Raw genomic sequence first — 57,671 nt, 5'->3', positions numbered from 1 at the left:
AAATCTGTCCGAGACCTGTAGCATCAGGACCTAGTGCTGGATTTACACCATCTGGTAAAAGTCCGGCTGGTAATGAATTTAATTTTTCGAGTATGCGGCTACGTGACCAATAGAATTCAATATCCTCTTCAAAAATGATATAGATACTTGAAAACCCAAACATTGAAGAACTACGAATGGTTTTCACTCCTGGAATACCAAGTAGTGATGTGGTAAGCGGGTAGGTTACTTGATCCTCAATATCTTGTGGTGAGCGACCATCCCATTTTGTAAATACAATTTGTTGGTTCTCGCCTATATCAGGAATAGCGTCTACAGCTACAGGATTTCGAGGAAGCGAACCAGTATTCCATTCAAATGGTGCATTCACAACACCCCAAGCTACAAATAAAGCCAGTAATAAAACGGCTACCAGTTTATTCTCTATTAAGAATTTGATGCTTTTATTTAGCATAAAAAATGATTTTTAAGTAATTATAATTTTTGTTGACAAAACAACAAACAAGTGATTGAGTCCAAACAAATTAATGCAGGACTTCAGTACTAATTACTTAAAATCAAATAAGGAAAGTTTGGTCTAAAACTTGAACGTCCCTGACCAAGGGAGGTGGTGAGTAATCTCTAAAAGAGATATTTTCTGTTTGTAATTCTGTAAATAGATTTACGTAAGAGTAGATGAAAGTGGCAACTAATATCTGTTGCTCTTTATCTAACTTATCAAAAGAAATTTTTAGATTATCTTGACCATCAACAACGAGCTGTTCATCGCTACAACAATCTTTCTTAGTAATATCACATTCTGTTGAAGACGTTTTTTGCTGAACCTCCATACCACAAGATTCAACTTTACCAAACACTGAAGTATCCACAAGAACGTCACCGCAATAATGGCTTTCAATAGTGAAAGACATTGTTGAGACAAACACTAAAAGTGCCATACAAAATGATACTATTTTAAAAAATATTGCCTTCATTTATTTTGCAAAGCTACAAAAATTTTAACACTTTAATTTTGTTTAACAAAATTTTAGACTCTTTATATAGGTAAAATACTAATCCTTTTTACCCAATTGACTTAATTCAATAATATTCTCTACAAGGCCTTTAATTTCTAATGGTGGGTTGCCGTGGTCAAAATTAGAAGACACATATTCTTTGTCATTTGTAAACACTTTTAATTTTGCAAATGCAGCACCATCAACTTCTCTTTTATTAGTAGGAGCCTTAAGCAAGGAGAGGTGTTCAAGTTTTATTTTTTTTACCCAATCCACTAATTTCTTCCATTGTTTTTTGTCTATATCAATAATAGTACCATCACTTTCACTTCTATTTTCTTGAAAAAGAAGTGTGCCTTTTTCAACTTTAATTTTTTGATAGAACCCTCTAGAGAAAGTTTCATATTCAAAAGTAAGTCCAACCATTTTATCCTGAGAAAATACTGACTGTACCATTGCGATTGCCAGTATTGTAATAAATATCTTTTTCATAAATAAGGTAAATAATTATTATTTATTTAATCATACAAACTTATCAATCTGTATTTTATTGGAATATGACAAATATCATTATTCTGTTTAATCTTTAGATTTATATTTGTATGAATGGAAACTTGTTTAATATACGTAAAACATTAATAACAAGCATATTGAGAGTGTGAATTTATTTTACTCAAATGTTAAACAAAATTTCTTAACTTTACATTGTGAAAATTATTTTTACTAAAATATTGTCTTTCTTTTTGGCAGCATTTATATTGTTGTCAACCTCTTCTTTTACGGTGAATATGCATTTTTGCTGTGACAAATTAGTGGATATGGCTTTTTTTAGTGAAGCACAAGCTTGTAAAGACAAAGTTCAAAAGAAAAATAACCCCACTAAGAAATGTACTACTTTACAAGAAAAGGATTGTTGCGACAATCAGACTATTTTAAAAGAAGCTAGTGATACCTTTAAAAAATCGAATACGGTTTTAGAAATTGACACTTTAGTCTTCTTAAATACATTTATTTATTCTTACATCAATCTTTTTGAAGGACTAGACAAAAATATAGTTCCTTTTGAAGCGTATAGGCCGCCCTTGCTATACAAGGATATACATATTCTATACGAGACATACTTAATTTGATTTTCTACGTCGCAGTAAAAGCCCTTTTACTGCACAATTAGTTGTAGCCAGCGCATAGCTATTGGCTATATACTATTGTACCCAATTCCCGACAGTATCATTTACACATTAGACTGTAAAACATACAATTACAGGACTAACTATTGAGCAAAAGCCCAATAACAATACCCTATAAATATGACACAACCAAAAGAATTTTGGGTTAAAAATATGGTGTGTAGTCGTTGCTTAAAAGTAATAAAGCAAGAACTACTAGAACTAGGAATAACCGTCCTTTCGCTAGAGCTAGGAAAGCTTTTAGTGGAAGCACCAGGATTAAGCGATGCACAAATTAACCAAGATGTTACCAAAGTGCTACACGCAAATGACTTTGAAATTGTAAAAAGTGAAGAAGATATGCTCGTTGAAAGAATAAAAATTATTCTGATTGAACAACTTGTTGAACTGCCATTGACCTTAAAGGTTAAGACTTCGGAACATTTATCATCAACCCTTCATCGAGATTACAAGGCATTGAGTAAACTGTTCTCATCTAAAGAAAAGACCACCATTGAAAAGTACTTTATAAGATTAAAAATTGAAAAAGTAAAGGAACTCATTCAACTCAAACAACATTCCTTTTCTGATATAGGATACTTATTGGATTACAGCAGTGTGAATCACTTATCCAGACAGTTTAAAGATGTGGTTGGAATGAGCATGACAGATTATAAAAACACAGAAAATTGGAAGCGTAATTATTACGATGAAATTATATAGATAAGAACGAAAGTTATGCAGATGAAGACTAATGTCATTCGCTAATTTCATCAAACTAAAATGAATAAAAATGAAAACAATCTTCCTCACATTATTAATTATCCCAATGCTGGGAATTGGGCAAACCATAGAAGATATTGACTTTATCTCCCCTTTTCACGACGGCCTTGCCGCAGTGAAAAAAGGAAATGAATGGGCATTTATTGACCAAAACGGCTCCATAATTATTGACTTTAGAGAAGACTTTGTACTGACCAAAACAGACAAGGGTAACTTTCCTTTGTTCAGTAACGGAAAATGTATTATAACTCATCAAAAGGATGGTGTACTTTATTATGGCTTCATTGACAAAAAAGGAAAAATAAGTATTAAACCACAGTTTCTAAATGTCTCAAATTTTCAGGGTGACAAGGCCTTGGCATTAATAGTACATAAAGAGACCATAGGTTATAATGATATCTTTAAAAAAGATGTTGTCAACTACCATTATTTTGAAGTGGTCATTGATGAAAACGGAAATGTAACAGACCATTTAACTCAGTTATCTAAGCATATTTCTCCAAAATATACTAAAAGTAAAAATCCACCTGTCATCACATCTAAATTTATTTCTGATAATCTGATAGTGGTAAAAAACGATGACAATAAATGGAACTTAAGAAAGATTTCGCATTGAATTCTATCCAGACCGAATCTAAAACATTTTTAAAAACAAACACAAACTAAATCCTAATCATATGAAAACAAAAAAGATTTTTTTCAGCATAACCCTACTAGGGTTAATTTACTTCTTAACAGTAGGGTTTATCAAATCCCCTAAAACAGAATATACTCCTATAGAACAAGATAATTGGGTAGCTCCGGCAAGCGCGGATAAAATCAAGAACCCATTAAAAGGTGATGCAAAGGCAGCGGCATCTGGTAAGAAGATATACAAAATGCTATGCTTTGTTTGCCACGGTCCCAAAGGGAAAGGTGATGGTATGGGTGGCACAGGGCTTAAACCAAAACCAGCAGACCTAACAAGTTCAGCTTTTCAATCACAATCTGACGGCGCAATTTTCTGGAAGATAGAACAAGGACGTTCACCTATGCCCTCATACAAAACCTCAATCCCAGAGAAAAAACGCTGGGAACTTATTAACTATTTAAGAACCCTGAAATAATGAAAAAGCTAATCTTATCACTTTTCGTGTTTGCTTTTGGCTATCAAATTTATGGCCAAACATACAACACTTTTGAACCGAGTAAAACCCAATTTATGTTGCGTGGTTACGGACATACGGGGTTTGAATATATGGACTCTAATGACGAAACAGAATCAACATTTCTAGGCTTAACGTATGCACCAATTTTTCTCTACAAGCATTCAGACAGGTTAATGTTTGAGGCTGAATTAGAATTTAAATTAGAAGGAAATGAATTGGAGATTGGACTTGAATATGCAGATGTGATGTACGTCCTCAACAAGAATATGACAATTAGAGCAGGTAAATTCCTATTGCCTTTCGGAACCTTTATGGAACGATTACATCCTGCTTGGATAAATCGATTACCTAATGCACCTCTCGGGTATGGACATGATGGTATTGCGCCTTCCTCTGGAATTGGTGTAGAACTTCGAGGTGCTTTTGACTTAGGAGGCCCAAGGCTTAATTATTCTATTTATTCAACCAATGGACCAAGGATAAATGATGGTAGTGAAGAACCCGAGGAAGCAGGTATTTTACAATTCGAAAATTTTGAAGATAATAACCTAGCTAAAGCCTATGGCGGTAGAATAGGAATACTTCCATTTTCCGATTCATCGGCAGAATTAGGATTTTCGGCCTACTCGACAAGTGGAACCGGCACGGAAGACTCTCAATATGAGGATGTGGGTGCCTTTCTTTTTGCGCTAGACTTCTCATATGTAAAGCCTATATCACCTTTAAAGGGAATTGTAGATATCAAAGCCCAGTACAATAACTCTAATGTAGATACAGCAACATTTGTAGAAGTACACGAGGATGGAGATACTGAAGAATATTCCTTTGACAATCAAAGCAACTCATTTTATGCCCAATTAAGTTACAGGCCTACAATGGCAGAAAGTGACTTTATGAAGAAATTAGAATTCGTAGGGCGCTATTCTGATTTTAATGCCCCAGAAGGCGCAGAATGGGAAGAAGCATCAGTTCAGTATGCCTTTGGACTCAACTATTGGTTAAGCTGGCGCTCTGTATTAAAGCTTAGTTATCAAACTACCGAAACTGAAGGTGGCCACGATGGAGATGGTATTACCAACACTGATGGATTATTTATCCATTGGGCGATTGGATTTTAATTGAATCATAAATCAAGAGATATGAAAAGAATACACAAAATAACAGTAACTGTAACATCGATTCTTGTTGTTCTAACAACGATAGTCGCCTGTACATCTACAAAAGAAGTTTACACCCCTATTCCAGAAACGGAGGTAGCAGGTAGTGACCAAGAATTTAAAATGGAAAAATCAGGAGCTCAACTTTGGGGCGAGGTTTGTAACAGGTGTCATATTGCACCTTCGCCTTCAGATTATAACGATACAGATTGGGAAACCATTAGTCTACATATGCGAGTAAGAGCGAATCTTACAGAAAAGGAAAGCAAAAAGATTGAGGAGTTTCTAAAATCTGCTAATTAATAGCTGATAACCCATTCCCTTAGTAGGATGAACAGATTAGGGGGAATGGGTTTAAAAAAACAAACAATAACCTTAAAACTAAAAATGATGAAAAACACACTTTTACTTTTAACCGTGCTTGGGCTTTTAAGCCTTAGTAGTTGTACACAGGATATGAATTCCGAAACATTGCTGGAAAATCCTCAAACCCGTACTGAGGTTTTCAACACTATTTCTGAAAATCACGAATATATGTCTGCCTTTATGGAACATATGCAAAACACACCTCACGCAATGCAAATGATGCAGAATAATAAAAAGATAGTAGGCACAATGATGAAAAAAGAAGGAATGCGAATGATGATGAAGGATAGCACTATGATGCACTCTATGATGAATAATATGATGAGTGATGGAAAAATGATGGGCAATATGATGAAAATGATGCACGAAAAAGGAATGATGAGCGAAGATTGTATGGAATCGTGTACGAAGATGATGAGCAACAAGGGAATGGATATGAAAGGAATGAACAAGATGGACTCTTCGAAAAAAGATGCCCACAAACATCATTAATAATATTTAAAACTGAATAAATATGAAAAACAATCACTGGATATGGATGATTATTGGCTGTGGCTTACCACTTCTGTTCATTTTTTTAGCGCCTTCTTTTGGCATAGGTGGAGGCTCGTCCCTTTTCATCTTCATACTATTTATGTTCGCTATACATCTGTTTATGCCACACGGGTCTCACGGCCACGGAGGACACAAGCACAATAATGGGAACCATAATGGTCAAGACCATAATCAAAAGAAGTCTGCTGAAAGTTCAACAGAAAAAAGAAAAGAACATAAGCATCATTAATATCAAACACAATGAAACAAAAATTTCAAATAGAAGGAATCAGTTGTGGTGGATGTGTTGCAAGGGTCAAGAAAACATTGGAAGAACATCCCAATATTGAAAAAGTAGAGATTTTTTTAGCACCAAAAGGTGCCACGATTATTTCTATGAACGAAACGCTCTCGGTTCAAGAAATACAAAAGCAACTTGATAAGCTCAACGGATATACAATTTCAAAAATAAATCAATAACAATTAAAACTAAAAATTATGCATTTATACGACGGACATTTTGGAGGAATGCACCTAATATGGTGGATTATTTGGCTCATTTTCATCGTTTGGATTTTCTTAATCCCAACAGATATACCCTACCAAAAGACAAAAAAAGAAGATCCTTTGGACATTCTTAAGAAAAGATTTGCTGAAGGTTTCATTACTAAAGAGGAATACGAAGAATCAAAAAAGATTCTAAAATCAGATAACTAATCTTAAATCATAAAAATATGTACCGATTAAACATAAAAAAACTTGGATTTGCCTTTGGTCTTACTGGAGCCTTGATTTATTTAGGCTGTATGATTGTTATGGCTACTGCAGGACAAGAAGGCACTATTACTTTCTTTAACAGCCTTTTACACGGTTTAGATACCACCAATATTATAAGGATGGATGTTCCACTATTGGAAGCATTTTTTGGCATTATACAAACCTTCATTCTCGGATGGCTTATTGGTGCTTGTATAGGAGCTTTTTATAACGCTCAAATAAAAGTAAAAAAATAGGAGATATAGTTTTATGCAATACGTTTGGTTTATATGGTCACTAATTATTCTTGCACTTTGGGCAATAATCTACCTATTAAAAAAAGGGTATAGAAAAGAAATGCTCAAAATGAGTCTTATTACTATGCCCTTTGGTTTAACAGAACCGTTATTTGTACCAGAATATTGGTTTCCACCCTCGCTGTTTGATTTGGCTCAAAAAACAGGCTTCGATATCGAAAGCCTTATTTTTTCTTTTGCCATCGGTGGTATTGGCGTGGTACTTTATAATCTAATTTTTAAACAAAACCTTATTGAAGTAGACCATACAGAGCGAAATCACAGAAGACATCTTTTGCATAAATATATCTTATTTATACCTGCTTTAGTTTTCCTTATTCTAGCAGTTTTTACAACACTAAATCATATTTATTGTGGCACTTTAGCAATATTCATCGGTGGTCTATCCACGCTATACTGTCGCCCAGATTTAAAAAGAAAGATATGGGTTGGGGGCATCTTGTTTACCATACTGTATTTCATATACTTTGGAAGTATTCTTCCATTTTACCCCCAGTATGTGGAACTATATTGGAATCTCGACAATCTCACCCATATTCTAGTCTTAGGAATCCCAATTGAAGAATTACTTTTTGCCTTCACCTTTGGAATGTATTGGTCTGGCTTATATGAACACTTGTATTGGCATAAACTAATTAGCCTAAATAAAACTCATAATCAATAATAATTTAAAAAATGAAACGAAGATATTTTAAACAACCGAACAACGAACCCATAGTAGTAACAGTAGAAAATCCAAGTGGAAGAATCTACAAGCTATTAATCAGTATTCTATTTTTGATTTTAGCCTCAATAATATTGCTTTCGTGTTCCAACCAGAAAAAAGATAAGGCTGAAACAGCTACGCTTGCAGTCACTAAAACAAAACCCATTCAAATGAATTCAGCTGTTGCTTCTCAAACAACTTATGAAATCGTACCGAATGAAAAAGTCTGTATGGTAAACGACAGGTTTATGGGTGTAAAACAAATACCGATAGATGTAGATGGTACAATCTACTTTGGTTGTTGTCAAGGCTGTGTTGAAAAACTTCAGAAAAACATTGACAATGTCCGCTTTGGAAGTAATCCGATTGATGATACAAAAGTAGACAAGGCCAATGCTGTAATCGTTCAGGATAAAAGTAAAGGGAGCGTCTTTTATTTCGCTTCAAAACAAGACGCCCAAAGCTTTATAAGTAAAAATAAAGCCTAAAATATTTCTATTAATAAACTAAAAATTATGAAAATAGTATTGGCTCTAGACGGTTCAGATTTCAGTAAAGCAGCTGTTGAGCAGCTTAACAGAATAACCTTGCCACCAAGTACGGAGATTTGTATTATAAACGTTTACGAATTTCCTACAGCAATAGGCCCTGAACTGATGGCTACAGGTGGTAGCTTAAACAATTATTATGAAGAATTCATAAGCGGTGCTCAAAAATTGGGTGAAAAAATTGTTTCCGAAGCCAGTGACAACCTTAAGAATTTAAATAAAACACTTACCATAACCACTAGTGTTGTTAGCGGGCTACCCAAAAATGCAATTCTAGAAAAGGCTGAAGATTGGGATGCTGATTTAATTGTAGTTGGCTCTCAAGGTCAGGGTGCGCTCTCACGTCTATTATTGGGTTCTGTTTCACAATATTTAGCCACCCACGCTAAATGTTCGGTAATGATAGCAAGGGACAAAAACAACAGTTAGAGAATCTAAAATAATTATGGAAGATAATCACATACATAGTATATCATCAAAATCTGCTTGTAAAGTAACAGATGATATATGCCTACCAGATACTAATTGGCCGCGTTTGGTTATTGTAGGCGGTGGTTTTGCAGGTTTGGCTTTGGTAGAAAAACTAAAGAACAAAAAGGTACAAGTGGTTTTGTTTGACAAAAACAACTTTCATCAGTTTCAGCCATTACTTTACCAAGTGGCAACTAGTGCCCTAGAGCCCGATAGCATCGTGTTTCCCTTCCGAAAGCAGTTTAACGGTTATAAAAACGTGGTTTTTCGATTGGCAGTAGTAGAAGAAATTCAACCTACTTCAAATATTGTAAGAACCAATAAAGGAGATGTTCATTACGATTATTTGGTGTTAGCTACAGGAACAACTACCAATTTCTTCGGTATGGATACCGTAGCTGATAACAGCTTGGGGATGAAAGATATTCGCGATTCTCTCAATATCCGCCATATGATGTTGCAAAACTTAGAGCAGGCCGCTATTACCTGTGATGATGAAGAACGTGATACACTAACCAATTTTGTGATTGTTGGAGGCGGTCCTGCAGGAGTAGAAATGGCTGGAGCTTTAGCGGAATTCTGTAAATACATCCTTCCTAAAGATTACCCAGAATACCCTTCAACTATAATGAACATTTATTTGATAGAAGCTAGGGGTGAGTTGTTAAGCTCGATGTCAGACAAGGCATCATCAAAAACCCTAAAATACCTAGAAGATTTGAATGTAAATGTATTACTCAATGAATCAGTAAGTAATTATGATGGCTCAAAGGTTATCACAAATCGTGATAACATCATTATGGCAAAAAATCTAATCTGGACAGCAGGTGTAAAAGGCCAGTTTCCAAAAGGTATTGACAAAAAATATGTTGTCAGAGGTAACCGTATTAAAACCAACCCCTTTTTGATGGTAGAAGATTATAAAAACATATTCGCCATTGGTGATATAGCGGCTGTAATTACCGAAAAAACACCAAAAGGGCATCCACAGGTCGCGCAAACAGCTATTCAACAAGGAAAGTACTTAGGTACATCAATCCTAAATATCATAAAAAACAAGCCTATTAAACCTTTTGAATATCACGATAAAGGTTCATTGGCGACAGTAGGTAAACGTAAAGCAGTAGCCGATTTAGGCAAATTCAGATTTGGTGGTTATTTCGCTTGGCTACTCTGGTCTATCGTTCACCTTATGTCCATTAGCGGCTTTAGAAATAGATTGATGGTTGGTTTTAATTGGGCGGTAAGCTATTTCACTTACGAAAAGAGCAACCGCCTGATTATTAGAAATTTCAACAAACCATCAGAATCAAAATCCACAATCAATTCGCAACCCGCAGTAAAAAAAATAACAATCAATGATTAAAAGTACTGCACATAATAGCGTCTGGAACATTACGAATAAAGTATTTAGCAACACAGGAATTGTGCTTTTAATAGCAGTAACAATAGCTATGCTTTGGGCAAATTCACCTTGGCAAAGCACTTACCAAAATATTCTAAATACTACTATTTCATTTAGCATCGGTAATTTTCAATTGACCGAACCATTACTACTCTGGATTAATGATGGATTAATGGCTCTGTTCTTTCTTCAGGTTGGTTTAGAATTAAAAAGAGAAATATTAGGTGGAAAACTATCAACACCTCAAAATGCAGTATTGCCTATTGGTGCCGCTATTGGGGGAATGGTTCTTCCTGCCCTCATATATTTTATCCTCAACACTACCGGTGAAGCTTCACAAGGTTGGGGAATACCTATGGCTACCGATATTGCTTTTTCTTTAGGTGTACTAGCTCTTTTCGGAAAACGCTTACCCATTGCATTACGTGTCTTCCTAGTAACACTTGCTGTCGTTGACGATTTAGGCGGTGTATTGGTAATTGCACTTTTTTATACTTCTGGTATATCCACTATGGATTTATTTCACGCCTTTCTTTTCTTTGGATTACTAGTTATTGGCAATTATGCTGGAGTACGAAAAACTTGGTTCTATGCCATTATAGGAATAGGTGGTGTTTGGCTAGCTTTCTTCTTCTCAGGAGTACACCCTACTATTGCTGGCATACTAACAGCCCTAGCTATACCAGGTCGTGTAAAAATAAACGAGGCTACATTTTTACAACGCCTTGCGACATTACACAACAAGTTCAATAAAGAAAAACCTGTAAGAGGTTCGCTAATTTCTCATTCCCAATTAGAAATACTAGAAGAAATCAAAACTATAAGTTCAGAAGCTGAAACACCACTCCAAAAGCTTGAAAATGCTTTAAATCCATTTGTGAATTTTATCGTACTACCACTATTCGCTTTTGCTAATGCTGGTATTCACCTACACGGCAAAGTGTTGGAAGTACTTACCCATCCGATAAGTCTAGGAATAGGTTTTGGTCTCATATTCGGAAAGTTTATTGGTGTCGTCTTATTTTCAAAAATTTTGGTCTTTCTAAAATTAGCAAAACTTCCTAAAAATATTACTTGGTATCACATCTACGGAATTGCCTTTCTAGCTGGTATCGGGTTTACAATGTCCCTTTTTATAAACGAATTGGCATTTGCCGATGAAGAATTTATCTATACAGCAAAAGTAAGCATCCTGTTTGCTTCCTTAATTGCAGGCATTATCGGTTCCATCATTTTAATAAAAAATCAAACACTTAAAACAATATAATATGAAAAAAATAGCAGTAATAGGATACGGAGTAATAGGAAAAAGAGTGGCCGATGCAATCAACCTACAGGATGATATGAAGCTTTCTGGAGTATGTGATATCATAAGCGATTGGCGCATTCAAAATGCGGTAAGAAAAGAGTATGATATCTATTCAGCAACTGATGAAGCTGAAGACAAAATGAAGTCTGAAGGCATTACAATAAAAGGAAATATGCAAGAACTTTTAAATAAGTCAGACCTTGTTGTGGATTGCACCCCTAAAAAGATTGCAGCTCAAAACGTGGCAATCTATAAGGAACAGAACATCAAATTCATATTGCACGGTGGCGAAAAACACGAAACCACGGGGCATTCCTTTAGTGCCGAAAATAATTATGAATCGGCGTTAAATAGAGACGCGACCAGAGTAGTCTCTTGCAATACAACCTCTATATTAAGAACGTTAACCGCGTTAAAAAGAGCTGATTTATTGGATTATGCCAGAGGGACGCTTTTAAGAAGAGCTACAGACCCTTGGGAAAGTCATTTGGGTGGTATAATGAACACCATGGTGCCCGAAAGAGATATCCCGAGCCATCAAGGTCCGGATGCTAAAAGCGTTGACCCAGAATTAGATGTGATTACTTCTGCGGTAAAAGTTCCAGAAACTTTAAGCCATATGCACTACTGGAACGTGAAGTTAAAAAAGCAAGCCTCGAAAGAAGAAGTTTTAAATGCTTTTAAAACGTCTAGTCGTATAAAGTTTATTCAATATGACCAAGGCCTAGTCTCAAACAATACCATTAAAGAAATGTTTTTGGATATGGGAAGACCTTGGGGCGATATGTATGAAGTTGCACTTTGGGAAGATATGCTAAAGGTAGTGGGAGATGAACTCTTTTATGCCTATATCGTGGATAACCAAGCTATAGTAATACCAGAAACTATAGATGCTATAAGGGCACTTACTGGAATAGAGGCAAATGGGACTAAATCTATATCTAAAACCAATGAAAGCTTAGGTATACACTAATTCTTATCAAAATGAAAACAAGCAACAACATTATAGAAATATTAGGCGAAAAAGCACCCTATTATTTAAATCACGTCTGTGAAAAAATAACAAAAGATGAATTACTAACACCAAGTGATAATAGCCTTGACAAGGTTTTTATTAATAGCAATAGAAATCCACAGGTACTACGCAGTCTTTCACAGTTATACGGTCACGGAAATCTGTCAGGAACTGGGTATTTAAGCATCCTGCCTGTTGACCAAGGCATTGAGCATAGTGCTGCTTTCTCATTCTATAAAAACCCAGATTATTTTGACCCAGAAAACATTATTAAGCTCGCTATAGAAGCTGGTTGTAATGGAGTAGCATCAACCTTTGGCGTTTTGGGACTAAATGTCAGAAAATATGCCCATAAAATACCTTTTATTGTGAAGATTAATCACAATGAACTACTTACCTATCCTAATAAATATGACCAAACACTATTTGGTAAGGTAAAAGCGGCTTGGGATATGGGAGCCGTTGCTGTGGGTGCTACCATTTATTTTGGTTCTGAAGAAAGCAATAGACAGCTCAAAGAAATTTCAGAAGCTTTTGAAGAGGCTCATAATCTGGGTATGGCAACCATCTTATGGTGCTACACCCGAAACGAAGCATTCAAAACAGAAAAAGAAGATTATCACGCAGCTGCCGATGTAACTGGTCAGGCAAATCATTTAGGTGTAACCATACAGGCAGATATTATTAAGCAAAAACTTCCAACCAACAATTTTGGTTTTAAGAATATCGATTTCGGTAAATATGATGATGAAATCTATGAAACGCTCACTACAGAACACCCTATTGATTTATGCAGATTACAAGTAGCAAATTGCTATATGGGAAAAATAGGATTGATTAATTCAGGTGGTGGCTCTAAAGGGGAAACTGATTTAACTGAAGCTATTACAACAGCAGTAGTTAATAAGCGTGCTGGAGGCTCAGGGCTAATATTAGGAAGAAAGGCTTTTCAAAAGCCTTTCGGTGAAGGCGTTGAATTATTGAAGTTGGTTCAAAGTGTTTACTTGGATTCAAAAATCAGTATAGCATAACAAAATAGGAAATGTTTGACACGGAGATAAAATCACTTAAATCACTAAACGACTATCTGGTAAAACTGGTAGAGAATCGCCTATGGCTCAAAGTAATCATCGCTTTGTTTCTAGGTGTTGGGTTTGGTTTGCTCTTGAGTCCTCAAAATGGTTGGATATCTAAAGAAACAGCTGACGTGGCAGGTAATTGGCTAGCACTTCCTGGTGTACTTTTTCTAAAGTTGGTTCAAATGATTATGATTCCTTTGATTGTTGCATCTATCATCACTGGTATTGCAAGTAATGATAAGGGCAGCCTAAAAAAATTAGGTGGTGGTGTGTTACTCTATTTTCTAGGCACTACTATAGTTTCGGTAAGTCTTGGTACCATTATCTCTCAGCTCTTCAAACCAGGACGCTTCTTGCACCAACAGGCACTATCAGAACATAATGATGTATCATCCGTAAATTCAGAAGGCACCGAGCTGTCATTCGGACTTGAAAACATCCCTGACGCTATATCAAATTTGCTTCCAGAAAATCCTTTGGCCTCAATGGTAAGTGGTGAAATGTTAAGTATTGTGATTTTCACAATCATTATTGGTGTAGCTGTGCTATCACTTGAGGATTCTTTACTGCGCCCAGTAAAGCTTCTTTTAAGTGCCATACAGGAAGTCTGTATGACGGTAGTAAAATGGTCAATGCTTCTAGTACCTATTGCCGTTTTTGGTCTTATGGCGCAGCTTACCTCTAGTGTTGGATTAAGTTCCTTATCTGGTCTAACATACTATGTAGGAGTAGTACTTCTTGGTCTTCTATTATTGGTGATTTTCTATTTAGGACTTGTTGCACTATTGGGAAAAACAAACCCATTTCAATTCCTAAAAAAAATAAGGGATGTACAACTATTGGCTTTTTCAACGACAAGTTCTGCGGCTGTGATGCCCTTATCACTAAAAACCGCTGAAGAAGAACTACAAGTAGACAAGACCATCAGCAATTTTATAATTCCCATTGGTGCTACAGTTAATATGGATGGAACTGCACTCTATCAAACCATAACTACGCTGTTTATCGCTCAAGCCTATGGCTTGGAAATGAGTTTACTAAACATCATAGTGGTCATCGTTACCATTGTAGCTGCATCCATTGGCACACCTGCTATACCAGGTGGTGGTGTAGTTATTTTGGCTTCAGTACTCAGTAGCGTTGGCATACCCTCAGAAGGCATAATCATTATTATTGGAGTAGAAAGGCTGTTAGGAATGTTCAGGACTGCTGTTAACGTAACTGGTGATTTAACTGCTTGTGTAGTCTTCAATAAGTTTTATGGTAAAACGCCAATTTTAGTAAATAGAAATATAGTAAATGAAAGTTCAAAACAATGACATTACTACTCATATCCATAGTGTTTATTTTTCCTGTTATTGCTATAGCAGGTTATCAACATTACAAGATTGGTAAGCAACCAGCTTACAATGCCAACAAAACTTTATTGAACTATGAAATAATAGGTTCTGGAGAGAACAAACTTGTTTTGTTGCACGGATTGACAGGCTCTATAAAATATTGGAAACGTGAATTAGATGGGATTACCAAAACACATACATTACTTCTTATTGACCTTCTCGGTTTTGGTGATTCGCCAAAACCAAAAAGTGATTATTCTCTATTAAGTCAGCAACAAGCTTTAGAATTAGTTCTAAACAAGGAAGGGTTCAACGATGGAAATATACTTATTGCTGGACATTCAATGGGAGCTATAATTTCGTTGGCACTATTGGAAAAGCAACCAACTTGGTTCAAAGCAGGAATACTTATAGGCATACCTGTTTATAAAGATGTTTATGAATTTAAGAAAGTTATGTCCACACATTCCTTTGTAGATAGGATTTCAACAAGCAAATTCTCGAAATACATCTGTATGATTCATCCCATATTTATGTCAAGTGCATTCAAGCCTGATAACCTAACGGATGAAGTTTATGAAGATGCAAAAAAGCATCATTGGATGAGTTATTATTATTCGCTCACAGAAGTCATCTTGAAAACAGATTTATTTGCGATAGCAAGGAAAATTAAGGATAAAGGTATCCTTTTTATTCACGGGGAAAAAGACACTACGGCACCTTTAGAAAATGCCTTAAAATTATCAAGGGAATTTAAAAACGTACACTTTATTACTTCATCGGAAGGAGACCATCAATTCTTTCTGAAAGAGGCAGAATTTGTTTGGAAGGTAATTCAAGATTTTACTATTTCAGAAATAAGATTACAAAAAAAAATATCAAATGAACACGAATAAAATTAAACATATAGGCGTATTTACATCCGGAGGCGACAGTCCTGGGATGAATGCTGCATTGTATGCAATCACAAAATGTGCTGAAGTTAATGAGATTAAAGTAAGCGGTTTTAGAAAAGGATATGAGGGATTAATAGATGGTGATTTAATTCCATTAAAATCACACGATTTACAAAAGTTAGTACATCAAGGTGGCACAATTCTAAAAACGGCAAGAAGTGAGCGCTTTATGACCCTGCAAGGCCGTGAAAAAGCGCTACAAACTCTACGGAAAGCCCATGTAGATGCCCTAATTGCTATTGGCGGCGATGGCACTTTTAAAGGTCTATTGGCCTTTTCAGAAATATGTGACATCCCTTTTATTGGTATTCCTGGAACTATTGATAATGACCTTGCTGGAACGGATTATACCCTAGGCTTTGATTCTGCTGTAAATACTGCTATTGAAAATATTGATAAAATACGAGATACCGCTGAATCCCATAACCGTGTGTTCATTGTAGAAGTAATGGGAAGAGATTCTGGATATATTGGTATCCATTCAGGATTAGTGGTTGGTGCCAATGGTATCCTAATTCCTGAAAGTACGCAGGACTTACACCTCTTACTAGAAAAAGTTAAAAATTACCATAGCGAGGATGCATTCCTAATTGTAGTATCCGAAGGTGATGAAACAGGTACAGATTTAGTCGCATCCAAAATTAAGGAAGTCAACCCAGATATAGATTTACGAATAACAAGACTAGGACACGTTCAACGTGGCGGCCATCCATCAGCTTTTGACAGAATGCTGGGGATAAGACTTGGTGCTGCTTCTATAGACGTGCTTTTGCGAGGTTCTGAAAATGTTATGGTAGGGTTATATAATAATATGATTTGCACCACCCCATTTCAAAATGTCGTAAAACAGCATCATATAGATGAAGAATTGCAAGACCTTTTAAAAGTTTTTGGTTCATAAATTATTAAGATATGAAAACAACAATATTCAGTACACATAAATTTGATAAACCTTCCCTTGTTAAAGCTAATGATGGAAAGCACGAGTTGAATTTTCTGGAATACAGGCTTACTAAAGAAACAGCTAGATTAGCAAGAGGCTCAAAAGCTGTCGCACTATTCTCAAACGACAATGCCTCTGCTGAAGTTTTAGATATATTGTACCAACAAGGGATTGAATATATCGTATTGCGCTCAGCGGGTTTTAATCACGTTGATTTAAAAAAAGCTGATAAACTAGGACTAAAAGTAGCTCGTGTACCAGCCTACTCACCATATGCTATAGCAGAACATACTCTTGCACTCATCTTAACACTTAACCGAAAGATTGTTAGAGCGCACAATAGAGTTCGAGAACAAAATTTCTCGCTGAACGGGCTTACAGGATTTGACCTAAACGGCAAAACAGTAGGTGTTATTGGTACAGGAAAAATAGGAGCAGTACTCGTAAAAATACTGCACGGTTTGGGATGTAAGATACTAGCCCACGATGTTTCTGAAGATAAGAACCTGATAGATTTATATGATGTCATATACACCAACTGTACCACCATTTGCAAACAGGCAGATATAATTAGTCTGCACGTTCCATTGACACCATCAACCAGGCACTTAATAGACACAGAACACATAACACTAATGAAAGAAGGTGTTATGCTCATTAACACAAGTCGCGGTGGTCTAGTTGACACCAAAGCCGTTATTGAAGGATTAAAATCTGGCAAGATTGGGTATTTCGGAATAGATGTATACGAAGAGGAAGAAGGTCTGTTTTTTGAAGACCACTCTGATACCATTTTGCAAGACGATGTCATTGCCAGATTAATGACTTTTAATAATGTTCTCATTACTAGTCATCAAGCTTTTTTAACCGAAACCGCATTAAAAAACATCGCAGATACCACAATATACAATTTAGACTGTTTTGAAGAGAAAGTACCTTCTGGAAATGAAGTTACCCTAGACTAAAAAATATACGAACCTATAAACCATCAAAAAATGAGAAACATATTAGTACCAACCGATTTTTCAAAGAATTGCAATAAAGCAGCACAACTAGGTATAGAAATGGCAAAGTTATACAGTTCTGAAATTCACTTTTTACATCTTATGAAAACCCCTGTGGATTGGGTAAAACTGGATAAAGAAAAGGAAAAACGATATCCTGAAACATTAAAGCAAATAGGTAAAGCAAAATCAGCTTTAAGAGAATTGGAGAAAACAGCCGAACGTGAAGGATTAAAGTGTCGCAGGTTCTTACAATTTGACGCTGGTCAAGGCGATATTTTAGACCATTCAGGTCATTACCACCATGACTTCATTATTACAGGAAGTAGTGGCACTAAAGGTGTCATAAGAGAAATTACCGGTAGCAATGTCGAGGAAATTGTACGAAAAGCCAATGCACCCGTAATTGTTGTAAAAGATGAAGAGGTCAACTTTCCGTTTAAGAATATTGTATTTGTTTCAAATTTCGAAGAGAATATAACCGATGCTTTTAAGCAGGTAATATCCATTGCTAATAAATGTGGTGCCCGCATCCACTTATTGCGTATTAATACCGAGACCGATTTCAATAATATTAAACTTGGCCTAGACCCTATTGAAAAAATGTTACAAAACTTTCCGGAGTTGAAAAACTATTCAATGGCTGTGTATAATGAACCCTCAGTTGAAACAGGCATCAATACATTTCTAAAACAACATCCTTCAGATTTAATAGCAATGGTCACACACGGTAAAACAGGATTTTTAAGTCTGTTTTCAAAAAGTATTGCCGAAGGTGTTACCAACCATTCCACTTTACCTGTAATGACAATACATATTTAAGCAATGGACAGCTCAATAAACATAATAAAACACTCGGGAGATATTGTTCCTTTTAATGTTGACAAACTCAAAGATTCATTGCGACGTGCTCAAGCAAGTGAGGAGATAATTCAGCAAATAGTAGCACAAATTGAATCTGCAATTTACAATGGGATTACTACAAAAAAAATCTACCAAATGGCATTTAAAATGCTTAAAGGCAAATCACGTGTAAGTGCTTCAAAGTACAAGCTCAAAAAAGCATTGATGGAATTGGGTCCTTCTGGCTTCCCATTTGAAAAGTTAGTGGGAAAACTATTGGCACACGAAGGATTTGAAACCAAGGTTGGTGTGATTGTACAAGGGAACTGCGTACAGCACGAAGTAGATGTAATAGCCCAAAAGGATAATTACCATTATATGATTGAGTGCAAATACCATAGTGACCAAGGTAGGTTTTGTAATGTCAAGATTCCCTTGTACATCCATTCACGATTTTTGGATGTTGAAAAACAATGGGAACATCAAAAAGGTCACGAAGCTAAACTACATAAAGGCGGTGTATATACCAATACACGATTTACTACGGATGCAATACAGTACAGCAAATGTGTTGGATTGTTATTGACAAGCTGGGATTATCCTATGGGAAATGGTTTAAAAGACAGAATAGACAAGTCCGGATTTCATCCCTTAACAGCATTAACGACAATAACCAAATCCGAAAAGACAAAATTATTGGATAAAGGAATTGTACTCTGCAAAGAGCTTAGCGAAACACCTTCTTTATTAAATGAAATCGGAATAGATAAATCAAGGCAAAAAAAGATTTTGGAAGATTTAGAAGCGTTGTGTAAAAACCATTAAAAAAATAAACTTTTAAAAATAGTCATATGAAAACTGAAGAATTAAAAAAACAGAACAACATAGATTTTGAGCCTTTTTACGAAGCATTGGAAGACGACCCAATACTGCTTGAAGAGGCCTTGGAAATACTATTGGATATGGTAGACTTTGAACCTAAATCTATAAAAAAGGTAGCACTCTATATCAAAGAGGATTCACGAAATCTATATAATGAAGTGATAGCGTTATACAAATCGACCGAAGATAAAGGAAGCACACCTTCCTGTTGTGGTGGGCACTAATACATAAGAATACGATGAAAAACAATAAAATCAACATCCACTTTTTGGGAGCGGCCGGTACTGTAACCGGTTCAAAATATTTAGTGGATACGGGAGAGAGAAAGATATTGATAGACTGCGGACTTTTTCAAGGGCTGAAGGAATTGCGCCTTAAAAACTGGGAATATCCACCCGTTGAAGTTTCAGAAATTGATATGGTTTTGCTTACCCACGGCCATATGGACCACACAGGGTATTTACCTCGATTGGTAAAACAAGGGTTTAAAGGCCCGATTTACGGCACAAATCCCACCTTGGACATTGCAAAAATCATTTTGAACGATAGTGCAAAAATCCAAGAGCAGGAAGCCGAACGCGCCAACAACGAAGGCTATTCCAAACATAGCCCGGCAGAACCGCTTTACGATTTAAACGATGTTGAAAAAACCCTTCCACATTTCAAGGGTGTGCCACCTGCGCAATGGATGCCATTGATGAAAAATATAAAGGCTAGATTTCAGTACAATGGTCATATTCTCGGTGCTACTTACATCGAGTTGGATATACACGGAAAACGTTTTGTCTTTTCGGGAGATATTGGAAGAACCAATGATTTATTGCTCTACCCACCACTAAAACCAAAAAAAGCGGATGTGCTTTTCATTGAATCCACTTATGGCGGAAGATTTCATCCAGATGAAGTAGAAGCACTGCCACAGATTGAAAAATTGGTCAACGATACCATCAATAGAGGTGGCAGCCTGTTTATTCCAAGCTTTTCGGTAGAACGTGCCCAATTGATGATGTTGATTTTTTGGAGATTGCTAAAAGAGAACAAAATACCGAAAGTACAAATGATAATGGACAGCCCAATGGGAGCGAATGTACTCGAACTCTTCCACCGTACAAGGGATTGGCACAGATTAGAGGACAATGAATGTGATGAAATGTGCTCACATTTCACGGTTGTAAGCAGTTATCGTGAAACAATGGAGTTAAGAACAGACAACAAACCAAAAATCGTGATTGCAGGAAGTGGAATGCTTACTGGTGGAAGAATGCTCAACTATCTCGAAACACAAGCACAAAATCCGAATAACACTTTGCTTTTTGTGGGGTATCAAGCTGAAGGAACTCGTGGAAGAAAGCTATTGGAAGGCGAAAAAGAACTCAAGGTGTATGGAAAATGGGTGCCGTTTCATATGGAAGTAGCCGAAATTGAAGGGCTCTCGGCACACGCAGACCACACAGAGCTTATGGATTGGATGAGCAAAATAAAAAATAAACCAGAGCGGATTTTCATTGTACACGGTGAAAAAGAAAGTGCAGAAGCACTACAAAAAGGTATCAAGGAGACCTATGGGTGGAATGCTGAAATCCCGCAATTATATAGCATTGAAGAAATAAAATAAACTATGGAACAACATTCAAATATATTAAAATACAAACATCTTGGAATCTACACCCAAAACGAAAATGTGGTGTATATGCGTGAAGACTGCCACGTGTGTATTTCAGAAGGTTTTGAAGCATTAACACGAATAAGGATATCCAATGCAAGCACCTCAATCGTTGCAAGTCTAAATGTTTTAAATTCTGATGTCCTGCTTCCCAACGAAATCGGGCTATCGGATGCTGCCGCAAAAAAGTTGAATGTTTCCGACAATGACACCTTGTACGTTTCCCATTTAGAACCTATAGAGTCGTTAAGCCACGTCAGGGCTAAAATCTATAACCAAAAACTAGATTACAACGCCTACAACCAAATCATAACCGATATAGTTGAAGGCGACTATTCCAACATACACCTTTCAGCATTCATTACTGCCTGTGCAGGAGACCGAATGGATATTGATGAAATATCCGACCTCACAAAAGCTATGATTGCCTCGGGAAAGCAATTGAATTGGAATAAAGACATCGTTGTCGATAAACATTGCATTGGCGGATTACCCGGTAATAGAACCACACCCTTGGTAGTGGCCATTGTAGCTGCTTATGGACTTACAATGCCAAAAACGTCCTCGCGAGCCATTACTTCGCCCGCAGGTACAGCAGATACTATGGAAGTTCTGACCAATGTTACGCTCTCTTCCGAAGAAATAATGGCTGTGGTAGAAAAAGAAGGAGGTTGTTTTGTATGGGGTGGTACAGCGCAATTAAGCCCTGCCGATGATGTACTGATTAAGATTGAGAAGGCCTTGGATATAGATAGTGAAGGGCAGCTCATAGCCTCGGTACTTTCAAAAAAATCTGCGGCAGGTTCAACCCACGTTGTTATAGATATTCCCGTGGGAGAAACTGCAAAAGTTAGAAGTGAAAAAATGGCACAAAAACTAAAAAACCATATGGAAACAGTCGGTAACGCTGTTGGGCTTAATGTGAAAGTGGTCATTACAGATGGTACGCAACCTGTAGGGAGAGGAATTGGCCCAACTTTGGAAGCCATCGATATACTAAAGGTTTTGAAAAATGAGACAGATGCACCAATCGACCTTATGGAAAGAGCATTGCTTTTGGCTGGCGAATTAATAGAGCTTTCGGGGAAAGTCGAAAAAGGAAAAGGGACGGAAACCGCCAAAGAAGTGCTTATATCTGGTAAAGCTTATGAAAAATTCCTTGCCATTTGTAAAGCCCAAGGCCACTTTTCAAAACCTGTTTTAGCACCTTATAAAATTGAAATCAGAGCAGAAAAATCAGGCAGTCTAAAGCGTATTGATAATCGAAAAATAGCAAAGCTCGCCAAACTTTCGGGTGCCCCTCAATCTAAATCTGCTGGAATTTTATTGAATGTGCATTTGAATGATAAAATTGAAAAAGATGACTTACTATTCACGCTTTTTGCAGAATCGCAGGGTGAATTAAATTACGCCTTAGAGTACAAGAACAGTCATAACGACATTATAACTATTAAATAAAAAATAAAATGAAAACTATACTATTTAGCCTTCCGGGAAACGAGGAATTAACAGAGCTAATGGCAATAAAAATGAATGCTGAAGTGGGAAAGACCACCTTACGAAAGTTCCCTGACGGCGAATCCTACACGCGCATATTATCTGACGTAAAAGATAAGTGTGTGGTCTTGGTCTGCACCCTACACGACCCTGATAAGAAATTATTACCACTATATTTTTTAAGCCATACAGCAAAATCATTAGGTGCTATGTGTACTTGTTTGGTAGCACCGTATTTGGCATATATGCGACAAGACAAGATATTTAATGAGGGTGAAGGCGTTACCTCTACCTATTTCGGGAAGTTAATTTCCGGTTTTGCTGATAGTATTACCACTGTTGACCCTCACCTACACAGGATACACTCATTGAGTGAAGTCTATAACATTCTAAACAAAGTCATTCACGCTGCAGATGACATTTCAAAGTGGATAAAAGAAAATATTAAAAACCCAGTATTAATAGGTCCGGATTCCGAAAGCGAACAATGGGTATCTGAAGTAGCTAAAAACGCAGATGCACCATTTACCGTCTTACAAAAAGTACGTCACGGTGACCGCGATGTAGAAGTTTCTGTTCCTGATGTAGATAAATATAAAGATGCCACGCCTGTTTTGGTTGACGATATTATCTCAACAGCTCGTACAATGATTGAAACCGTAGGTCACTTGAATAAAGCTGGAATGAAATCGCCAATATGTGTGGGCATTCACGCTGTTTTTTCAGGCAATGCCTATCAAGACCTAATGGATTCTGGCGTTGAAAAAATAGTGACCTGCAATACTATTCCACATCCTTCAAATGCAATTGACTTGAGTGATGTTATGGCAAAAGAAGTTAAGAAATTGATGCATCACATATGATAAAACAAAGCTATATACTGTTCCTTATTCTATTCAATGTCCCAATGAATGGACAAACTGAAATGCTCATTGGGCAAATCTCAGGCAGGACGGTAGCACGCGAAAATTTTGATGAAGATGGTGTGTTGCTTAACAAACAAACGTTTGAAGCTGGAAAAATAATAGAGAAAAAGGGATATTATCAAATTGAGGTTGTAACGGAATTATTTGATGAAGAAAAAAAACCTACAGAAAAATATACTACGACCTATCGATGTAAACCTGATGAAACAAGCATTATGGTAATGGCATTCCCGTTTGCAAAACCCAATTCTAAAGAAACCGAAATCAATAGCTCAACTAAAAACTTTACTAAGTTATACGACCTAGTCAATCTAAAAGATATTGAACTAGAAATGAGTTTTGATTCTGGCTTACTGAACTTTTTTGGTTCTAGAAGCCTTATTAGAATATATGACCGTCAATTGAATACCGACAAAGCAAATATACAAATCGAGTCAAAAATAAATATTAAGGCCTATGCATTGGGTATCCGTATCAAACAACTCAACTATACTGTTATTGAAGAATTAAACAATAACAATTTGTTAATATTTCAGAAATTCACCGAGGTCGATGGGAGCTATTTTACAATGACTTATAACTAAAACAAAATGAAGAATTACGATACGCTTTCAGAAGCAATTAACGATTTAAAACAAAGAGGCTACAGCTACGATTTTAACGTAAAGCCTACGTGTTTGGAATGTGCCTCACTTAAAATCGAAATTAAACCTGAAGATTTTAAAGTCGATGAGACCCATCGTTTTGAAGGTATGAGCAGTACCGATGATAATAGCGTACTGTATGCCATATCATCTAAAGATGGTATTAAGGGCGCTTTGGTGGATGCCTATGGGGTCTATGCAGAAAACATTTCTGAAGCAATGAGAAAAAAATTACGATAACACTTAAACTTTATAATAATGGAAAACCACGAACATCACAATCACGAAGAAATGGACCATTCTAAAATGGACCATTCAAAGATGAAGCACAAAAAAGAAGACCACTCTAAAATGAACCACGGAAGCGGTGGTCATTCTGGTCATAATCCTGGTCACGGTCAAATGGGTCACGACCATCACAAAATGATGATTGCCGATTTTCGAAAACGGTTTTGGGTAACTCTTGTTCTTACCGTTCCAATTCTATTCTTATCCCCAATGATTCAAGAATTTTTTGGATATGAATTTCTCTTACCAGGAAACCCATATATCCTATTTGCACTTTCCACCGTAGTGTATTTCTATGGTGGCTGGCCATTTTTAAAAGGATTTTGGTCAGAAATAAAGAAGGGTTCACCAGGAATGATGACCCTAATTTCTATGGCTATTAGCGTCGCCTACTTTTATAGTACCGCTACAGTATTCGGTTTACGTGGTGAAGATTTTTTCTGGGAACTTTCAACACTAATCGCAATTATGCTTTTAGGTCATTGGATAGAAATGAAAAGTGTACTAGGTGCATCAAAAGCCCTACAGCTATTAGTAAGTATGATGCCCGCCGAAGCCCACAGGGTAAAGGGTGATACTATAGAAGATATTCCCTTGGAAGATTTGTTAAAAGACGATGTGATTTTAGTAAAGCCTGGTGAAAAAGTTCCTGCTGATGGGATTATAGTAGATGGTTCGAGTTACTTAAATGAATCAATGCTTACAGGGGAATCCAAACCTGTAAAAAAAGATGAAAATGATAAAGTAATTGGTGGCTCGGTAAACGGCAATAGCACCTTAAAGGTTAAGGTAGAACATACAGGTAAGGATAGCTATCTCAATAAGGTCATCAAAATGGTTGAGGAAGCACAAAAGACCAAATCTAAGATGCAAAACCTTTCAGACAGGGCTGCAAAATGGTTAACCTACATTGCTTTGGCTATTGGTTTTGGAACATTGGCTGTTTGGCTCATTTTAGGCTTTCCTTTTGTATATGCCTTAGAGAGAATGGTGACGGTTATGGTTATTGCTTGCCCGCACGCATTAGGACTTGCCATTCCGTTAGTTGTTGCTATATCTACCGCAGTATCTGCCCAAAATGGCTTATTGATAAGGAATCGAACAGCTTTTGAAGAATCCCGAAAAATATCAGCTTTATTGTTTGATAAAACTGGAACATTGACAAAAGGTGATTTTGGTGTCACAAGGGTTGAATCCACAAACCAAGATTATTCAACAGAAGAAATCTTAAGGCTTTCAAGTGCTTTGGAACAGAGCTCGGAACATCCTATTGCAGTTGGAATTATAAAAAAGGTCAAAGAAGATAATATTACAATTCCTAACCCAGAAAATTTCAATGCCATTACAGGTAAAGGTGTAGAAGCTAATGTTGAAGGAAAGCAAGTTAAGGTAGTAAGTCCTGGATATTTAAGAGATGAAAAAATCACTATTCCTGAAGATGCTTATAGTGACGCTGCTGAAACTGTTGTGTTTGTATTAATCGATGGTCAGCTAGCAGGATACATCGCTCTTGCTGATGAAATAAGACCAGAATCTGCGGATGCGATTAAAGTGTTCAAAAAGAACAACATCAAGGTATTGATGGCTACTGGGGATAACGAAAAGACAGCTAAAGCTGTAAGTGAAAAATTAGGATTGGACGGTTACTACGCAGAGGTGTTACCACATCAAAAAGTGGAAATCGTAGAAAAGCTTCAAGCAGAAGATGAGTTTGTAGCAATGACAGGAGATGGCGTAAACGATGCACCTGCTCTTGCCAAAGCTAATGTTGGAATCGCAGTAGGCTCTGGTACCGATGTAGCAGCAGAGACTGCAGACATTATTTTGGTAAACAGTAACCCTCAGGATATTGCCAATCTAATACTATTTGGAAAAGCAACCTATAACAAAATGATTCAGAACCTGATTTGGGCAACGGGATACAATGTTGTAGCTATTCCTTTAGCGGCTGGCGTACTATATTCTTCAGGGTTTGTTTTGGGACCAGCTGTAGGAGCAGTATTTATGAGTTTGAGTACGATTATAGTGGCTATTAACGCGCAATTATTGAAGCGAAAAATTGGTAAAAAGTAAATGGATAGGAAAGAAAAACTCAACAGAATATTTTTAATCCTATTGAGTTTATTTGTAGTAATGTTAGGGTATGGTATTTTATTACCAACCCTTCCCTACTATACCGAAAGATTAGCTTTAAAAGACAATCTCGATACTGACCTTATCAACTTCCATATTGGACTGCTAACGAGTATTTATCCGCTTTTTCAATTAGTATTTGTAGTGGTTTGGGGCAAGCTATCTGATAAATACGGACGTAAACCAATTATAATAATAGGTCTTATTGGTTTTGTAATAATGCAATTACTTACTGGTCTTGCAACATCGCTGACTATGCTGTATGTTGCACGCATATTTGGTGGCATATTCACATCCTCTGTTATTCCCGTAAGTAATGCTTATTTAAGTGATATCACTTCAGAAAAACGAAGAACGAAGATTATGGCTTGGTCTGGAGTTTCAATAAGTTCTGGTCTTATTTTTGGTCCCGTAATTGGTGGTTTCTTATCACAAACAGATTTACATTTAGAATATTCGTTTGGACAATTACACTTAAACCAGTTTTCTATCCCTTTTGTTTTTGTTGCCATAGTGGGGTTAATGGTATTGTTTATAGTAGTTAAATGGCTTCAAAATTCAAAGCAAGTCAGTAAATTCAAATCTAAGAAAGTAATATTTCATTTTTCGTTTAGCAGGTATTTTGTTGCTCTGCTGTTACTCTCGTTTGTGATACAATTTGTAGTAACCTTATTTGAAACAGTCTTTTCAATCTATGGTAAAGATGAATTAGCATTTAATAGTAACCAAGTAGGCATTGGCTTTATGCTTTGTGGATCAGTAATGGCAATTTTGCAACCAGTTTTTGCCAGTTATGGCGAAAAGATCTTATCAGCAAAAAATCAAATTACTTTAGGGCTACTAATATCTGGAATATCCTTAATTATCTTTCCATTTTTTAATAATGAATTCTTGGTCTATGGTTTAATTGTTGTTTTTGCCGCGGGTGGTGCCATGGTTACACCAAATTTGCTCTCGGCAGTTTCTTTGATATCAAAGAAAAATACAGGAAGAAATATATCCATACAAAGTTCTACTAATAGCATCGGTCAAATTTTAGGACCAATTATAGGAACGTGGTTAGTTGCTGGTGGATTTTATTATCCTTTTATAATTGCTGGTGTTTCTATTTTACTGACTCTTGGATTGATTTTACCTTCTTTAAATCTCGATAAATTGAATAAAGAATGATTTCAAAACGAATATTAGATTTTTAGCTTACAAAACATAAAAGTTATAAAAAACAACGGTAGACAGATGATAAATATGCTTTTTAAGGACAATGAAAATATAACGCTGATACATTCTGGTGACGAATATTTCATTATGATGAAAGAAATCATTGAAAATGCGCGAGAAGAGATTCATTTACAGACTTACATCTTCGAAAATGATGAAACAGGAAATGATATAGCAAATTGTTTAAAAGAAGCAGCACATCGAAATGTGAAGGTTTATATTCTATTAGATGCTTATGGCAGTTCGTCACTTACTGATAATTTTACAAAGGACTTGCAACAGAATGGAATATTTTTTCGATTTTTTTCGCCGTTATTTTCTTTCAACAATTTTTATTTAGGCAGAAGGATGCATCACAAAGTAATTGTAGCTGATGCTAAAATTGCAATGATAGGTGGAATAAATATTGCAAATAAATATCGCGGTAAAGAGAGTGATGAGCCTTGGTTAGATTATGCTATAAAATTAGATTGCCCAGCGGCACAAGATTTACAAAAGCTATGTCTAGATTATTTCTTTAAAGATGGAAGTTCAAAAAAAATAAAACCTGTGTTACATTCTGCTGGAAAAACACTTGTTGGAATTAGACAAAACGATTGGCTCAAAAACAAAACAGAAGTATGTGACGCTTATATAAATTCTATTAATCAGGCCAAGAATGAAATAGTTATTGTTAGTTCTTATTTTCTACCAGGAAGAAGACTAAACAATACTATAATAGGTGCTTGTAAAAGAAAAGTAAAAGTAACGCTAATATTAGCAGGAATTAGTGATGTGCCTTTAATACGTAATGCAACCTCTTATTTATATTCATTGTTTTTAAAACAAAATGTGCTAATATATGAATGGAATAAGTCTGTTGTACACGGCAAAGCAGCTGTGGTCGATAACAAATGGTCCACAATAGGCTCATTTAACCTCAATGACCTTAGCTGCTATGGAAGTATAGAAATGAATGTTGAAATACATTCTCAAGATTTCGCAGAAATCCTGCTAAAAGATTTTGAAGATATAATAGAAAAATGCAATCAAATCACCAATACTAAACTAAAGAATAGAATAACTACATTAAATAAGTTAAAAAATTGGTTAGCCTATCACATTGTTAGAACGGCACTACACATTTTAACTTTTCTACCACATATAAAATTACTTGAAAAGCAACATTTTTAAAAAATGAGAGCCCTGTTTTTAGTCAAAAGCTTATGTTAACTTTAAAGAATTAGTTTCTATGAATTCTCAAAAATCTATTAAAATGATAAAAATATTAACTACAGGTGGCACAATTGAAGGTATAGATTCTGTAGATGAAGACGGAATCAAAACATCGAACCTAACTATCGAAGATTTATTAAGCAATGCCAATGTTGATTTTGATTATTCGATTGAGAGTATCTTCAGAAAGGACAGCAGAGCTATTGATGAAAATGACAGGGCACTTTTAGCAAGAAAAATAAAAGAAACTAAAACGACTAAAATATTGATAACGCATGGCACTTTCACTATGGAAGATACCGCAAAATACATAGGAAAACTCAATCTTGGTAAGACCATTGTCCTAGTTGGGTCTTTTATTCTAGGGACATCAAAAAATACCGATGCCCCATTTAATCTAGGTTTTGCAATAAGCTCATTACAATTTCTAAAACCAGACGTTTATATAGCTATGAACGGACAGATTTTTCAATGGGAAAATGTTACTAAAAATTTAGAAACCAACAAATTTGAGCATAATGCATAACAATATAAAAGATGTTTGGAACTTCAATACATTGGACTACTTTTTTCTATCTTTTATTAGATACGGTCATTGTATTGTTTACACTTTACTATTCAACACGAAAGTATTCCAGTGGTTATAAAAGGTTTTTCTATCTGGGCATCCTGTTTATAACATACAATCTAACAGGTGGGTTCTTACCCATTGAAAATTTCCCAGGACCTCTCATTCTTCAATATATAATAACTTATGGTGTTGCTATAGCGTTATGCGTTTATATCGTTTACTACTTGTACAAGGAATATGATATTGTGGTTTTAAAATATAATTCTTCTATACGAAATTTAGCAATTTTAGTCTCAGCAAGTTTCATCGTTCTATTCCTAATCCCGTACTTCTTTACACATTCGTTGAACTCTTCAAGATTGCTTTTCACAATACCAATCTCGATAATTGCCTTTTTATTTTTAGGGATGTTTTACGAGAGGATTTCTAATCCAAGTAACCCAAATGAATATATATTACGTCGTAACAGATTATCAATGGTTAGTGTGGCAAGTATAGCTCTGCTACCCGTACTGACATTTATTGGAGATTACCAATGGTTGACTTTTACAGTTATGAATGCCTCTTTCTACGCTATTACTATTATTGAGATTGATAGACATATTTATTTTTTAGAAAATAAGACTAAGATGTATGAAGTATTCGCAATGAGCAAAGAACAGGCAATCAACTCAGCCGATGTAAAAATTATTTATGAAAATTTGACAAGAAGAGAAATAGAGATTACCTTGTCCATTCTCGGCAATCTTAGTTATAAACAAATTGCCAAGGATTTATTCATTGCAGAAAGTACAGTGTCAAAACACGCCTCTAACATCTACAAAAAAACAGGCGCAAAGAATAGAAGGCAATTTATTTCTCGCTACAGAAAAAAATCGAAATAGCGCTATTCTTAGGTTTACAGTATTTACCGTAGGAATATACGGTTGATTCCGTACATAACTACGGAATAAAATACGCTTCTTTCAAAATTATGTTAGTACTTTACGATTAGTTCTTTAGCTCATTCTTAGTGTAAAACTTCTATTTTTAAAGTATGGTACTACGCATAGATACCAAAGAATTCTAACAACTAAACTACCCAAACCTAGATGGACTTAACTGTATTTATGGATGCAATTGGATTTAAAAACATTATGCGAAAATCTTCTCGAAGAGTTGAACGGGATAAGGCTCGAAAATCTACCGATTTTGGAGCAATCTTATCGTTCTATAGAGTTAAGTAGAAATTTACTTAGTGTTTTCAAAAGAGAAATTTTGGTCAATGATTTTGAAAGTGTCGATAAAGAAATAATCTTTTTCAAGAAAATTAAGCAAATACCATTAGTCAAGCTTATTTACTTCTCTGAGATTCATTCTTTTGAAATTCAATTCCCAAAAGCGGACAGAGCTGCCCAGTTAAAATTTGTAAAAAAGAAGATTAACAAATTAAATCGATTTTTCCTTTATAATCTTGACTTCGGTCAATATGTAAAATCTGGGGCAACTCACTTCGATAAAGCTTATTATACCAGAAGCCATCTTGATATTTACCATATTACTACTTCCAAATTTTATTTTCAAGACCCTGATTTTTGTACACCAAGAGATATGCTTTTGGGAAAGTTCAAGGCGTATATTTCTCTTATCAACTATATGGACCAAAAGAAACATTCTATTAAAAATAAATTGAACGGTAATAGTGTGAATATAAAACCTACGGAAAAAATTCCTTGGCCATTCACAAATACGGATTGGGTAGAACTTCTCTATGCATTATCTGCTAGTGGAATTGCGAAACAAAAAGGTCTTAGTATTATTAGAATATCTAAAATATTGGAAGAGGTATTTGACTTTACCCCAAAGGAAATCTACAAAACCTTTCAAGACATCAAAAACCGCAAAAATAGCCGGACATTGTTTCTTGACCAACTGACTGCCTCACTTCTTTCGGAAATGGACAAAAGTGAGGAATAGTTATTCGTTTGCCCTTCTTTTATTCTTTAAAATAAGACCGTACTACGGTTGACCTACGGTAATCACATTGTACACCTGTTTTCCATAAATTTTGATACAATTTAAAGGTCTCTTAATTACGGAAACTCAAGAAAACAGCACTAAAACAAATCAAATTTCAAGATGTTAAATTTTGACCGTAGTACGGTTGTACTGGGGAATAAAATCCATTAAAGCTATTCAAATTTGTAGAACGAAAGTCAAATCAGGTTAAGGGCTATCAAATTAAAATATTGAAACCATGATAGCTCTTTTCTTTAAAACCGTTCTATTATGCCGACAAGTATTATTACAACAGACGACCTTCGGGAATTCAAAATGGAATTGCTCGATGACATTAAAAAATTATTATCCAAACAAGCTACTGGGAAGCTCAAAAAATATCTAAAATCTTCTGAGGTTATGGATGTGCTTCAGGTAAGTCCAGGCACATTACAAAACCTTCGTATCAACGGAACACTACCATATACCAAGGTTGGTGGCATCATCTACTACGACGCTGAAGAAATCCAAAATGTGATGACTGCCAATCGTGTACAACACGGTCTTAGCTCTTAGGGTATGAACTATATAAAGCTACTTAACGCGGCTTTTGAGAAGTTCTATTTTGATGACCGCCTAAATCCCACCCATATCAGTTTGTATATGGCACTGTTCCAAGAATGGAACAGTTGCCGTTTTATGGATGAATTCTACGTAAACCGTAGGGAACTAATGCGCTGTGCTAAAATCGGTTCAAAATCTACTTACCATAGATGCATTGTGGATTTAGATACTTGGCAATATCTGTCCTATTATCCTTCCAACAATCCTTACAAAGGTAGTAAAATCAAGATGTCCATAATTGGTACAAGTAGCGAACCAGTTATGGGACAGTACCATCCCGAATTAGAACTGCTTGCAGAACAGTACTACCCCAGAGGTGTACCACTAGAGGGACACCACCATCCCATAAATGGACAGGTTGTAGACCCACACCATCCCATAGGTGGACAAGCATTGGTATCTACTACAAACAATATCAAACAAGAAAACTATACAAAACAACCAAAGGGCTGGCAGGCCGTAATTGATTTTTTTGTTGAAAACGGTTTTAATGCTGATGAAGGAAAAAAATTCTATGAGCATTATGAAACTAGGAATTGGCAAACGAGCGATGGTAAGGCAATTCGTGATTGGCGGGCTCTAGCCACGAATTGGATGGACAGAACAGAATTATTTGATGAGGAAAACAAAGCAAACAAAAACCAAGCGTCCCAAATCAAGGACAACTTGCGAACCACTAAAAACAAAGATTATGGACAACCCCTCTAAAATTACCGAAGGTAGCGTAGAATATTCGCTAGGAAAATTTGACGGCAAAAGCGTTGTCTATGACTTTCCAAAAATTTTGATTTACCTGAATGCAAAAGGAAAACTATTGTTCGGCAAGAAATTCAGAATCTATGAAGAAGACAAAAACATGCTGCTTAAACTTTGTTCATATTTCATTAAGGATAAAGAGAACTGCGCTACCTACGGTATTGACATTGACAAAGGTATTTTACTTTCTGGACCTGTTGGGTGTGGTAAAACTAGCCTTATGAAATTACTACGCCACATAGTTCCAATGCATCGCCCTTACGAAATGATTCCCTGCCGGAATGTAACTTTTGGTTTTAACCACCTTGGCTTTAAAACTGTTGAAGAATACGGCAACACTAAATTCTATTGTTTTGATGATTTGGGCGTTGAACCGGCTGGACGATTTTATGGAAAAGACTTGAACGTAATGGGTGAGGTACTCTTATCCAGATATGAACTCTATCTCGATACCAAACACAAAATCAAAACTCACGCTACCACAAACCTAAATGCTGAAGAATTGGAAGAACGCTATGGAAATCGGGTTCGTAGCAGAATGCGAGAACTGTTTAATTTGATTGCCTTCGATAAAGGTGCTGGTGATAAGAGGAAGTGATATGGAAGTTAAACTAAAGGATTAATTACAACCAAAATTAAATTAGAAGAAGCGTTTAAATAGTGTTTCCTTTTCTGTATCTGAAAATTCAGCAATTATATAATCAGAAATATTAAACTCTAATTTACCATACCTGTCACTTAGCTCTTCGGTAAAATCAATTTCATCTTCATTAAAAGTCAGGATGTATTGAAAATTTTGCAGTTCGTTTGCCTTGTGATACATATAGTTCAATACGTTGAATATCGTTCTTTTAGAGATAGCGTGAAAAACTCCATCATGAATTAAAAAATCAGGCAAATTTCTTTGGTCCAATCTACTATTAAGAAAAGCCATTAAATCATAAGAAACTATTTTTAGACGTTCTTGCCCCAAAGCATCAGCCTTAGGAATTTGTATATTTATTGAAAAAGGAAGTTGATTTCTTTTGGATGTAGGGTTAATGGTAACGTCAAAATATGAGTTATCAAACTCTTCATCTAGATAAATTGCATTTTCTAATACATCCTGGAACAAAAGTCTTAATTCATTTAACTTTTTATCAACCTGATTGACATCATTTACTATATCACGTTTCAATTCGGAAATTATAATATCAGTATCCGCCATTATAGTCTCAATTTCGTCAATTTCTTTGATTATGGCTGTATTTCTTGTTAATAGCGTTTTTTCTTCAATCAATTTTTCATAAGTAGTTTCAATTCTATCTAAAGCTCCTTTTTCTTTAAGTAATGTAAACAATTGACTACGCTTTTTTTCGAGGATTTCAAGGTCGTTAAGTGCTGTATCAATAATTTTCGTTAGTTTCTTTTCTTCATCTAAAAGATACTTGTTTCTATTAGCTAAAAGTTGCTCCTTAAACGCTATTACTTCATCTAAGCTCTTTTTTACAAAGTTTCCGAATGTTGATAAAGTTTCATTATAAAGTTTTTGTATCTTATCAACGTCGATATTTGAGACATCAGAATAAGAAGACTTTAGTTTGTCTAACTTCCTATTCGCTGTATGATATAAGGTGGATTTTTCATTAATCCTACCAATTACATCAGTTAGTTCCTCCTCAATATTTTTATGATTTTCTAGAAAATTATAATCTTTGAGACTTTTTTCAATTACTGATATCTGCTTCTCTATCTTTAATATTTCTGTGCGAAACTCTCTTACTTCTTTCCCAGTATCTGCTTTTATTTTATTTGTAAGTCCCTTTACCGTTTTATTTTTTTCTTCATAGTCTTTTGATACATCATTAAAATTTACTAGATTTTTGGTAGGCAGATTAAGTAAGTAAAAATTGTATAATGCCTTATCTCTAACATTGGCATTGTATGATACAAAATTTAGTGGGTCTATTCTTTGCTGGTTTTGTAAATCATCTTTTACAAAAAACTCCATCAAAGTACCATATCTTTTCCCCTCAAAAAATACTTCATTGTTTTCAGTTGGAAAGAATATGCTTTCGAGTATCCTAGGCATTTCTGACTTTTCGTATTCTTCGAACTTATCTGGGCGATTACCCAAAAAAACCGTTTTAAGGTCAGAGAAGTATCTCTTTAAAAAATACTTCTTATTATTAATTTCAAATTCTAATGTCAAACTATGTTCCTCTTCTCTTAAAAAATCATATTTCTTTTTAGAAAATCTTTTTTCAGCCTTTCCACTTAAAAGAGTAAAATCAATTAGACGCACCAATGATGATTTTCCTATACCATTTACACCTCTTGCTTCCTTATCCTCAGAGTATTTACCCAAAATGATATTTATTCCATTATGAAACGGAATAACGTCTATTAAATTAGTTTCTGAGTATAGTCTGATTAGCATTATTGAAATAAATTTAATTGCTCTTTACTGGTATCATTCTTAATCAATTTTATCTTGTATTCTTTCTTTTCGATACTTCCAACAGTATGTAAAAAGGTAACGGCATATAAAAAGAGGTCTGGTGTTCTATTTTTATCTACTTTCAAAAACTTATTCATAACATCATCAACCAAAACATACTTCTCATTAAAAGGGCTTTTGCTCATAATCCCTATAATTTCGGCTCCTAAAACCATTAAGTTGGTCCTCAAATTACTTTCTGGATGCGGTAAAATCATTCTTTATTTGTTTTCCTTCCTATTAAACATTGTTCGAACATATAGAGTAAAATTGTTCTAACATTTAATCTATAGCCGTCATCATCGAGATTACTATACTGTTTTGTGTATCCCTCTGTCAAACTATTTAATCTAGCTTTAAAATCGCCGCCAAGCTTATTGTAATCTTCAATTATCCTGCGCTTTATTAAATCTTTTTCATTATCCTCATACCCTGATAATATGTTAGAAATCGTTATGAAGTCTTTCATAACTAATATCATTTCGGAATTTACTCCGTCCCAATCTTCCTCATTAAAATTTAACTCAATTTTTTCTTTTGGTGGGGTTAAATCTGATTTATCGAATTGAATAGTGTCATCTCTATTTGAATCATCCAACAAATCTTGAATGATATCCAAGATATAATCTTGTCTGAAATATTCACCAATACCCAAAAAGGTAGCTAATTTTCGCCTTTGATTATTTGTAAAATCGTTTTCTATTATGTGTAGAATTTGCTTTATTCCCTTAATAAAGGTATTCCCCTCAAGTTCCTCAATTAGACTTAATTGGTCTGGTGATACTTCATGATTTACAAGCATTTCCCAATTACAAAATTGCTCCTTCCAGTTATTTACATATTTAGGAAAATCTCCTTCTTTCTTATCGCTACCTAAAACTTTAAAAGTAAAATCGGACTTATTATATTTTTTGGGCGCATAACAAGCCAATATCTTGTTTTCAGTCAAAATTGTCCCATCATTTCCTTTATCCCGTGTACCGCGAATAGGAATGTAATTTTCTGCACCATATTTTAATAAGAACAATTCGTCAATAAACTCCTCAAAATTTGAGCCTTGTTTCGCTTCAATTTGAACTTTAAAAGCATTTTTGAGTAACTGTTCCATTCTATAAATCTAAATCAATATTTAATTCCCCTTCTAAGCCTTTTTCCACTATTTCTCTTAAGGTTTGAAGATTTATTTTGTTTCCTTGTTCCGTTTCAATCCTTGTAATATAAGCACGTTTTTTGCCTACCTTTTGAGCTAACTGTTCCTGAGTTAGATTTTTCTGCTCCCTTGCTTCTTTTAGCATTTCTCCAATGTTTTTACTAGATATTTTCATATTGAAACAATTAAAATTTTGAAAAAAAACAGCCTGACAAATGTAACTTAAAAGTTTCAATTGTTAAATTTTTTTCGGCATAGTATCCTAGGTAATTTATTTGAAAAGACGACTACATTTCTATAACTCTTTCTGAAAAACCTTAGCTAGTTGTTTAAAAACAGTAAGAACTATCAATTTTATTATCCGAATTATTTCCTCATAAAAATTACTCAAAATCTATAGTATAAAAAAATTAGCAATATTCAATAAAATAGCGAAAGAAATGGTGCTGATATTCTTTAGTTTTAATACATAGTTAGCTTCATCCCCATTACTCAAAAACCCCAATTCCAGAAGTACAGCTGCAAAATTATCTACAGTTTCTCTCAACACCTGAAAGTCCTCAAACTTCACACCACGACTCTCAAAACCCAATTCTTTTTTAAACGCTGCTTGAAACTGAAAAGCCAACCAAGTAGATTCATCTAGATACTTAGATTGTTTCTCTGACACATATACTTCAATACCTCTAGCATTGGGATTATCTGAATGATTACAATGCAAAGACAAAAACAAATCGGCATTCAGTGCTTTGGCCAGCCTAGTCCTGTCCGATAAAGAAATGAGTGTATCGGTATACCTAGTTAAGTAAATATCCAAAGGCTTATCCAACTTGTCATTTAGCTTCAAAATGGTATTTGCAATATTGAGTACAACATCCTTTTCTTGGATGCCATTTACACCTGTCGCACCAGCATCTTTTCCACCGTGGCCAACATCAATTACGATTCGTTTTTGAGTACTCGTTTCTTGTCCAAAAATGATGCACATTTTTAGAAGCAAAAAGACAAAACTGACGTTTTTAAGCACTTTTTTCATTTTCAATTTTCGTGTTATCAACAACTTTCCTTCAAAAATTCATAGAATTTGATGCTAAATAATAACAATTAAATTCAATTGATTTCAATTAATATTTTATTCACAAATATTTGATTTTCAGTTATTTATGTACAAATATATGTAAATTTCAGAAAGGGAAAATGAACAAAAAATCTAAACAGTTTTATTATGAAAAAATCAGTCTACTTAGCAACTTTTTTATCGTTGCTCTCAACATCACTTTTTGCTCAAATTGGGGGAATTGAAGATTCCGTTAATGATGTGGGCGATACCATACGTACCATATTTCCAATTTTACTTGGCGTCATCTTTCTAGTTGGATTCCTGTTTAATGCAGGACATTTCTTTGGGGAAAACGCAGACCTAAAAAAAGGTATTACTAGAGTGCTTGTGTTTGTTTTGATTGCTGGCGCAGTTGTCGGCATCTTCACATATTTAATAGGCATCGTAGTATAAATGAACCCTCATCGAGGGCTTTATTAAAAAAGCTGTATGAAGAAATTCGAGGTCTATAAAAACATTAGAAAAAGGGCAGTCATTTTTGGGCTGCCTATTTCCCTGTTCGCCCTAATGATGGTGTCTATTTTGGCTTCGCTGCTCATTATCATTTTCTCTTTCAGTTTCGGGATAATAATTGGCGTTCTCGTTTTTAATGCTGCCTTATATGTAGCCCTCACGAGAATAACACTTAACCCACAACTATTTCAAATGGCTAAAGCCTTCCCAAGAATAATAAGTAACAAAAGAAACTCGGGCTTCGATTATGAACAAGATTAATCTTTCGGCATATAATCCTATTACAGATGTTCAGGACAATATAATATTTGCCAATAATGGCAATGTCGTTCTGTGCTATAAAGGAACGCTACCAGAAATTTATTCCCTATCAGAAAAAGACTTTGAGGATATACACGGCGCTTGGTTTCAGGCTTTAAAATCTTTACCTATTGGCACGGTGGTACAAAAACAGGATATCTACCTTAAAAAGAGTTACACTTCAGAAGAACTTCCGAGTACAACATTTTTAGAAAAAGCAACACACGACCATTTCAAAGGACGTGCTTATATGGAACATCGTTGCTTTTTGTTCTTTACGCTCACTAAGAACAAGGCTCTAAATAATTCAAAATATGTCAACCCTTTTCGTAAAGTTTCTAAAGGGATTGTTCAACAATTAGATGACAACGTTAAGAGCTTCACTGGCTCGGTTAGTGATTCGGTTTCCTTTATAAACAATAGCCGAAAAATGACCTTTGTCCCGCTTAAAGCGAAAGACATTCAGCACCTCACAAATGGTTATTTCAATGGATTCAATGAAGGTTTTGATACGGACATCATATTAGAAAAGAAAAGCGTCAATATTGGCGAAAACCATTTTGATGCCCTGGCTATCAATAGCGAACTGTGCTTTGGCGAAAGTGTACAGAGTAGCAAGACCAATGAGAAATTCACTTCTGACGATTTCGTGTTTCATCAAGGGTTTATTGATGGCTTAGGGCTTACGCTTAATGAGAATCATATTGTTAATCAAATCCTGTATTTGGATGATAAACAAAAGTGGCGCAAGCTGCTCGATAAGAAAGTTGAAGAACTCAACAAAAGTTCCAACTTCGGTTCACAGAACAAAGTGGTACTTGGTAAAATTCAACATATTCTCGACCAAATCAATGCAGATGACAATGCACGGATTATTCGTGGTCATCTCAACATCGTCTATTGGGATAAAAACCCTGAAAATTTAAGTCGAATCGGTTCTAAAATCAAAACTGAATTTAAGGAACTGGATATTATCCCATATTATCCAAGAGGTGAGGAACGGAAGAACTATATATTAAATAGTTACTGCTGTTTTTCTTCCAACTTTTCAAACAATGATTTGTATGTAACCGATTTAAAGCACGCTTTATGCCTGTTTATAAATAATACCAATTACAATTCTGATGCCACCGGAATCATCTTTAATGATAGAGAACATAACGTTCCAGTTCTAAAGGACGTTTGGGACGAACTTAAGAAACGTATCAAAGCACGCAACTTTGCCATTTTCGCCCCTACGGGCGAAGGCAAGTCTTTTTTAGCAAATAACATTCTACGCCAATATTTTGAGAGCGGTGTCCGTCTAGTCATAATAGATTTGGGTGGTTCTTATACCAAGTTTGCCAAACTCTATCCTGAGAAATACACTGTGCTTCGTTATGAAAGTGGAAAGAATCTAGGCATTAATCCTTTTTATATAAGTGATGTAAACGACCTCACACCTGAACGTTTGGAAGACTTATCTGTATTCTTATTTGAACTGTTCGCCTCTGATTTAAAAGTGACCAAAGCACAATCAGTTTCGGTTAAAAAGATACTGCGCTATTATTACAACAATACTTCAGAAAATCATTCGCTGGATGGTTTTTACAATTTTATAGAGCGGAATCAGAAAGACCTTCTGAACACCTTAAAAATCCATCCCGACTATTTCAATATTACCAGCTTCTTGCACGTAATGTCTGAGTATGTCGGCGATGGTCTATATAGCTTCCTCTTTGAAGTTAGCGAAGACCAAACCTATAAAATTGAGGACAAACGCCTAATTGTTTTTGAGCTAGATGAAGTAAAGGATAACAAGGAAATCTTGTCCGTAATGTTGAAGCTGATTAAGTCGGCCATCCAAAGAACAATATGGAAAAACAGGGCTGAAAAAGGTATCATCCTTTTCGATGAGTTTGCCAAACAACTAAAGTTTGACAACGTACTAGAAAGTGTTGAATTCTACTATCAAGCTATTCGTAAACAGAATGGTGCGATTGGGATTATTCTGCAATCCATTAATCAGCTGCCCAATAATTCAACATCTGCTAGCATACTAGAGAATACGCAGGTCATTTACAGCCTAAACAACGAAAAAGGCTATGACGAATTGGTCAAAAGGCTCAACCTTTCAAGCCACGATTTAAACCAGTTAAAGTCCATCAAGAACAACCTTTCCGGACCACGAAAGTACACCGAAATGTTCATCAAAATAGGAAAGCAAAGCAACATTTTTAGGCTTGAAGTTCCTAAAGAAGTGTATGCAGCTTATCTGACCGATGGACAAGAAAATGAGGCCATAATGGCCATTTACGAAAAGACCAATGATATGGAATTGGCTATAAAAGAATTCACATCTAAAACATAATATTATGAAATCAAAAATTCACGAATACCAAAACAAATACGTAACAATTAGTAAAACAAAAATCAAAACAATCTTGTTTGGGCTATTCTTAACGGTCGCCCTTTTATTGCCTAGCGGCTCTAAAGCCCAAGGAATGCCAGTTTATGACAACACTAACTTTGTAAGCTTGGTAAAACAACTTATAGAATCAGGCAAGCAGACAGCTGAAATGATTAAGTCTGTAAAATTCCTGAAAGATGCTAAAGAAGCTATAGAGAAAGTATCCAGCGTTGTACAACAGCTTAGAGCAGTTGAGGAAATTGCACAGAACAATCAACGCCTTATCAACGTAATGCAAAACGATTTACAGGATATTTTAAACTCACCCTATATAAAACCAGAGGAAGTAACACGAGTTGCGGAATCATTCGACGCCATAGTCCAAAATTCTTTGGACACGGTTGAATTTATGGGTGAAATCCTATCCAGCGATAATTTAAAGATGTCAGATGCTGAACGTGCTGAAGTTTTAAAGCAGAAAGAACAGGAATCAAAGGAAATGGTTGCTAATATCACAACTAAAACTAAACGCTACAAGGACATTATTTCCTTCAGAAAAATGCAGGATAAAATTAATAACCGTGAAACCACCTATTAGAGAAAAGTAATGTCAATCGGACTAGAATATATCGATACTGTATTTCAAACCATACAGAATAGCAGTTTCTCGCAATACACCATTGCAGGAATGAAAACACTTGCCGTATTGTTCTTTCTGGTTAATATCCTTAAAAAATATAATGAGGGTATTGCCGATAAGGACGGATATACTTGGGGGTTGAGTCCAGGAGAACTGGCAAAGAATTTTGCCATAGTTCTCCTGGTTATTTTTTCTACTCAAGTACTGGGTTTTTTTGATAGTATTCTTGTGTCTATAGAAGCACAATATCGTGGTACGGCACCTGCCTTACTGCCCTTGCAGATGCAAGATATTCCTATTGAAGAAGATGTCAACCTTATGGATGCCGCAAAAAATGCTATGACATTATTATATGAAGCCTTGGTCACACCACTTTATGGATTCAAAATATTTGCATTTATCATTAGTCTTATCCTCTGGATTTTAGATTTGTTCATCTACCCGCTTTTCCTTGCAGAACGCTATTTTTTATTGGGTATAATGCAAGCCTTTTTTCCGTTGGTAATCAGTCTGGCGGTTTTTGAAAAATTCCGTTCACTTGCCTATACATTTTTCAAATTATACGCTGCGGTTTATATGTTGGTGCCAGCCTTCTTTTTGGTCAACGTATTTGTAAATGCACTCTATACGGAAATCAATACGAACTTCTGGACAAACCTTTTTGGAACTGATGTTGGTCAGGGCTTTTTTGCACCTGTAGTTCAGCTTGGGTCGGTTGGTTTTATTGTTTTTCTAAAATTCAAATTATACAAGCGCGCCACCTCATTTACCCTCAGATTATTTACAAGTTAATTCCAATGAAAATGAAAACACCATATAAGAACATATACAACGTCTTAAAATTGAACAGATTTATCGTGTTGGCAGTTGTCATTTTTGCAATGCTATCTAACACCTTTTCATTATGGATGGCTTTTAAAACGAATAAAGAAGCGCTCAATAGTGCCTTTGCTATCAATACCGATGGTAGTATTATTCCGTTGAAGCTCGTTACCCAAAAAGAAAATTTCAAGGTCGAGGCATTAGCCCATTTAGACCAGTTCCACAACTACTTCTATAATATCGATGCCAGTAACTACGAAAGGAATCTTGAAAAGGCTCTGTGGCTGGGTAATAGTTCTGTGGACAATCTATATCGCCAGAAAAAAGCTGATGGTGTCTACAATCGATTATTGCAATATTCGCTTATTCAAAAAGTACTAAGTATTGATTCACAAATAGGGGAACAAAACGGAACATACACCTTTAGAACGGTTACCGTCTTTGAAATCAATAGAGGCTCAATAATAGACACTTATGAACTGGTTTCTAGTGGAAACTTAATTCCCGTTGATAGAAACTTTCCGAACAATCCACACGGTTTGTTGATTACAAACTATTTCGAGAACACCTTAAAAAAATTAAACGATGAAAGTTGAGCCGATAATCGGCACTTAAAAACCACGATTATGAAAGTAGAAAAGAACAAAATAGTTTTTGCAGCAGTACTAGCTGTGATTTTCATTTTCCTGATTTCCTATTCTATGATGGTTATGGGCGATGACGAAAGTGAAAATGAAAACCTTGAACAAACCTTGGTACCGGACTTGGACGAAAACCAAAAAGAGTATGATTCCAAACTTGATGCTATCAATGACTTAAAGGAAGTGCGCGAGAATAACGCACCTAGCATCTACGATGAAAAACTTTTGGATTCCACAGGTCTTTACAATCCTGATTTGCCAGAACTCGAAAAAGAACGCATTGTGGATAGTATATACAATGCAGGTAAAATTCAATACTCTGACAAGAAATACAGAAACTTATGGCAAAAGAAAGTTGTGAAAAAAAGCGCACAACAAATCGATTCAGCCGAAATAATGCGAGAACAAAAAATTGAAGCCAAAGAATTAGGGCTAGAGCATCAATTATTCTTTGCTGCTTCGCCAAAACCCAATGAAGTTTCGATTATTGGCAATACGGATGAAACGATATATGTGGTTGTCGATGGCGACCAGGTTGTTAAGGCGAACACTAGATTGCGGATGCGTCTTACTAAATCAGCAACTATAAATGGTAAGCCAATGCCAAAGAATACACCAGTTTTTGGGTTTATTAGCTTTCAACCTAATCGTGCTTTAATCGAAATTGAGAATATTAAGCATCATCCTACCAAATTGAAGGCATTCGATTTGTTGGATGGCAGCGAAGGTATTTATGTGCAAAATAATTTTAGGGCAGAAGCTACCACAGAAGTTTTGGATGATGTTATTGGTGATATCAATATTCCTACCGTTCCACAAGTGGGCGGAATCACGCAGGTATTTAGACGTCGTAATCGAAACGTGAAGGTAACTGTGCTCAACAACTACAAATTAATTCTAAAACCAAAATTATGAAGCCCATAATGGGTATTTAAAAACGCACTCTTATGAAAAAGTATATTATAATTTCAGCTCTCATTATTTCCGCTTTCGCGAAAGCTCAAACAGACACAGTACTAGATACAATTTATGCAAACGACACTAAAAACGTTGCGCTATTTTTTCCAGAACCCATACGACAAGGCATAACCGGTTCGGATAATTTTGTTTTCAGCTATAATCGTGAAAAAGAACAATATTTCGGGCTGCTTCAGGCTAAACCTGGCAAAGAAAGTAATCTACTGGTAGTCAACAGGAATGGTGCAATTTTTTCGTATATTGTAAGATATAAGAAGCATCTGTCAAAGCTCAATTATTTTATCCCAGTAACAAATAGTATTGGGAATGAAAAACCAATTGTAACCGATTCGATTCAGGTTGTTACTTCTGAAAAAAATATAGATAACAGGACCTACTATTATCAAAAATTCTGTTCCTATCTTCTTAACAGAAACCAGCGTGTTGGTCGGATTAAGAAGCGAACTCAAGGCATTGTCTTGAATGTTGAAAATATTGTTTTTGATAAAGAAGAACTCTATTTTGTTATCCAGATTGAGAATAATTCTTCAATGGATTACGATTTGAATTTCTTGAACCTCTCAATCGAGACCCGACAAAAAGGGAAAAAGAAATCTTTACAGAGTTTATATCAAGAGCCTATTTACAAGCACTATTTGCCGTCAAAAATTGCAGAAGGTAAAATGGTAAGGTTTATTTATGTAATGCCCAAATTTTCATTGTCCAATGACCGTAGGGCAATTTTAGAATTGAACGAGAAAGATGGTGAACGAAATATAAAACTGAATATATCACATAGATATATCAATAACCCAAATTAATAATATTATGAAAAGATTACTTATCTGCTCACTTGTACTTCTATTTATTTCCTGTGCTGGGAATAAGGATATGTCTCCTTCTGAAACTGCCAAAGTTGTTGCCGAAAGTTTTTATCACGGTGATAAAGCGTCTCTAAAAAAACATACTACTGCAGAAGGCTATGCTAATCTTTCCAGCATTCAAGAAATGTTCGTTCAGGATAAAAATTCAAAATCCGACTTCAAGATTGTTGATGAAGTTATGGAAGGTGAAGTTGCTTGGATAAAGTATTCCACAGCATATGACCCAAAACCTGGTGTTTTTAAATTGATTAAAGAAGATGGACTATGGAAGGTTACCCACAACGGACCAAGAGATAATGGACCTTTTTAAATCTCCTATGTCTTTTAGAAATAATGCTTTAAATTTCAATATTTTACATATGAAAAACAGTAAGAGAGATATATAATTGATATTTGACTATTGATTAAACAAATCAGCAATTCCTCATCTAATTTATTCTATTTCAAACACCTGAGAATCTTTACACCACCTATTACACCACCTATTACACTACCATTTGACCACTTATTGAATACAAACTCTAAACAAAAACAATCTGGTGTTCTGATTTCAATCAATCATGTTGAATTGTAATGTAACTAATCTTCCCTATCCACAAATTTGACTTGGTCTTTAGATGTTAGAACATTTGGAAACATTGGGATTAAATCTTGATTTTTAGACAGTCTCATCTCAATATCATCCCTATTCCACCAAGAAGTCCAAATTCCTTGAGATAGTAACGATTCGAGTTTTTCTGTAAGTGCTGCGGAAATTTGGGTATTTACGGCTAAGAAAAAGCCCTGTGAATTATGAGTTTCTACAGTATCTCGTATATCCAACACTTTCCCTTTTCCGATTGTAGATTTTCCCGATTTGCATTGTCCTACAACTTTAATCAACTTTCTTGGCGGTGTGGTATCGGACATATATTCATTTATTACATTCCACTCAATAATTAAATCTCTTCCTTTATCACCTTGATTAATGGGTGCTGGTCTTCTAACGCTTTTTACGTTTGGCTCACGTTCCAATAGTGCCTTAACTAATAATTCGAATTGGTCTGGACAAACTTCTTCTTTCCACAAAAATTGTGCTATTGGAAACAACAGCTCAGATTCTCTATTGTGTCGCTCTCTAATGAGCTCTCTTTCTTTTTTATATTCTTCAAATCCACATATTCTACCCAATGCAATAATATAATCTTCCATTACCGTAACGACCATATTTTCCATAGGAATCACGGGGTATCCTTTTAGTTTCCCTTCTTTATTGATAATATTGAAATATTCGTCCAGTTCAAATCTCGTATCATCGTGAACGAAGTTTTTTATGTTATCGCTTAGCACAAATGTACCATTCTGTCCTTTTAACTGTTCAGTTTTATCTGTACACAAATCTAATGTTGCGTAGAGAAACTTTGCGAGACTACTGGATTTAATCATCGTAACTTCCTCTTCTATGTCATAGAAATATACCCATTCTGGTCGTTCACGATCCCTATAATTATTTCGGCTAGATATACTATGCAAATGTGAAAATATGTCCTCAACATCTTCGAAAGAGTATTTATAGTTTGAGTTATCAATATTTCCAGCAGTCATACATTTATCACAAGGGCAACCTGCAAAATACCATAAGCTTTCTCGCCAAAATGCCACCATTTTTATTATTTCCTTGACAACCTCAAAGAGTTGTTTGGCAGTCGAAATTCCATGTAAAATTGGGGCTTGGACTGGTATCAAATATCTTCCCCATATTTCATCTGGAACAACAGGATGGCCAATATCAAATTGCTCACAGGAAATTCCCGACTTATAGAACCTTAAGAAAGCCGTAAACATCAAGCTTAGAATTACGTGAGCATCCGATCTATCGCCAGTGTAAAACACATCGTAAGTTCGTTGCAGAAAGTAGAATGATAAATTGTGGTTCTCATCAAGTTGAAGGAAAAGTGTGATTCCTGAAGACTGATCTGTATAAATCTTAAAGTTATTATCGTGCGATTCTTCTAAAGTAAGTGAATATTCATCACATTCCTTTTGAACAATTTTCTCTAAATCTATTATTTCTTCTTTGTTAACCAATTAATACTAGCAAATGCTTCTTTTTTTAATATTTATAGTTATTATCTATTGTTTCTGTAAATTTAAATGTTTTAATCTAGTTACTTCATATTTAAAAATGAGGTAGAGATTAAGCATTTTATTGTCCACTTCGCTTTCCAAAATTGGGTTCTAATTCATCCCAAACTTGTTGCTCTACAAGTTCTACTATAGCGTGCATTGTATTTGGGCTTTTTACGTTCTCAATAGTATAAGTTCTCAACTTTATATCATAATCAATACCATTATCCCATTTACATAAATGTAAACTATATACTCTATTACCGCGTGTTCCAAAATGATTTTTTAATCTTGAGTAAATGCCCGTGGTAGAGCTTCCGACATATAGAAAAGATGAAAGTGACTTATTATATCTTGAAAGATTGACCCTATCCTTGTTCTTAACTTTCTTTTTGTTGCTTTCACTAAAATCCTCGAACAGACCAAGTAATTTAGGCAGTTTACTAATTTCTAATAACTCGATTGTGTAAATTAGAGGAAGGCTGCTTTTTTTAACCTTATGTACACTTTCATTCAGTATTTCTTTGGTCCTAAACTCTGAAGAATTGAAGACTACACTTTGATATTTTTTGAGTTTTATTTGCTTTAGATTGAGCTTAAGGGTGTCTAGAAATTCATCTGTTTTTTTAATTATTTCACTTTGGTTAATACTCATTTTAAATTCTTACTTTTTCTGTATATCTTACTCTTCTCAATAAAAATTACTCAACCTTTATCCTTAAATTAATTATTTGAATCTACAAAGAACGTTTCAATAAAAGTCTTAATACTGATGTGCTCGTTATTCCAAATAGAGGCATTTACTCTAAAACGAATGTTTTGATCTTCTATGCTCACAGAAATTCCATTTTGGCCATTGTGAAGGTGGCTTTTTTTAATTTCAATTTCGCTAAAATCTGCAAAAACATTATCTATCTTATAACCTATATTGTGAATGACCTTGGTATTTTGTCTGAGATATTCCAAATCAGGTTCAAAACCATTTAGGGGCACTACAATTAGAGCATAATTTTCTTTCTGTTCTGTTGCTGTTTTTGCTTGCAAAGGGGTCATTGCAGCATAATCTTTTCCTGTTGCTTTTAATTCTACAAGCCAGTTATTAATTTTAAAAGCCTCTCGTTCGTTCTGTTGATTGATTAAATCTGACGATTCCTCTGTAAGAATGTAATCACTACCAAATGGCTTTCTTTCAATATTTATATTGACACCTTCGGCTTTGAGTTGTGTTATGTATTCTTTAAACAAATCTTCTATGAGTTTACCAATAAACTGATTCCTGCTTATTAACTTCCTCTCACCGAGCCTTCTCTCATATTCTTTTCTAATACTTGGGTCGTTAAAAATTTCTTGGACAAGTTCCGGGTCGGCATCACTTGTAATCATATTTGTTATTGCTTTATCCCAGCTCAACCGAAGTTCGTCCGTAGGCAAAGTATTTCTAATTAAATCTGAAACACCAACACCTAATTTGTTCAAAAAAGTTTGTTGTCTGGCGCCACGAATTGTTTTTAGCAAGGCATCATTTTCCTTAAATAATTCTGAAAGATTTTTTGATGAAGGTGTTTCGCTTACAAACTTTGTTTCCGAGTCTTCACTTTCAGTTTTTATATTTATCCAATTTAATCGTTTGGCACGATATACCCATAAGCACTTTTTTAATTGTATAGCAGTTTCGACATCATCGATTTTAATTTCCTGGTAATCTTTATCAAAAAAAACATTTTTTTCTATGGCTTCATTAAGTAAAAATCTTAACCGTTCTAAACTTGATTTTTGAGTTGTATTTCGGGCATAAATATGCCCATCACTTGTTGTTAAGTATGCGAAATCTGAATAAGTGACCTGGAATTTATATTTAAGATTTCCGTCACTATCTCTTAAACTATTCAAATCCCTTTCGCTTATCATCAAATCTTCTAGCAATTTGATGGTTGCATTTTCAGTTTTAATAATAATTGGGCTATAATGTATAAACCCACCTTCATTTAAAAAACTAAAGTCTTCACTACTCAAAAACTCAGTATAAATATCATTCATACAATCTTTATCTCTAACTAAGCTTGCATAGATTGGAAATTCTTTTTCGAATAATTTTTTTGGACCTAAAAGTAAGTGTTCGGATTTAGGGAAATGGTCATAAATAAAATCCTCGTTATTATTATTTACGGTACCTCTTAGAACTTTTAAATCTTTAATTGTTTCTTGATTTTCTTTAGAAATTAACCATTTCAAGAATTTTGCATTACATATTTGGTATGAACTGCTACTTATTTCAGATGGTGTAATTTGATTGAGCTTAGATTTTAACTCACTTACCGCCTCTTGAAGCGAAAAATTCTCAACGCCACTTAGATTAAATGTTTGAATGTTTTTTGAAAAGAGTTTGTCAGCAAAGTTTAATCCAACTAAATCGGATGTAGCAATCAGAGTTTCATCATTGCATAAATCCCAACTAATACCTTCAGCTTTTCTTAAGTTATTCCTACGATTTAAAGCAATACATTTCTCTAGTGGAAAATGCCTTTTAATTTGCACAATTATAGAGTAAAAGTTGTTAAGCCATAACTGTCCTTCAATACTGATTAAAGAATTTAATGTTTCAATATCATTAGTTTGCTCAACAAAATCAATTAACTCATCAATACCCCATACAAAATCAAGTTCATCAATGTTTTCTATTTTGGGCTCAATAAATGAATAACTTTGGGCAACTTCAACCCAACTTTGCAACTCGTTAGCCAATGGCACCTTTAGCTTAAGTATTTTTGATAAAAGTTCCCATAAACCCTTAATATAATCGGTTTTATCAGTAAATGGAATTGTTAAATCATTAAGACTAGTAAAGCCTTCCTCAGAATTGTTATACTTGATTACTTGTTTGGTGGCAAGTATCTGGAATGTGTTATTTTTTAAATTGACGAACCAGTCGTGGTCCATCCATTTTAGATCTTTAGAAAGTTTGAAATTAAAAACTTCGTGAATTCCAGAGATGTTTTTGGCTTTAAATAATTGTACGAATGCCAGTAAACTTTGCGATAAAGCCTTATTTATTATTTCCTTGTTAATTACCTCACTTCCACCTTCTTATACTTTCTTGAGATATATTCCGTCCCGCTCAACCCTAGGGTCAAAATGAGTTGAGTTAATAATAATCGGGATTCCAATTTCTTCAGTTCCTAGTAATGGGAAAGTATAATATAGTCGCGGATGGTTCTTTGTTAACGGCAGAATTATTTCGGTTTCATTTTGATAGGTAGTAATAATACAAGCATCAAACCTGTGGTCATTTTGCACATAGGCCTTTAAACTTGTTTGCATTTTGCCATTATAAAGCGTATTTACCATCCATTCATTAATAGAGCCTATTTCGTGCTTATTCACCAATGACTTGTTAAAGGTCCTGGTTATACCATCCTCAATGACAGTTACTGATTCTAGTTGCTTATTGAATAGTTGAGTAATGGGAATTAGTTCATCTAAACATTTTAATCCTATACTCGCAGTCTTCTTTCCTTCTGTTCCTAGCTTATAAGTAAACTTAGTTTGAAATTCATCGTCACCTAAGTAGCTATTATTCCTAATTGAATTATCAAATTGTTTATTTGACTCTTGCTGCAGCAAATAAAAATGTTCATTATCTGTTGCATTACGGTTGAGCAGAAAATCAAAGCAACCTTGATTATTTACTAGTTTACCAGTAATTCTAACTTCTTTAGATAGAAGATAGGTAGTCATAAACCCTGTACCAAACCTTCCGGTCATACCTTCCTTATTATTTTTAGAACTACCTTGAATAATAAGGCTTAAAATATCATCTAATTCAAAAGGATTGCCGGTATGCAAAAATGATATTTCATTTTCCTCAATGCAGATTTTCACTTTTATGCTTTGGTCTGGGTTAACAGAGTCTTTCGCATTTTGAAGTAATTCCCAAAACCAACGTTTCTCGAAGTCTTCTCTTTCATTTTCTCTAGCTACAATATCTCTATATACACTATCAGCGTGTCTGATTTCTGCAATTTCCTGACGCCTCTTTTGTATTTGTTCTTTTTCAATCAAAGTGTTTATTTTTCCTTCAATATAAGAGCATTTTATTAGTTAAAATAATTTCAGTTTTCTTTACTGAAAATTTTTCACCAATTTATACTTTCTCAATCTGAACGTATTGATTAAATATCGTTTTAACTTCTTGATAAATACTATTGAAACTAGCTTCTAAATCGGTATTTGAATAATTGCCTAGATTCAAGTGAAAATTCCTTTGAAATCTCCAAAGTAAGATGATTATAATCAAGCAACTTCCGGTGTTTGGTTTCTTAGTAGTCCACAAGGTGCTTAGGTGCCATATACATTACTCTAGACTGTTCTTTTTAAATATTTATATGCTTTCTCTAATAATCTATTCCTTTGAGCCCAAGCATAGGCAGAGCCAGATTTCTTTTGAAATTCTGCTTTAGAGCTATATTTTTTCACTTCTTCAATGACTAATTCAAAATTCCATGATTTTCTTAAAGGTCTCATTCCGTCACAAATCTTTCCAAAAAAATCACTTTTTCTAGCCCATTCAAATGCGCTTCTATTTCCTTTTTGAAATTCCGTCATTGAATCGTATTGCTTTGCAATTTCTTTCACCTTTTGTAAATCCCATTTATTTACTCTTGATTTCATATGACCACATATTTCGTCAATCATATTATTTCTCAAACACCAGTCATATGCTGATGATGATTTCTCTCTAAAATCGGATTTATGACTATAATTTAATGCCTCTTTTTCAACCTTTTCTAAATCCCAATAATTGCGTACATATTTAAGATGTGAACCAAATTTTTCAAATCCTTTGGCTACTGCAGTTGAATAAGCACCGTGAGCTTTTTCTCTAAATTCCTTAATCGTTTTATACTTTAAGGCTTCTTTTTTTAGCGAGTTATCATCCCATTTTATATCATTCCCACCAAGACTACCAGCAGTAACAACATTTAAAATGCGCCAACCATTATTTCTATATTTTTCAATTAATTTCTTCTCTTCGTTCTGTGCTACTTCTGCTTCTAGCCATTTATTTAGTTTAATGAATTTTGCAGATGATTTCTTTAATTCTCGGAAAACTCTACCTCTTCGTCTATGTTCCATATCACGTTTGTGATAATCAAAAGTCAAACCGATATATGCTGAATTGTTTTCAAATTCATACACATATAATGCCCTCTTATACTTGTGTCCTTTTACACTCATGTGAGAGCAAACAGAATCCAATTTTTTATTTCTTAAAGCCCATTCATAAGCACTTACATTTTGTTTTTGAAATTCCGTTCTAGAGTTATATTTTCTTGCTTCACGTTGCACACTATCTAAAGACCAATACTTCCGAACATATACCATATGAGCGCAAATTTCATTCAAAACATTATTCCTTTGAGCCCATCTGTAAGATGGTTCATCATATTTAACAAAATCACCTCTAGTTTTATATTGTTTGGCTGTTTTTGTTACCTTTTCGTAATTGTATTTTGGTCTTCTACTCATGTAAAATCTAATTACCTATGACAGTTTTGTGTATGATTTCGTTGTGTGTTTGAGCAACTAATTTTGCAAATACACACTAAATAAAAAACCCACAAGGATTTTCGCAAGTAGGCGAGTTCTATCAATGAATTATACATAGTGTTCTACGACGTTTTTTCATCAATTATTTCTTCTAAAATTTCAGTTATTTTTTTCGTTAGAATTTGCTTTCTTCCATTATCAAGAGAATATTTTTCCATTCTTAAATTTCCTTTCAAGTCAATTGTGAAATGGTATTTCATTTCCGCTTTACCTGCTGGTTTTTTTGGTAATCCATTTAAACGCATTTTTGCGAATTTAGTATTAACTGTTGCTTTTGGGTTTTCGCCAAAATGGATTGTTGCTTCTGAACTTGTTTGATTATCGGCAGTTGTTCGTACAATGGCAGATGAAGAAACAGGAATCAAAGAGCCTTTTTCTACAATAATTTTATATCCATTATTTATTAGACTCGAACCAATAGAATGCTTTAATCTATATTTTTTAGTCAAGTCTAATGCAAACGCAGTTTTTTGAACTTCGATATTATCTGGTGCAATTTCAAAAGCAGATTCGACAATTTCTGGTCTATTTGTGACTTTTGCCTGAAAAACAATGTCATTTGCAAGATAATCTTTTGCTCTCAATACATTATTTTCGTCAACTTCAAAACGAGTAAGTTGTCTGATTTCAGTTACTTTTTCGGTTAAGGATTTTAGTCGCTCAAATTCATTTATAAATGATTCTATAGTATCTTTTTCTTCTTCTATTATTAGTACATTTTCTCTATTTTTATTCTCTGCATAATAAGTCCAATTATAAGAACCATTTATTAAAATTTGATTGTCGACAACACAGAATTTATTATGCATTGGATTATATCCATCAGAAAAATAAAATTCCCCACCTTTATCAATAAACTGCTGAAAATTGAGTCCCGTATTTCTGTTGTTTATAAAATCATTGTGGATTATTAATTCAACTCTGCATCCTTTCTCAATTTGTTGAATTAATTTATCAAAAAGTTCTTCGTTTGTAAACCAATAGACAGCAACAATTATTCTTTCAGATGCTTTGTCGAGAGCATTAATTATTTGTTGTCTTATATTATCGAAATGTACCTTTACCATTGGTTTTTTCAAATTAGGCGGAACAATTAGGCATAGTTACTATCTATACACCACTTATAGCAATAAAGATAAAAAATCTATTTTTCAGGATATAACAGATTTTTTTAAAAACTAGTTATTTACTTATTCAAAAATAGATTTGGCTTCTTCATAAACCCTTTCAAAATTCTCCTCTAAATCAGACTGGGAAAACTGCTTAGATTCCTTGAGCAACTCTCTTTGAATATTTGCCAATTTAAACTGTACCTTTTTATCCTTTCCATCAGCATAAGTAATAAACTCTCCTTGCTTCAACCTAAAAAAGACATCAGCTCTTATTTTCGGTATTTCTTTTTCTCCAGTCGTGATTCGGGTATCAAAATCAAGGTTATGCCCACGGCTAATACTTTTCGTTGGGTCTTTGATGATTTCAAAAAAACGTTCGTAATATTTAGCGGTATCTGGGTCGTTTACCTTTCCGAAAAATTGGTAAGAAAGATTACTCAATATTGCTTTACTCGCCTTATCACCATACATCATATCATTCTGTATTTTATCCTGCATCACATAAATAGTAGCTATATCATAGCTTCTCAAAGTTGCAGGAATTCGATGCATATTCAACAAACGAATTGTTGGTGCTTCTTCCATCAATAAAAATGAAGGCTTAGAATTTCGCACGCTCATTTGTTTGGTGATGGTGTGAATAATGGTGGCGATCACAGGCGAATACGATGTTTCATATTTTGGATTGTTTACTACGGAAATGATGGCAGGATTTTCTTCACTATTAATATTCAATGGCACTTCGTCTGCGGATAATGCCATAAAAATTCGCTGTGTACTAATGCGTTTTAGGGCATTGGACAAGGTGCTTTTAACACCAGCTGTCTGCCTATCTGAATCTTTACCACTAATAAAAGCATCTGCCATTGCTCTGGATGTGGTATTGGTTTCCAAAAATTGGATAAGGCTATCAGTGTCCAATAATTGATAAATGGCTATTAAATGAGGCAGTGTACAGTATTTAGGGTAATCCGTCTTCAGTTTCCAAATCAAAGCACCAATCAAACCTTCAGCAGCATCGTTAAAGAATTTGGTTGTGCCTGTAGTTCCTGATTCACGTTGTTCCAAAAGGTTTTCAATTAGTACCCTCGACACTTCGTTTACACTTTCCTCGTTCTCTAAGTAGCGTGGCGCAATAGGATTTACCCTATGAATGATTTTATCGAAGGAAACGACCTTAAACGGAATATTACCATCCTTAAACAAGGGATATGCCATTTCGGTCAGTTCAAAATCCTTGTAGTCGTGAATGATTCCGCAAAAATCCTCTTTCCGGAAATGGTTTAAGAAACCATAAACTACGCTTTCGGTTTTTCCGCTTCCAGCGGATCCGATGACGGATGCGCCACGTTTAATATTATCTAGTTTGAAGTTTCCTTTATTCGTAGAAAAACTGACCCGATATTTAGTATTTCCATTTTGTGCGTTTTCAGTTTTATGCAGAAAAACATACAGTCCTGTATTAATTAGCATAAGAGGACAAACCAAGTACAATAATATTGATACTAATTCATTTCCTTCAGAAATATACGATACGAGAAACGAAAGCATAGTGATATTTAATAAGAAAGCATACTTACTTACTCGAAACATCACATAGAAAACGATACTGGCTAAACCAATAATTAAAAGTACTATTTCAGGTTTTGTAGTTAGCATTAGAATAATTTTAATTGCTTCCTGTAATCGTCTAAACGCTTTTGAGCAGCTTTAACATAAACAGGATTGATGTCCATACCCACTAAATCGTATTTCATATTCCAGCATGCCATAGCAATACTACCGCTACCTATATGTGTATCGATAATCTTGTCACCTTTTTTAGCATAATTCATAAGTAACCATTCGTACAAGGCTTTGGGTTTTTCGGTAGGGTGAATTCTTATCTGCTTGTTTTTCATATTTTGTTGAAGCATACCATTCCACAACCAACGAAAACAACGTAAAGGTTTATTAAATGAAGTCCAAGCCAATTCCCCATCGGCATAATCCGTATTGTATTTTGCATCCGTTCTCTTATCCCAAAAAACCCAACCTTTCATTGGTGGTAATGAAAAATAATTTCCACCCCAGATGATTTGATTTTTCGAAATGCGAAATAACTCATCCCAGTAAGCTTGCTTTGGTATTTCTTTATCCCAGTCACTTATAGAGCTGTAATCACCCCGTTTAGCTAGACCACCTTTCCGATTTTGGGTGAAATTCATTTTATGAATCCCTATTCCGTATGGTGGGTCAACTATTGCCAAATCAAATTGCTTATCTCTGCAATCTTTCATATAAACCATACAATCCATTACTAGCAATTCTATTTTGGGTTCATAGATGTTTATAGTTTTCTTCGATATTGTTAATGGATTTTTGACTTTCATAACTATTTGTTTTTATATGCCTATAGAACTTGATTTTATAGCCACTTCTGCACCACGTCTTAATCGTTTGAAAACACGAAGTGCAATTTGCGCCTGAGTAACGGGAATACTTGGAACGATTGGTAATCCCGTTTTCTCCATCATTTTGAAAGCCAATGCTCTTTCATTTGCTGGTAATTTCATCAAGGCAGCAAAGTAGAGCTTGGGGTTTTTAACAAAATCTTTTCGTGCCTTATAGGTCTCGGCAAAGTTGCGTTTATAACCAAAAGTCTTGTCGAACGTCTTTTCCGCATTCTCAAAAAATTTATCTCTGTCAAAACCTCGTTTTATATTTTTGCCGTGCATTTCAACTTCTGAGGCTTTGTGTTTGCTTCCTGGGGAAAGGCTGACTGAATTGGAAGCATCCTTTCTGCTCACGATGATATGAATGTGGCTTTGGTTGCCATCTTTTTTCATTCCCTGGACAATCCGTTTTCCATTTTGTTGATGTGGTGCTTGGCGTTCCAGTTTGGCAATTTCTTTTCTCATCTTTTTAATGTTCCCTTCAGCTCTTCCTTCTTGAACATTTCTGATTTCCGTTTTCAGCTGCAATATTTTTGTGGCAAAAGGTTGGTTTTCTTTTATCTGAAAATCCGTTCCTTTAAAGGTTCGTTGATGTTCAATTTTGGCGTAATATTTTATATCGTTTATTGAAATTGGTCTTCCATTGATTTCCCGATTGAAGCTGGCAACATAATCCTTCATCAGCTCACGAGTGTAGGTTTTTAAGTTTTGACTATTGTTCTGAAGATTACGCAATTCATATTTTGAAGGACTGACCGTGATGGAATAAAACTTCGGTTCTTTCTTTTTCAGTTTAGATGTGTTTCCATCAATTTCCTTGACCACTTCTTCCGCTGAAATCTCATCGCCGTATTGATTAAAAAAATGTTCCAAATCCTGCTGTTCCAAACCTTCATTTTCTTTCTCTAAATACCCCACAAAATCTGCTGAACTTTGTGAATAATTATTACCCAATTTTTGAGCTGTGATTGTAATGTACATAGCTTAAAAAATTAGATTTGATTACTTGTATTTTGCTTTTCGCGAAAGCGCACTTCTTTCTTTTCTTCGGCATATTTCTTTTCTACGATTAGCGGCTTTTTGATTGGTTCTTCTGTTTCAAACAGCGATTGAATCATTGCCACCGTAGGTTTGGTTTGTGTCTTTTCTACATCTCGCATTATGGCGATAACCGCATTAATTCTTTTTAAGAGTTTGGCTTCGATGGTGCGTCCTGTTGGACCTAATTTTTCTTTTGGGGAAATCTCGTTGTAGAAGAAAAAATCGAGCATCGTGGACATTGCCTCGGTGTGCGATTTGAAGTATGTGCGTGAGAATGTTTGGAAACGCTTTGCAGTTTCT

At 35.0% G+C, this 57,671-nt stretch carries 64 protein-coding genes (2 of these 64 running past the window's edge); 46 read left to right on the top strand and 18 right to left on the bottom strand.

Going from position 1 to position 57,671, the window contains the following annotated elements; all coding sequences use genetic code 11:
* The 3 genes from ACFQ1M_RS17170 to ACFQ1M_RS17160 all read right to left on the bottom strand — a co-directional run.
* A protein-coding gene (locus ACFQ1M_RS17170; protein ID WP_386410581.1) for an efflux RND transporter permease subunit crosses the window boundary here: on the bottom strand, positions 1-454 show its 5' portion. 3,284 nt of this gene lie to the left of the window's left edge; the window shows 454 of its 3,738 coding nt (coding positions 1-454); the start codon lies at positions 452-454; its stop codon lies off the left edge, out of view.
* 103 nt (positions 455-557) lie between these two features.
* Complete coding sequence (locus ACFQ1M_RS17165) at positions 558-974, bottom strand: HYC_CC_PP family protein (protein WP_299217635.1); 417 nt, start codon at positions 972-974, stop codon at positions 558-560.
* A gap of 78 nt (positions 975-1,052) precedes the next feature.
* The gene (locus tag ACFQ1M_RS17160; RefSeq protein WP_386410578.1) at positions 1,053-1,487 is read right to left on the bottom strand and encodes a hypothetical protein; all 435 of its coding nucleotides are present in this window, start codon (positions 1,485-1,487) and stop codon (positions 1,053-1,055) included.
* A gap of 215 nt (positions 1,488-1,702) precedes the next feature.
* Here ACFQ1M_RS17160 and ACFQ1M_RS17155 point away from each other — a divergent pair, with 215 nt between their 5' ends.
* The 38 genes from ACFQ1M_RS17155 (at position 1,703) to ACFQ1M_RS16970 (ending at position 33,833) form a co-directional block, all read left to right on the top strand.
* Positions 1,703-2,125, top strand: coding sequence for an HYC_CC_PP family protein (locus ACFQ1M_RS17155; protein ID WP_299217646.1), 423 nt, complete (start codon positions 1,703-1,705; stop codon positions 2,123-2,125).
* A 177-nt stretch (positions 2,126-2,302) separates the two neighbouring features.
* A complete protein-coding gene (locus tag ACFQ1M_RS17150; RefSeq protein WP_386410573.1) occupies positions 2,303-2,884 on the top strand; it encodes a helix-turn-helix domain-containing protein in 582 nt (193 codons plus the stop codon).
* Positions 2,885-2,954: 70 nt separating this feature from the next.
* Entirely contained in the window at positions 2,955-3,560 is a 606-nt protein-coding gene (locus tag ACFQ1M_RS17145; protein ID WP_386410571.1) for a WG repeat-containing protein, read from the top strand.
* A gap of 61 nt (positions 3,561-3,621) precedes the next feature.
* Positions 3,622-4,050 (top strand): c-type cytochrome, encoded by a 429-nt coding sequence (locus tag ACFQ1M_RS17140; RefSeq protein ID WP_062054179.1) that lies wholly within the window; start codon positions 3,622-3,624, stop codon positions 4,048-4,050.
* Positions 4,050-5,210 (top strand): hypothetical protein, encoded by a 1,161-nt coding sequence (locus ACFQ1M_RS17135; RefSeq protein ID WP_386410569.1) that lies wholly within the window; start codon positions 4,050-4,052, stop codon positions 5,208-5,210. The genes ACFQ1M_RS17140 and ACFQ1M_RS17135 overlap by 1 nt, the downstream gene beginning before the upstream one ends.
* Before the next feature lie 21 nt (positions 5,211-5,231).
* Positions 5,232-5,552 carry a hypothetical protein gene (locus ACFQ1M_RS17130; protein WP_386410567.1) on the top strand — a complete coding sequence of 107 codons (321 nt, stop codon included), beginning with the start codon at positions 5,232-5,234 and terminating at the stop codon, positions 5,550-5,552.
* 84 nt (positions 5,553-5,636) lie between these two features.
* Positions 5,637-6,107, top strand: a complete 471-nt coding sequence (locus ACFQ1M_RS17125) for a hypothetical protein (protein ID WP_386410565.1) — start codon at positions 5,637-5,639, stop codon at positions 6,105-6,107.
* Between the two features lie 303 nt (positions 6,108-6,410).
* Complete coding sequence (locus tag ACFQ1M_RS17120) at positions 6,411-6,629, top strand: heavy-metal-associated domain-containing protein (RefSeq protein ID WP_386410563.1); 219 nt, start codon at positions 6,411-6,413, stop codon at positions 6,627-6,629.
* A gap of 18 nt (positions 6,630-6,647) precedes the next feature.
* Positions 6,648-6,866 (top strand): SHOCT domain-containing protein, encoded by a 219-nt coding sequence (locus tag ACFQ1M_RS17115; RefSeq protein WP_299217675.1) that lies wholly within the window; start codon positions 6,648-6,650, stop codon positions 6,864-6,866.
* A gap of 17 nt (positions 6,867-6,883) precedes the next feature.
* Positions 6,884-7,162 carry a DUF5676 family membrane protein gene (locus ACFQ1M_RS17110; RefSeq protein WP_386410560.1) on the top strand — a complete coding sequence of 93 codons (279 nt, stop codon included), beginning with the start codon at positions 6,884-6,886 and terminating at the stop codon, positions 7,160-7,162.
* Between the two features lie 13 nt (positions 7,163-7,175).
* Positions 7,176-7,886 (top strand): lycopene cyclase domain-containing protein, encoded by a 711-nt coding sequence (locus ACFQ1M_RS17105; RefSeq protein WP_386410557.1) that lies wholly within the window; start codon positions 7,176-7,178, stop codon positions 7,884-7,886.
* 11 nt (positions 7,887-7,897) lie between these two features.
* Positions 7,898-8,416 carry a hypothetical protein gene (locus tag ACFQ1M_RS17100; RefSeq protein ID WP_386410554.1) on the top strand — a complete coding sequence of 173 codons (519 nt, stop codon included), beginning with the start codon at positions 7,898-7,900 and terminating at the stop codon, positions 8,414-8,416.
* A gap of 27 nt (positions 8,417-8,443) precedes the next feature.
* On the top strand, positions 8,444-8,905 hold the full coding sequence (locus ACFQ1M_RS17095) for a universal stress protein (RefSeq protein WP_386410551.1): 462 nt from the start codon (positions 8,444-8,446) through the stop codon (positions 8,903-8,905).
* A gap of 16 nt (positions 8,906-8,921) precedes the next feature.
* Positions 8,922-10,313, top strand: coding sequence for an NAD(P)/FAD-dependent oxidoreductase (locus tag ACFQ1M_RS17090; RefSeq protein WP_386410548.1), 1,392 nt, complete (start codon positions 8,922-8,924; stop codon positions 10,311-10,313).
* Complete coding sequence (gene nhaA / locus ACFQ1M_RS17085; protein WP_386410545.1) at positions 10,306-11,619, top strand: Na+/H+ antiporter NhaA; 1,314 nt, start codon at positions 10,306-10,308, stop codon at positions 11,617-11,619. The genes ACFQ1M_RS17090 and nhaA overlap by 8 nt, the downstream gene beginning before the upstream one ends.
* A gap of 1 nt (position 11,620) precedes the next feature.
* Positions 11,621-12,634, top strand: coding sequence for a type II glyceraldehyde-3-phosphate dehydrogenase (locus ACFQ1M_RS17080; RefSeq protein ID WP_386410542.1), 1,014 nt, complete (start codon positions 11,621-11,623; stop codon positions 12,632-12,634).
* Between the two features lie 11 nt (positions 12,635-12,645).
* The gene (locus ACFQ1M_RS17075) at positions 12,646-13,707 is read left to right on the top strand and encodes a class I fructose-bisphosphate aldolase (RefSeq protein WP_386410539.1); all 1,062 of its coding nucleotides are present in this window, start codon (positions 12,646-12,648) and stop codon (positions 13,705-13,707) included.
* Between the two features lie 11 nt (positions 13,708-13,718).
* Positions 13,719-15,074, top strand: coding sequence for a dicarboxylate/amino acid:cation symporter (locus ACFQ1M_RS17070; RefSeq protein ID WP_289194969.1), 1,356 nt, complete (start codon positions 13,719-13,721; stop codon positions 15,072-15,074).
* The gene (locus tag ACFQ1M_RS17065) at positions 15,071-15,991 is read left to right on the top strand and encodes an alpha/beta fold hydrolase (RefSeq protein WP_386410536.1); all 921 of its coding nucleotides are present in this window, start codon (positions 15,071-15,073) and stop codon (positions 15,989-15,991) included. Before ACFQ1M_RS17070 ends, ACFQ1M_RS17065 begins: the two co-directional genes overlap by 4 nt.
* Positions 15,978-16,952, top strand: coding sequence for an ATP-dependent 6-phosphofructokinase (locus tag ACFQ1M_RS17060; protein WP_289194971.1), 975 nt, complete (start codon positions 15,978-15,980; stop codon positions 16,950-16,952). Before ACFQ1M_RS17065 ends, ACFQ1M_RS17060 begins: the two co-directional genes overlap by 14 nt.
* Before the next feature lie 11 nt (positions 16,953-16,963).
* A complete protein-coding gene (locus tag ACFQ1M_RS17055) occupies positions 16,964-17,959 on the top strand; it encodes a 2-hydroxyacid dehydrogenase (RefSeq protein ID WP_289194972.1) in 996 nt (331 codons plus the stop codon).
* Positions 17,960-17,989: 30 nt separating this feature from the next.
* Entirely contained in the window at positions 17,990-18,820 is an 831-nt protein-coding gene (locus ACFQ1M_RS17050) for a universal stress protein (protein WP_289194973.1), read from the top strand.
* Positions 18,821-18,823: 3 nt separating this feature from the next.
* Entirely contained in the window at positions 18,824-19,666 is an 843-nt protein-coding gene (locus tag ACFQ1M_RS17045; protein WP_386410531.1) for an ATP cone domain-containing protein, read from the top strand.
* Between the two features lie 26 nt (positions 19,667-19,692).
* A complete protein-coding gene (locus tag ACFQ1M_RS17040) occupies positions 19,693-19,947 on the top strand; it encodes a hypothetical protein (RefSeq protein ID WP_210707527.1) in 255 nt (84 codons plus the stop codon).
* 14 nt (positions 19,948-19,961) lie between these two features.
* Positions 19,962-21,338 carry an MBL fold metallo-hydrolase RNA specificity domain-containing protein gene (locus tag ACFQ1M_RS17035; protein WP_386410528.1) on the top strand — a complete coding sequence of 459 codons (1,377 nt, stop codon included), beginning with the start codon at positions 19,962-19,964 and terminating at the stop codon, positions 21,336-21,338.
* 3 nt (positions 21,339-21,341) lie between these two features.
* A complete protein-coding gene (locus tag ACFQ1M_RS17030; RefSeq protein ID WP_386410525.1) occupies positions 21,342-22,844 on the top strand; it encodes a thymidine phosphorylase family protein in 1,503 nt (500 codons plus the stop codon).
* Positions 22,845-22,852: 8 nt separating this feature from the next.
* On the top strand, positions 22,853-23,746 hold the full coding sequence (locus ACFQ1M_RS17025) for a ribose-phosphate pyrophosphokinase (protein WP_386410522.1): 894 nt from the start codon (positions 22,853-22,855) through the stop codon (positions 23,744-23,746).
* Positions 23,747-23,790: 44 nt separating this feature from the next.
* Positions 23,791-24,393 carry a hypothetical protein gene (locus ACFQ1M_RS17020; protein WP_289194979.1) on the top strand — a complete coding sequence of 201 codons (603 nt, stop codon included), beginning with the start codon at positions 23,791-23,793 and terminating at the stop codon, positions 24,391-24,393.
* A 6-nt stretch (positions 24,394-24,399) separates the two neighbouring features.
* Entirely contained in the window at positions 24,400-24,693 is a 294-nt protein-coding gene (locus ACFQ1M_RS17015; RefSeq protein WP_386410518.1) for a phosphoribosylpyrophosphate synthetase, read from the top strand.
* 18 nt (positions 24,694-24,711) lie between these two features.
* Positions 24,712-26,814 (top strand): copper-translocating P-type ATPase, encoded by a 2,103-nt coding sequence (locus tag ACFQ1M_RS17010; RefSeq protein WP_299217739.1) that lies wholly within the window; start codon positions 24,712-24,714, stop codon positions 26,812-26,814.
* Positions 26,815-28,044, top strand: a complete 1,230-nt coding sequence (locus ACFQ1M_RS17005; protein WP_386410515.1) for an MFS transporter — start codon at positions 26,815-26,817, stop codon at positions 28,042-28,044.
* Between the two features lie 135 nt (positions 28,045-28,179).
* A complete protein-coding gene (locus tag ACFQ1M_RS17000; RefSeq protein ID WP_158447820.1) occupies positions 28,180-29,265 on the top strand; it encodes a phospholipase D-like domain-containing protein in 1,086 nt (361 codons plus the stop codon).
* An 82-nt stretch (positions 29,266-29,347) separates the two neighbouring features.
* A complete protein-coding gene (locus ACFQ1M_RS16995) occupies positions 29,348-29,833 on the top strand; it encodes an asparaginase domain-containing protein (RefSeq protein WP_386410512.1) in 486 nt (161 codons plus the stop codon).
* 11 nt (positions 29,834-29,844) lie between these two features.
* A complete protein-coding gene (locus ACFQ1M_RS16990) occupies positions 29,845-30,762 on the top strand; it encodes a LuxR C-terminal-related transcriptional regulator (RefSeq protein ID WP_062054249.1) in 918 nt (305 codons plus the stop codon).
* Positions 30,763-30,991: 229 nt separating this feature from the next.
* A complete protein-coding gene (locus ACFQ1M_RS16985) occupies positions 30,992-31,834 on the top strand; it encodes an RteC domain-containing protein (protein ID WP_240315480.1) in 843 nt (280 codons plus the stop codon).
* 312 nt (positions 31,835-32,146) lie between these two features.
* Entirely contained in the window at positions 32,147-32,431 is a 285-nt protein-coding gene (locus tag ACFQ1M_RS16980; protein WP_034260619.1) for a helix-turn-helix domain-containing protein, read from the top strand.
* A gap of 3 nt (positions 32,432-32,434) precedes the next feature.
* A complete protein-coding gene (locus ACFQ1M_RS16975) occupies positions 32,435-33,187 on the top strand; it encodes a hypothetical protein (protein ID WP_386410506.1) in 753 nt (250 codons plus the stop codon).
* Entirely contained in the window at positions 33,171-33,833 is a 663-nt protein-coding gene (locus ACFQ1M_RS16970; protein WP_386410503.1) for an ATPase, read from the top strand. Before ACFQ1M_RS16975 ends, ACFQ1M_RS16970 begins: the two co-directional genes overlap by 17 nt.
* Positions 33,834-33,875: 42 nt before the next feature.
* Here ACFQ1M_RS16970 and ACFQ1M_RS16965 read toward each other — a convergent pair whose 3' ends face one another.
* The 5 genes from ACFQ1M_RS16965 to ACFQ1M_RS16945 all read right to left on the bottom strand — a co-directional run bounded on the left by ACFQ1M_RS16965 (position 33,876) and on the right by ACFQ1M_RS16945 (position 37,900).
* Positions 33,876-35,654: a DUF2326 domain-containing protein gene (locus ACFQ1M_RS16965; RefSeq protein WP_386410500.1), complete on the bottom strand. Its 1,779-nt coding sequence runs from the start codon at positions 35,652-35,654 to the stop codon at positions 33,876-33,878.
* Positions 35,654-35,932 (bottom strand): hypothetical protein, encoded by a 279-nt coding sequence (locus tag ACFQ1M_RS16960; RefSeq protein WP_157363543.1) that lies wholly within the window; start codon positions 35,930-35,932, stop codon positions 35,654-35,656. The genes ACFQ1M_RS16965 and ACFQ1M_RS16960 overlap by 1 nt, the downstream gene beginning before the upstream one ends.
* Complete coding sequence (locus tag ACFQ1M_RS16955) at positions 35,929-36,822, bottom strand: hypothetical protein (RefSeq protein ID WP_299604157.1); 894 nt, start codon at positions 36,820-36,822, stop codon at positions 35,929-35,931. Before ACFQ1M_RS16955 ends, ACFQ1M_RS16960 begins: the two co-directional genes overlap by 4 nt.
* A 1-nt stretch (position 36,823) precedes the next feature.
* Positions 36,824-37,039 (bottom strand): helix-turn-helix domain-containing protein, encoded by a 216-nt coding sequence (locus ACFQ1M_RS16950; RefSeq protein ID WP_157363545.1) that lies wholly within the window; start codon positions 37,037-37,039, stop codon positions 36,824-36,826.
* A 219-nt stretch (positions 37,040-37,258) separates the two neighbouring features.
* A complete protein-coding gene (locus ACFQ1M_RS16945) occupies positions 37,259-37,900 on the bottom strand; it encodes an N-acetylmuramoyl-L-alanine amidase family protein (RefSeq protein WP_386410495.1) in 642 nt (213 codons plus the stop codon).
* Between the two features lie 189 nt (positions 37,901-38,089).
* Here ACFQ1M_RS16945 and ACFQ1M_RS16940 point away from each other — a divergent pair, with 189 nt between their 5' ends.
* The 8 genes from ACFQ1M_RS16940 (at position 38,090) to ACFQ1M_RS16905 (ending at position 45,380) form a co-directional block, all read left to right on the top strand.
* Positions 38,090-38,377 carry a hypothetical protein gene (locus ACFQ1M_RS16940; protein WP_157363547.1) on the top strand — a complete coding sequence of 96 codons (288 nt, stop codon included), beginning with the start codon at positions 38,090-38,092 and terminating at the stop codon, positions 38,375-38,377.
* A 307-nt stretch (positions 38,378-38,684) separates the two neighbouring features.
* Positions 38,685-41,087 (top strand): TraG family conjugative transposon ATPase, encoded by a 2,403-nt coding sequence (locus tag ACFQ1M_RS16935; RefSeq protein WP_386410492.1) that lies wholly within the window; start codon positions 38,685-38,687, stop codon positions 41,085-41,087.
* 4 nt (positions 41,088-41,091) lie between these two features.
* Complete coding sequence (locus ACFQ1M_RS16930; RefSeq protein WP_299217785.1) at positions 41,092-41,724, top strand: conjugal transfer protein; 633 nt, start codon at positions 41,092-41,094, stop codon at positions 41,722-41,724.
* Between the two features lie 9 nt (positions 41,725-41,733).
* Positions 41,734-42,558: a hypothetical protein gene (locus tag ACFQ1M_RS16925; protein WP_299217787.1), complete on the top strand. Its 825-nt coding sequence runs from the start codon at positions 41,734-41,736 to the stop codon at positions 42,556-42,558.
* 11 nt (positions 42,559-42,569) lie between these two features.
* Complete coding sequence (locus tag ACFQ1M_RS16920; protein WP_386410488.1) at positions 42,570-43,184, top strand: conjugal transfer protein TraK; 615 nt, start codon at positions 42,570-42,572, stop codon at positions 43,182-43,184.
* A 30-nt stretch (positions 43,185-43,214) separates the two neighbouring features.
* Positions 43,215-44,144, top strand: coding sequence for a conjugative transposon protein TraM (gene traM, locus ACFQ1M_RS16915; RefSeq protein ID WP_386410485.1), 930 nt, complete (start codon positions 43,215-43,217; stop codon positions 44,142-44,144).
* 32 nt (positions 44,145-44,176) lie between these two features.
* Positions 44,177-45,007: a DUF4138 domain-containing protein gene (locus ACFQ1M_RS16910; RefSeq protein WP_386410482.1), complete on the top strand. Its 831-nt coding sequence runs from the start codon at positions 44,177-44,179 to the stop codon at positions 45,005-45,007.
* Between the two features lie 7 nt (positions 45,008-45,014).
* Positions 45,015-45,380, top strand: a complete 366-nt coding sequence (locus ACFQ1M_RS16905; protein ID WP_062054282.1) for a nuclear transport factor 2 family protein — start codon at positions 45,015-45,017, stop codon at positions 45,378-45,380.
* Between the two features lie 269 nt (positions 45,381-45,649).
* Here the strand turns inward: ACFQ1M_RS16905 and ACFQ1M_RS16900 are convergent, their stop codons facing one another.
* The 10 genes from ACFQ1M_RS16900 to ACFQ1M_RS16855 form a co-directional block, all read right to left on the bottom strand.
* Positions 45,650-47,137, bottom strand: a complete 1,488-nt coding sequence (locus ACFQ1M_RS16900) for a PDDEXK family nuclease (protein ID WP_062054284.1) — start codon at positions 47,135-47,137, stop codon at positions 45,650-45,652.
* A 118-nt stretch (positions 47,138-47,255) separates the two neighbouring features.
* Positions 47,256-47,831, bottom strand: coding sequence for a hypothetical protein (locus ACFQ1M_RS16895; RefSeq protein ID WP_299217804.1), 576 nt, complete (start codon positions 47,829-47,831; stop codon positions 47,256-47,258).
* 68 nt (positions 47,832-47,899) lie between these two features.
* Positions 47,900-50,113 carry a hypothetical protein gene (locus ACFQ1M_RS16890; RefSeq protein WP_386410477.1) on the bottom strand — a complete coding sequence of 738 codons (2,214 nt, stop codon included), beginning with the start codon at positions 50,111-50,113 and terminating at the stop codon, positions 47,900-47,902.
* Positions 50,114-50,260: 147 nt separating this feature from the next.
* Positions 50,261-51,235 carry a sacsin N-terminal ATP-binding-like domain-containing protein gene (locus ACFQ1M_RS16885; protein WP_386410474.1) on the bottom strand — a complete coding sequence of 325 codons (975 nt, stop codon included), beginning with the start codon at positions 51,233-51,235 and terminating at the stop codon, positions 50,261-50,263.
* 297 nt (positions 51,236-51,532) lie between these two features.
* Entirely contained in the window at positions 51,533-52,702 is a 1,170-nt protein-coding gene (locus ACFQ1M_RS16880; RefSeq protein WP_299217809.1) for a hypothetical protein, read from the bottom strand.
* Between the two features lie 143 nt (positions 52,703-52,845).
* Positions 52,846-53,850 (bottom strand): phospholipase D-like domain-containing protein, encoded by a 1,005-nt coding sequence (locus tag ACFQ1M_RS16875; protein WP_386410471.1) that lies wholly within the window; start codon positions 53,848-53,850, stop codon positions 52,846-52,848.
* A gap of 123 nt (positions 53,851-53,973) precedes the next feature.
* The gene (locus tag ACFQ1M_RS16870) at positions 53,974-55,554 is read right to left on the bottom strand and encodes a type IV secretory system conjugative DNA transfer family protein (RefSeq protein ID WP_299217812.1); all 1,581 of its coding nucleotides are present in this window, start codon (positions 55,552-55,554) and stop codon (positions 53,974-53,976) included.
* Positions 55,554-56,267, bottom strand: coding sequence for a DNA methyltransferase (locus tag ACFQ1M_RS16865; protein ID WP_062054292.1), 714 nt, complete (start codon positions 56,265-56,267; stop codon positions 55,554-55,556). Before ACFQ1M_RS16865 ends, ACFQ1M_RS16870 begins: the two co-directional genes overlap by 1 nt.
* A gap of 12 nt (positions 56,268-56,279) precedes the next feature.
* Positions 56,280-57,311, bottom strand: a complete 1,032-nt coding sequence (gene mobB, locus ACFQ1M_RS16860) for a MobB family relaxase (RefSeq protein ID WP_386410466.1) — start codon at positions 57,309-57,311, stop codon at positions 56,280-56,282.
* 11 nt (positions 57,312-57,322) lie between these two features.
* On the bottom strand, positions 57,323-57,671 hold the 3' portion of the coding sequence (locus ACFQ1M_RS16855) for a BfmA/BtgA family mobilization protein (RefSeq protein ID WP_386410463.1). The gene runs 32 nt beyond the window's last position; the window shows 349 of its 381 coding nt (coding positions 33-381); its start codon lies off the right edge, out of view — the gene reads right to left on this strand; the stop codon is at positions 57,323-57,325.

The organism is Sungkyunkwania multivorans (assembly GCF_042675645.1).
In the GTDB taxonomy this organism is placed as follows: Bacteria; Bacteroidota; Bacteroidia; order Flavobacteriales; family Flavobacteriaceae; genus Sungkyunkwania; species Sungkyunkwania multivorans.
Note: the sequence above shows the minus strand (reverse complement) of the source record. Positions and strands in the feature narration are given on the sequence as shown.

Coding starts and splice junctions, on each gene's coding strand:
- ACFQ1M_RS17165 (WP_299217635.1), bottom strand. CDS start 974: ATGAAGGCAATATTTTTTAAAATAGTATCATTTTGTATGGCACTTTTA.
- ACFQ1M_RS17160 (WP_386410578.1), bottom strand. CDS start 1,487: ATGAAAAAGATATTTATTACAATACTGGCAATCGCAATGGTACAGTCA.
- ACFQ1M_RS17150 (WP_386410573.1), top strand. CDS start 2,303: ATGACACAACCAAAAGAATTTTGGGTTAAAAATATGGTGTGTAGTCGT.
- ACFQ1M_RS17145 (WP_386410571.1), top strand. CDS start 2,955: ATGAAAACAATCTTCCTCACATTATTAATTATCCCAATGCTGGGAATT.
- ACFQ1M_RS17140 (WP_062054179.1), top strand. CDS start 3,622: ATGAAAACAAAAAAGATTTTTTTCAGCATAACCCTACTAGGGTTAATT.
- ACFQ1M_RS17135 (WP_386410569.1), top strand. CDS start 4,050: ATGAAAAAGCTAATCTTATCACTTTTCGTGTTTGCTTTTGGCTATCAA.
- ACFQ1M_RS17130 (WP_386410567.1), top strand. CDS start 5,232: ATGAAAAGAATACACAAAATAACAGTAACTGTAACATCGATTCTTGTT.
- ACFQ1M_RS17125 (WP_386410565.1), top strand. CDS start 5,637: ATGATGAAAAACACACTTTTACTTTTAACCGTGCTTGGGCTTTTAAGC.
- ACFQ1M_RS17120 (WP_386410563.1), top strand. CDS start 6,411: ATGAAACAAAAATTTCAAATAGAAGGAATCAGTTGTGGTGGATGTGTT.
- ACFQ1M_RS17115 (WP_299217675.1), top strand. CDS start 6,648: ATGCATTTATACGACGGACATTTTGGAGGAATGCACCTAATATGGTGG.
- ACFQ1M_RS17110 (WP_386410560.1), top strand. CDS start 6,884: ATGTACCGATTAAACATAAAAAAACTTGGATTTGCCTTTGGTCTTACT.
- ACFQ1M_RS17105 (WP_386410557.1), top strand. CDS start 7,176: ATGCAATACGTTTGGTTTATATGGTCACTAATTATTCTTGCACTTTGG.
- ACFQ1M_RS17100 (WP_386410554.1), top strand. CDS start 7,898: ATGAAACGAAGATATTTTAAACAACCGAACAACGAACCCATAGTAGTA.
- ACFQ1M_RS17095 (WP_386410551.1), top strand. CDS start 8,444: ATGAAAATAGTATTGGCTCTAGACGGTTCAGATTTCAGTAAAGCAGCT.
- ACFQ1M_RS17090 (WP_386410548.1), top strand. CDS start 8,922: ATGGAAGATAATCACATACATAGTATATCATCAAAATCTGCTTGTAAA.
- nhaA (WP_386410545.1), top strand. CDS start 10,306: ATGATTAAAAGTACTGCACATAATAGCGTCTGGAACATTACGAATAAA.
- ACFQ1M_RS17080 (WP_386410542.1), top strand. CDS start 11,621: ATGAAAAAAATAGCAGTAATAGGATACGGAGTAATAGGAAAAAGAGTG.
- ACFQ1M_RS17075 (WP_386410539.1), top strand. CDS start 12,646: ATGAAAACAAGCAACAACATTATAGAAATATTAGGCGAAAAAGCACCC.
- ACFQ1M_RS17070 (WP_289194969.1), top strand. CDS start 13,719: ATGTTTGACACGGAGATAAAATCACTTAAATCACTAAACGACTATCTG.
- ACFQ1M_RS17065 (WP_386410536.1), top strand. CDS start 15,071: ATGACATTACTACTCATATCCATAGTGTTTATTTTTCCTGTTATTGCT.
- ACFQ1M_RS17060 (WP_289194971.1), top strand. CDS start 15,978: ATGAACACGAATAAAATTAAACATATAGGCGTATTTACATCCGGAGGC.
- ACFQ1M_RS17055 (WP_289194972.1), top strand. CDS start 16,964: ATGAAAACAACAATATTCAGTACACATAAATTTGATAAACCTTCCCTT.
- ACFQ1M_RS17050 (WP_289194973.1), top strand. CDS start 17,990: ATGAGAAACATATTAGTACCAACCGATTTTTCAAAGAATTGCAATAAA.
- ACFQ1M_RS17045 (WP_386410531.1), top strand. CDS start 18,824: ATGGACAGCTCAATAAACATAATAAAACACTCGGGAGATATTGTTCCT.
- ACFQ1M_RS17040 (WP_210707527.1), top strand. CDS start 19,693: ATGAAAACTGAAGAATTAAAAAAACAGAACAACATAGATTTTGAGCCT.
- ACFQ1M_RS17035 (WP_386410528.1), top strand. CDS start 19,962: ATGAAAAACAATAAAATCAACATCCACTTTTTGGGAGCGGCCGGTACT.
- ACFQ1M_RS17030 (WP_386410525.1), top strand. CDS start 21,342: ATGGAACAACATTCAAATATATTAAAATACAAACATCTTGGAATCTAC.
- ACFQ1M_RS17025 (WP_386410522.1), top strand. CDS start 22,853: ATGAAAACTATACTATTTAGCCTTCCGGGAAACGAGGAATTAACAGAG.
- ACFQ1M_RS17020 (WP_289194979.1), top strand. CDS start 23,791: ATGAATGGACAAACTGAAATGCTCATTGGGCAAATCTCAGGCAGGACG.
- ACFQ1M_RS17015 (WP_386410518.1), top strand. CDS start 24,400: ATGAAGAATTACGATACGCTTTCAGAAGCAATTAACGATTTAAAACAA.
- ACFQ1M_RS17010 (WP_299217739.1), top strand. CDS start 24,712: ATGGAAAACCACGAACATCACAATCACGAAGAAATGGACCATTCTAAA.
- ACFQ1M_RS17005 (WP_386410515.1), top strand. CDS start 26,815: ATGGATAGGAAAGAAAAACTCAACAGAATATTTTTAATCCTATTGAGT.
- ACFQ1M_RS17000 (WP_158447820.1), top strand. CDS start 28,180: ATGATGAAAGAAATCATTGAAAATGCGCGAGAAGAGATTCATTTACAG.
- ACFQ1M_RS16995 (WP_386410512.1), top strand. CDS start 29,348: ATGATAAAAATATTAACTACAGGTGGCACAATTGAAGGTATAGATTCT.
- ACFQ1M_RS16990 (WP_062054249.1), top strand. CDS start 29,845: ATGTTTGGAACTTCAATACATTGGACTACTTTTTTCTATCTTTTATTA.
- ACFQ1M_RS16985 (WP_240315480.1), top strand. CDS start 30,992: ATGCAATTGGATTTAAAAACATTATGCGAAAATCTTCTCGAAGAGTTG.
- ACFQ1M_RS16980 (WP_034260619.1), top strand. CDS start 32,147: ATGCCGACAAGTATTATTACAACAGACGACCTTCGGGAATTCAAAATG.
- ACFQ1M_RS16975 (WP_386410506.1), top strand. CDS start 32,435: ATGAACTATATAAAGCTACTTAACGCGGCTTTTGAGAAGTTCTATTTT.
- ACFQ1M_RS16970 (WP_386410503.1), top strand. CDS start 33,171: ATGGACAACCCCTCTAAAATTACCGAAGGTAGCGTAGAATATTCGCTA.
- ACFQ1M_RS16965 (WP_386410500.1), bottom strand. CDS start 35,654: ATGCTAATCAGACTATACTCAGAAACTAATTTAATAGACGTTATTCCG.
- ACFQ1M_RS16960 (WP_157363543.1), bottom strand. CDS start 35,932: ATGATTTTACCGCATCCAGAAAGTAATTTGAGGACCAACTTAATGGTT.
- ACFQ1M_RS16955 (WP_299604157.1), bottom strand. CDS start 36,822: ATGGAACAGTTACTCAAAAATGCTTTTAAAGTTCAAATTGAAGCGAAA.
- ACFQ1M_RS16950 (WP_157363545.1), bottom strand. CDS start 37,039: ATGAAAATATCTAGTAAAAACATTGGAGAAATGCTAAAAGAAGCAAGG.
- ACFQ1M_RS16945 (WP_386410495.1), bottom strand. CDS start 37,900: ATGAAAAAAGTGCTTAAAAACGTCAGTTTTGTCTTTTTGCTTCTAAAA.
- ACFQ1M_RS16940 (WP_157363547.1), top strand. CDS start 38,090: ATGAAAAAATCAGTCTACTTAGCAACTTTTTTATCGTTGCTCTCAACA.
- ACFQ1M_RS16935 (WP_386410492.1), top strand. CDS start 38,685: ATGAACAAGATTAATCTTTCGGCATATAATCCTATTACAGATGTTCAG.
- ACFQ1M_RS16930 (WP_299217785.1), top strand. CDS start 41,092: ATGAAATCAAAAATTCACGAATACCAAAACAAATACGTAACAATTAGT.
- ACFQ1M_RS16925 (WP_299217787.1), top strand. CDS start 41,734: ATGTCAATCGGACTAGAATATATCGATACTGTATTTCAAACCATACAG.
- ACFQ1M_RS16920 (WP_386410488.1), top strand. CDS start 42,570: ATGAAAACACCATATAAGAACATATACAACGTCTTAAAATTGAACAGA.
- traM (WP_386410485.1), top strand. CDS start 43,215: ATGAAAGTAGAAAAGAACAAAATAGTTTTTGCAGCAGTACTAGCTGTG.
- ACFQ1M_RS16910 (WP_386410482.1), top strand. CDS start 44,177: ATGAAAAAGTATATTATAATTTCAGCTCTCATTATTTCCGCTTTCGCG.
- ACFQ1M_RS16905 (WP_062054282.1), top strand. CDS start 45,015: ATGAAAAGATTACTTATCTGCTCACTTGTACTTCTATTTATTTCCTGT.
- ACFQ1M_RS16895 (WP_299217804.1), bottom strand. CDS start 47,831: ATGAGTATTAACCAAAGTGAAATAATTAAAAAAACAGATGAATTTCTA.
- ACFQ1M_RS16890 (WP_386410477.1), bottom strand. CDS start 50,113: ATGGACCACGACTGGTTCGTCAATTTAAAAAATAACACATTCCAGATA.
- ACFQ1M_RS16880 (WP_299217809.1), bottom strand. CDS start 52,702: ATGAGTAGAAGACCAAAATACAATTACGAAAAGGTAACAAAAACAGCC.
- ACFQ1M_RS16875 (WP_386410471.1), bottom strand. CDS start 53,850: ATGGTAAAGGTACATTTCGATAATATAAGACAACAAATAATTAATGCT.
- ACFQ1M_RS16870 (WP_299217812.1), bottom strand. CDS start 55,554: ATGCTAACTACAAAACCTGAAATAGTACTTTTAATTATTGGTTTAGCC.
- ACFQ1M_RS16865 (WP_062054292.1), bottom strand. CDS start 56,267: ATGAAAGTCAAAAATCCATTAACAATATCGAAGAAAACTATAAACATC.
- mobB (WP_386410466.1), bottom strand. CDS start 57,311: ATGTACATTACAATCACAGCTCAAAAATTGGGTAATAATTATTCACAA.